The 57671-nt window shown below is 62.3% G+C and carries 48 protein-coding genes (2 of these 48 only partly in view); 31 read left to right on the forward strand and 17 right to left on the reverse strand.

The genetic code is table 11. The features are described from left to right. The 6 genes from HH303_RS11660 to phoB all read left to right on the forward strand — a co-directional run. A protein-coding gene (locus HH303_RS11660; RefSeq protein ID WP_169625504.1) for a PstS family phosphate ABC transporter substrate-binding protein crosses the window boundary here: on the forward strand, positions 1–663 show its 3' portion. It extends 387 nt beyond the left edge of the window; the window shows 663 of its 1050 coding nt (coding positions 388–1050); its start codon lies off the left edge, out of view; its stop codon occupies positions 661–663. A gap of 125 nt (positions 664–788) precedes the next feature. Then, positions 789–2168 (forward strand): phosphate ABC transporter permease subunit PstC, encoded by a 1380-nt coding sequence (gene pstC, locus HH303_RS11665; protein ID WP_169625505.1) that lies wholly within the window; start codon positions 789–791, stop codon positions 2166–2168. A gap of 38 nt (positions 2169–2206) precedes the next feature. Further along, positions 2207–3520, forward strand: a complete 1314-nt coding sequence (gene pstA / locus HH303_RS11670; protein ID WP_319637394.1) for a phosphate ABC transporter permease PstA — start codon at positions 2207–2209, stop codon at positions 3518–3520. 90 nt (positions 3521–3610) lie between these two features. Then, a complete protein-coding gene (pstB, locus tag HH303_RS11675; protein WP_227421794.1) occupies positions 3611–4357 on the forward strand; it encodes a phosphate ABC transporter ATP-binding protein PstB in 747 nt (248 codons plus the stop codon). Positions 4358–4402: 45 nt separating this feature from the next. After that, on the forward strand, positions 4403–5158 hold the full coding sequence (gene phoU, locus HH303_RS11680; RefSeq protein WP_169625507.1) for a phosphate signaling complex protein PhoU: 756 nt from the start codon (positions 4403–4405) through the stop codon (positions 5156–5158). Between the two features lies 1 nt (position 5159). Beyond that, positions 5160–5897: a phosphate regulon transcriptional regulator PhoB gene (phoB, locus tag HH303_RS11685; RefSeq protein ID WP_227421731.1), complete on the forward strand. Its 738-nt coding sequence runs from the start codon at positions 5160–5162 to the stop codon at positions 5895–5897. Positions 5898–5981: 84 nt separating this feature from the next. Here the strand turns inward: phoB and HH303_RS11690 are convergent, their stop codons facing one another. Continuing rightward, positions 5982–6248, reverse strand: coding sequence for a hypothetical protein (locus HH303_RS11690; RefSeq protein WP_169625508.1), 267 nt, complete (start codon positions 6246–6248; stop codon positions 5982–5984). A gap of 259 nt (positions 6249–6507) precedes the next feature. Between HH303_RS11690 and HH303_RS11695 the strand changes: the two genes are divergently transcribed. The 4 genes from HH303_RS11695 (at position 6508) to HH303_RS11710 (ending at position 13225) form a co-directional block, all read left to right on the forward strand. Then, complete coding sequence (locus HH303_RS11695) at positions 6508–8955, forward strand: ligase-associated DNA damage response DEXH box helicase (RefSeq protein WP_169625509.1); 2448 nt, start codon at positions 6508–6510, stop codon at positions 8953–8955. A gap of 4 nt (positions 8956–8959) precedes the next feature. After that, complete coding sequence (gene pdeM / locus HH303_RS11700; protein ID WP_169625510.1) at positions 8960–9685, forward strand: ligase-associated DNA damage response endonuclease PdeM; 726 nt, start codon at positions 8960–8962, stop codon at positions 9683–9685. A 130-nt stretch (positions 9686–9815) separates the two neighbouring features. Then, a complete protein-coding gene (locus HH303_RS11705; RefSeq protein WP_169625511.1) occupies positions 9816–11195 on the forward strand; it encodes a cryptochrome/photolyase family protein in 1380 nt (459 codons plus the stop codon). Between the two features lie 98 nt (positions 11196–11293). Then, positions 11294–13225 (forward strand): PhoX family protein, encoded by a 1932-nt coding sequence (locus tag HH303_RS11710; RefSeq protein ID WP_169625512.1) that lies wholly within the window; start codon positions 11294–11296, stop codon positions 13223–13225. A 74-nt stretch (positions 13226–13299) separates the two neighbouring features. Here the strand turns inward: HH303_RS11710 and HH303_RS11715 are convergent, their stop codons facing one another. The 6 genes from HH303_RS11715 to HH303_RS11740 form a co-directional block, all read right to left on the reverse strand. After that, the gene (locus HH303_RS11715) at positions 13300–15084 is read right to left on the reverse strand and encodes an HD domain-containing phosphohydrolase (protein WP_169625513.1); all 1785 of its coding nucleotides are present in this window, start codon (positions 15082–15084) and stop codon (positions 13300–13302) included. Positions 15085–15284: 200 nt separating this feature from the next. Then, positions 15285–16664 carry a FecR family protein gene (locus tag HH303_RS11720; protein WP_169625514.1) on the reverse strand — a complete coding sequence of 460 codons (1380 nt, stop codon included), beginning with the start codon at positions 16662–16664 and terminating at the stop codon, positions 15285–15287. Positions 16665–16768: 104 nt separating this feature from the next. Then, positions 16769–18358, reverse strand: a complete 1590-nt coding sequence (locus HH303_RS11725) for a tetratricopeptide repeat protein (protein WP_169625515.1) — start codon at positions 18356–18358, stop codon at positions 16769–16771. Positions 18359–18542: 184 nt separating this feature from the next. Beyond that, positions 18543–19370, reverse strand: a complete 828-nt coding sequence (locus tag HH303_RS11730; RefSeq protein WP_169625516.1) for an MBL fold metallo-hydrolase — start codon at positions 19368–19370, stop codon at positions 18543–18545. A gap of 165 nt (positions 19371–19535) precedes the next feature. After that, positions 19536–20213, reverse strand: a complete 678-nt coding sequence (locus tag HH303_RS11735; RefSeq protein WP_169625517.1) for an OmpA/MotB family protein — start codon at positions 20211–20213, stop codon at positions 19536–19538. Positions 20214–20234: 21 nt separating this feature from the next. Then, positions 20235–21023, reverse strand: coding sequence for a motility protein A (locus HH303_RS11740; protein WP_169625518.1), 789 nt, complete (start codon positions 21021–21023; stop codon positions 20235–20237). A 176-nt stretch (positions 21024–21199) separates the two neighbouring features. Here HH303_RS11740 and HH303_RS11745 point away from each other — a divergent pair, with 176 nt between their 5' ends. Then, positions 21200–22534 (forward strand): class I SAM-dependent RNA methyltransferase, encoded by a 1335-nt coding sequence (locus tag HH303_RS11745; protein WP_169625519.1) that lies wholly within the window; start codon positions 21200–21202, stop codon positions 22532–22534. Here the strand turns inward: HH303_RS11745 and HH303_RS11750 are convergent. Continuing rightward, on the reverse strand, positions 22524–23399 hold the full coding sequence (locus tag HH303_RS11750) for an AEC family transporter (RefSeq protein WP_169625520.1): 876 nt from the start codon (positions 23397–23399) through the stop codon (positions 22524–22526). The genes HH303_RS11745 and HH303_RS11750 overlap by 11 nt on opposite strands. Before the next feature lie 25 nt (positions 23400–23424). Beyond that, complete coding sequence (locus HH303_RS11755; RefSeq protein WP_169625521.1) at positions 23425–24417, reverse strand: adenosine kinase; 993 nt, start codon at positions 24415–24417, stop codon at positions 23425–23427. Between the two features lie 232 nt (positions 24418–24649). Here HH303_RS11755 and HH303_RS11760 point away from each other — a divergent pair, with 232 nt between their 5' ends. Then, on the forward strand, positions 24650–25225 hold the full coding sequence (locus tag HH303_RS11760) for a response regulator (RefSeq protein ID WP_169625522.1): 576 nt from the start codon (positions 24650–24652) through the stop codon (positions 25223–25225). Here HH303_RS11760 and HH303_RS11765 read toward each other — a convergent pair. The 3 genes from HH303_RS11765 to rimO form a co-directional block, all read right to left on the reverse strand. Then, positions 25222–26724, reverse strand: coding sequence for an inorganic phosphate transporter (locus tag HH303_RS11765; RefSeq protein ID WP_169625523.1), 1503 nt, complete (start codon positions 26722–26724; stop codon positions 25222–25224). The genes HH303_RS11760 and HH303_RS11765 overlap by 4 nt on opposite strands. Further along, positions 26699–27199: an NUDIX hydrolase gene (locus tag HH303_RS11770; protein ID WP_169625524.1), complete on the reverse strand. Its 501-nt coding sequence runs from the start codon at positions 27197–27199 to the stop codon at positions 26699–26701. Before HH303_RS11770 ends, HH303_RS11765 begins: the two co-directional genes overlap by 26 nt. A gap of 138 nt (positions 27200–27337) precedes the next feature. Next, positions 27338–28690, reverse strand: coding sequence for a 30S ribosomal protein S12 methylthiotransferase RimO (gene rimO, locus HH303_RS11775; protein ID WP_169625525.1), 1353 nt, complete (start codon positions 28688–28690; stop codon positions 27338–27340). Positions 28691–28782: 92 nt separating this feature from the next. On the opposite strand from rimO, the gene HH303_RS11780 reads away from it, so the two are divergent. From HH303_RS11780 to HH303_RS11845, 14 genes are all read left to right on the forward strand, one after another. Next, positions 28783–29802 carry an alpha/beta hydrolase family protein gene (locus HH303_RS11780; protein WP_169625526.1) on the forward strand — a complete coding sequence of 340 codons (1020 nt, stop codon included), beginning with the start codon at positions 28783–28785 and terminating at the stop codon, positions 29800–29802. 122 nt (positions 29803–29924) lie between these two features. Further along, complete coding sequence (gene speB / locus HH303_RS11785; protein ID WP_169625527.1) at positions 29925–30899, forward strand: agmatinase; 975 nt, start codon at positions 29925–29927, stop codon at positions 30897–30899. A gap of 35 nt (positions 30900–30934) precedes the next feature. Next, positions 30935–32200 carry a response regulator gene (locus tag HH303_RS11790; protein WP_169625528.1) on the forward strand — a complete coding sequence of 422 codons (1266 nt, stop codon included), beginning with the start codon at positions 30935–30937 and terminating at the stop codon, positions 32198–32200. 300 nt (positions 32201–32500) lie between these two features. Continuing rightward, positions 32501–33757 carry a glycosyltransferase family protein gene (locus HH303_RS11795; protein WP_227421732.1) on the forward strand — a complete coding sequence of 419 codons (1257 nt, stop codon included), beginning with the start codon at positions 32501–32503 and terminating at the stop codon, positions 33755–33757. A gap of 6 nt (positions 33758–33763) precedes the next feature. Beyond that, complete coding sequence (locus HH303_RS11800) at positions 33764–35029, forward strand: glycosyltransferase family 4 protein (protein ID WP_227421733.1); 1266 nt, start codon at positions 33764–33766, stop codon at positions 35027–35029. Next, entirely contained in the window at positions 35026–36162 is a 1137-nt protein-coding gene (locus HH303_RS11805) for a glycosyltransferase family 4 protein (protein WP_169625529.1), read from the forward strand. The genes HH303_RS11800 and HH303_RS11805 overlap by 4 nt, the downstream gene beginning before the upstream one ends. Continuing rightward, a complete protein-coding gene (locus HH303_RS11810; protein WP_169625530.1) occupies positions 36159–36761 on the forward strand; it encodes a histidine phosphatase family protein in 603 nt (200 codons plus the stop codon). The genes HH303_RS11805 and HH303_RS11810 overlap by 4 nt, the downstream gene beginning before the upstream one ends. Further along, the gene (locus HH303_RS11815; RefSeq protein ID WP_169625531.1) at positions 36758–37906 is read left to right on the forward strand and encodes a glycosyltransferase family protein; all 1149 of its coding nucleotides are present in this window, start codon (positions 36758–36760) and stop codon (positions 37904–37906) included. Before HH303_RS11810 ends, HH303_RS11815 begins: the two co-directional genes overlap by 4 nt. Continuing rightward, the gene (locus tag HH303_RS11820; protein WP_169625532.1) at positions 37903–38682 is read left to right on the forward strand and encodes a polysaccharide deacetylase family protein; all 780 of its coding nucleotides are present in this window, start codon (positions 37903–37905) and stop codon (positions 38680–38682) included. The genes HH303_RS11815 and HH303_RS11820 overlap by 4 nt, the downstream gene beginning before the upstream one ends. Continuing rightward, complete coding sequence (locus tag HH303_RS11825) at positions 38679–39194, forward strand: PH domain-containing protein (RefSeq protein ID WP_169625533.1); 516 nt, start codon at positions 38679–38681, stop codon at positions 39192–39194. The genes HH303_RS11820 and HH303_RS11825 overlap by 4 nt, the downstream gene beginning before the upstream one ends. A gap of 50 nt (positions 39195–39244) precedes the next feature. Next, positions 39245–41275, forward strand: a complete 2031-nt coding sequence (locus HH303_RS11830) for an ABC transporter ATP-binding protein (protein WP_227421734.1) — start codon at positions 39245–39247, stop codon at positions 41273–41275. After that, a complete protein-coding gene (locus tag HH303_RS11835; RefSeq protein ID WP_169625534.1) occupies positions 41272–43206 on the forward strand; it encodes an ABC transporter substrate-binding protein in 1935 nt (644 codons plus the stop codon). Before HH303_RS11830 ends, HH303_RS11835 begins: the two co-directional genes overlap by 4 nt. A 42-nt stretch (positions 43207–43248) precedes the next feature. Next, positions 43249–44250 carry an ABC transporter permease gene (locus HH303_RS11840; RefSeq protein WP_169625535.1) on the forward strand — a complete coding sequence of 334 codons (1002 nt, stop codon included), beginning with the start codon at positions 43249–43251 and terminating at the stop codon, positions 44248–44250. Beyond that, complete coding sequence (locus HH303_RS11845; RefSeq protein ID WP_169625536.1) at positions 44247–45422, forward strand: ABC transporter permease; 1176 nt, start codon at positions 44247–44249, stop codon at positions 45420–45422. The genes HH303_RS11840 and HH303_RS11845 overlap by 4 nt, the downstream gene beginning before the upstream one ends. Before the next feature lie 174 nt (positions 45423–45596). Here HH303_RS11845 and HH303_RS11850 read toward each other — a convergent pair whose 3' ends face one another. The 4 genes from HH303_RS11850 to HH303_RS11865 all read right to left on the reverse strand — a co-directional run bounded on the left by HH303_RS11850 (position 45597) and on the right by HH303_RS11865 (position 49892). After that, a complete protein-coding gene (locus HH303_RS11850) occupies positions 45597–46511 on the reverse strand; it encodes a LysR family transcriptional regulator (protein WP_169625537.1) in 915 nt (304 codons plus the stop codon). A gap of 217 nt (positions 46512–46728) precedes the next feature. Next, positions 46729–48465, reverse strand: a complete 1737-nt coding sequence (locus HH303_RS11855; RefSeq protein WP_169625538.1) for a stimulus-sensing domain-containing protein — start codon at positions 48463–48465, stop codon at positions 46729–46731. 45 nt (positions 48466–48510) lie between these two features. Continuing rightward, positions 48511–49224 carry a response regulator transcription factor gene (locus tag HH303_RS11860; RefSeq protein WP_169625539.1) on the reverse strand — a complete coding sequence of 238 codons (714 nt, stop codon included), beginning with the start codon at positions 49222–49224 and terminating at the stop codon, positions 48511–48513. A gap of 89 nt (positions 49225–49313) precedes the next feature. Further along, positions 49314–49892 carry an RNA methyltransferase gene (locus HH303_RS11865; RefSeq protein WP_169625540.1) on the reverse strand — a complete coding sequence of 193 codons (579 nt, stop codon included), beginning with the start codon at positions 49890–49892 and terminating at the stop codon, positions 49314–49316. Between the two features lie 97 nt (positions 49893–49989). On the opposite strand from HH303_RS11865, the gene HH303_RS11870 reads away from it, so the two are divergent. From HH303_RS11870 to HH303_RS11885, 4 genes are read left to right on the forward strand one after another with little or no spacing between them, the layout of a single operon-like run. Further along, entirely contained in the window at positions 49990–51039 is a 1050-nt protein-coding gene (locus HH303_RS11870) for an asparaginase (protein ID WP_169625541.1), read from the forward strand. Between the two features lie 31 nt (positions 51040–51070). Then, positions 51071–51835 carry an orotidine-5'-phosphate decarboxylase gene (pyrF, locus tag HH303_RS11875; protein ID WP_406611270.1) on the forward strand — a complete coding sequence of 255 codons (765 nt, stop codon included), beginning with the start codon at positions 51071–51073 and terminating at the stop codon, positions 51833–51835. Beyond that, positions 51825–52685, forward strand: a complete 861-nt coding sequence (locus HH303_RS11880; protein ID WP_169625543.1) for a hypothetical protein — start codon at positions 51825–51827, stop codon at positions 52683–52685. Before pyrF ends, HH303_RS11880 begins: the two co-directional genes overlap by 11 nt. Continuing rightward, positions 52675–53316 (forward strand): phosphoribosylanthranilate isomerase, encoded by a 642-nt coding sequence (locus HH303_RS11885; protein ID WP_169625544.1) that lies wholly within the window; start codon positions 52675–52677, stop codon positions 53314–53316. The genes HH303_RS11880 and HH303_RS11885 overlap by 11 nt, the downstream gene beginning before the upstream one ends. 265 nt (positions 53317–53581) lie before the next feature. Here the strand turns inward: HH303_RS11885 and HH303_RS11890 are convergent, their stop codons facing one another. After that, a complete protein-coding gene (locus HH303_RS11890; RefSeq protein WP_169625545.1) occupies positions 53582–56008 on the reverse strand; it encodes a GcvT family protein in 2427 nt (808 codons plus the stop codon). A gap of 281 nt (positions 56009–56289) precedes the next feature. On the opposite strand from HH303_RS11890, the gene HH303_RS11895 reads away from it, so the two are divergent. Next, positions 56290–57671: the 5' portion of a 5-guanidino-2-oxopentanoate decarboxylase gene (locus tag HH303_RS11895; RefSeq protein ID WP_169625546.1), read on the forward strand. The gene runs 217 nt beyond the window's last position; only the first 1382 of its 1599 coding nucleotides appear in the window; its start codon is at positions 56290–56292; its stop codon lies beyond the right edge, outside the window.

The following is a 57671-nucleotide window of genomic DNA, read 5'->3' on the forward strand; positions in this document are numbered from 1 at the left end:
GAACCGAAAGACATCTATCTGGCCCTGGCCGATCAGATTCCGGTCGACGGTGCGCTGGTCGCCAACCCGAACACCCATTGGGATCAGGTGAACCCGGCTTTCCCGCACCAGGAAATCATGATGTTCATCCCGGGCGAAAAGCACGGCACCCGTGAAGTCTTCGAAGAGAAGGTTCTGGAAGCCGGTTGTGAAGCCGCCGGTGGCCTGGAAGCCCAGCTGAAAGCCAATGGCGACGACAAGAAAGCCGCCGGCAAGGCCTGCATGAAGGTCCGCAAGGACGGCCGTTCGGTCGACATCGACGGCGATTACTCCGAAACGCTGGCCCGTATCGGCTCCAACCCGGACGGTATCGGCGTCTTCGGCCTCAGCTTCGCCGAAAACAACCCGGACAAGGTGAAAACCGCCACGGTCAACGGCATCACGCCGTCCCTGGAAACCATCGCCAAGGGTGAATACCCGGTCTCCCGCCCGCTGTTCTTCTACGTGAAGGGCGCGCATGTGGACGTCATTCCGGGTCTGCGTGAATATGTCGAATTCTTCCTGTCCGACGACATGATCGGCAGCTACGGCAAGGCCATCGACAAAGGCCTGATCCCGATGCCGGAAGAAGAACTGCAGCAGGTCCGCTCCAACTTCGCCAACGGCGTGTCGGTCGGTTCCTAATCAGGTTCCGTGTGGTTCGGGCGGCCGGTGATCCGGTCGCCCGAACGACTGCTTTCTTGCTTTCGGTTTGATCATTCGTTCGTATCTTTTCTTCAGAAATCGACTTCGCGGTTCGGGGAGATCCCATGTCCGTTTCAGTTCTGCTCGCGGTGGTGCTTGGCTTGGCCGTCGCTTTCTATTTCCTGGGCACCCGCCGCGCGTTCGGCCTGTCCGGGGGAGACACGAGAACCCTTCATTCACGGCCGAACTACTATGGCTTGTTGACGGCCTTGTGGGTCGCCATCCCGGCCATCGCCGCGATCATCGCCTGGCGTCTCCTGCAGCCGGGTTTCATGGACAGCATTCTGGTGGACAGTCTGCCCGCATCGGTGCTGAACCAGGAGGACAGCCAGCTTCGTCTGATCGTCTCCACGGTGAAAAGTCTGGCGACCGGCGGCATTTCCAGCGGTGTCGAACCCTATATGATGGATGCGGCCCAGGTGTATTCCGATGCCCGCGCCACCGCCTCGGTGTGGCTGGCGATCGCGGCGCTTGCCGCGGGTTTGATCGGCGGCGGGGTCGTCCTGCTCAAGATGACCTCCGACACCCGCGCCCGGAACCGTGTCGAACAGATCGTCAAATTGGTTCTCATCGGCTGCGCCAGCATCGCGATTCTGACCACCGCCGGTATCGTCCTGTCGATGCTGTTCGAAACGATCCACTTCTTCAAATCGGTGTCCTTCAGCAACTTCTTCCTGAACACGGTTTGGGACCCGCGCTTCTCCTCGGCGGGCCGTGACGGCGGCGATACCGGTCAGTACGGGATGATCCCACTGATGGTCGGGACGATGTATGTCGCCTTCGTCGCCATGCTGGTCGCGGTGCCGATCGGATTGCTGGCCGCCATGTATTTGGCCGAATACGCGACCCCGAAATTCCGCGCCACGGCGAAACCGATGTTGGAAATCCTGGCTGGCATCCCGACCGTCGTCTATGGCTTCTTCGCGCTGATGACGGTCGGTCCGTTCCTGCGGGATACGGGCGACATTCTGGGTATGGATATCGATGCGCGGTCCGTCATGACCGCCGGGATCGTCATGGGGATCATGATTATCCCGTTCATCTCCTCTCTGTCCGACGACGTGATCACCCAGGTGCCGCGCTCCTTGCGGGAAGGCTCGCTGGGTCTCGGCGCGACGAAATCGGAAACCATCCGCAAGGTTATCTTCCCGGCGGCACTGCCGGGCATCGTCGGGTCCATCCTGCTGGCCGCCAGCCGCGCGATCGGGGAAACCATGATCGTCGTCATGGCCGCGGGCGTGGCCGCGAACCTGTCCGGGAACCCCTTCGAACCGATGACGACGGTGACGGTGAAAATCGTCAACCAGCTGACCGGGGACAATGAATTCACCAGTCCGCAAACGCTGGTCGCCTTCGCCCTGGGTATGACGCTGTTCGTCATCACCTTGGGCTTGAACATCTTCGCGCTGCACATCGTGCGCAAGTATCGCGAACAGTACGACTGACATCCGTGGCCGTCTAAGGTCCTAAGGGAGTATTACGCGTGACGACAATATCCGAAGTCAGCACCTCCAGCGCCGCGCCGAGCCTCTCGCCGGAGGTCGCCCGCCGCCTGAAGCGTCGGTATGCCGCGGAACGTCGGTTTCAGGTCTATGGCCTCTCCGCGATCATGATCGGCCTTGCTTTCCTGGTGATCATGTTCACGTCGATCATTCAGGCCGGGCTGCCCGCATTCCAGGAAACGCGCATCCGTTTGGATGTCGAGCTGGAGGCCGATAAGTTCCCGACGGATCCCGCCGAACTGACGGCGGACGGCCTGCGCCTCGTCGGGTGGACGGGCATGATCCAGAAAAGCATTCGCGACACGCTGAAACCGGAAGCCCGGTCCGATGCCGTCCTGATGCATAAGCTGCTGTCGCCGAATGCCGAAGTCGCCGTGCGCGATGCGGTTGTGGACGATCCGTCGCTGATCGGGTCGACCCTGTCGATCTGGGTTCTGGCCGCAGGCGACGTCGACGCGATCATGAAGGGCACGATCGACCGGAACCTTCCGGAAGAACAGCGCACGGTCAACGACAAGCAGCTGACCTATATCGATCGGCTGGACGCCGATGGGCGTTTGCGCAAGCAATTCGCCTTCACCCTGTTCACGGCGGGTGCCTCGTCCTATCCGGAATCCTCCGGTATCGGCGTCGCCATGATCGGGTCGCTGTTCATGATGCTGATCGTCCTGATGCTGGCCTTGCCCATCGGTGTGGCGGCAGCGGTCTATCTGGAAGAATTCGCGCCGCGCAACCGCTGGACCGATATTATCGAGGTCAACATCAACAACCTCGCCGCCGTGCCGTCCATCGTGTTCGGTCTGCTGGGTCTCGCCGTTTTCATCAACTTCGTCGAACTGCCGCGTTCCGCGCCGCTGGTCGGCGGTCTGGTGCTGACGCTGATGACCCTGCCGACGGTCATTATCGCAACCCGCGCCGCGTTGAAGGCGGTGCCGCCGTCGATCCGCGAGGCCGCACTGGGCATCGGCGCGTCCAAAATGCAGTCGATCTTCCATCACGTGCTGCCGCTCGCCGCGCCCGGCATCCTGACCTCCATCATCATCGGGTTGGCGCAGGCGCTGGGCGAAACGGCGCCGCTGCTGATGATCGGCATGGTCGCGACCGTGTTCACCTATCCGGCGACGCCGATGGACCCGGCGACGGCGCTGCCGGTTCAAATCTATATGTGGTCGGGTCTGCCGGAGCGCGGCTTCGTCGCGCGGACCTCCGCCGGGATCATGGTGCTTCTCGGCTTCCTAATCTTTATGAACGCTCTTGCGGTCTTTCTGCGCAAGAAATTCGAACGCCGTTGGTAGGAGACAGTTAAGATGTCAGCAGTGGAAACCAATTTCCAGGGTAGCACCGAAGTGCCTCCGAATACGGCGGTTCCGTCGACCGTCGCCAAGATGCGCGGTCGCGACGTCTGCGTGTTCTATGGCGAAAAGCAGGCCCTGTTCGATGTGAATATCGACATCATGGAACAGGAAGTCACCGCGCTGATCGGCCCGTCCGGTTGCGGCAAGTCGACCTTCCTGCGCTGCCTGAACCGCATGAACGACGTGGTGGATATCTGCCGCGTCACCGGGGCGATCACACTGGATGGCGGCGACATTTACGACCGCAGCGTCGATGTCGTGCATCTGCGCGCCCGTGTCGGGATGGTGTTCCAGAAGCCGAACCCTTTCCCGAAGTCGATCTATGAAAACATCGCCTACGGCCCGCGCATCCACGGTCTGACCCGCTCCAAGGCGGAATTGGACGAAATCGTCGAAACCTCGCTGATCAAGGCGGGGCTATGGAAAGAGGTGAAGGATCGTCTGGACCAGCCGGGCACCGGTCTGTCGGGCGGTCAGCAGCAGCGTCTGTGCATCGCGCGCGCCGTTGCCGTCCAGCCGGAAGTCATCCTGATGGATGAGCCGTGCTCCGCCCTCGATCCGATCGCCACGGCGACAGTTGAGGACCTGATCCACGAATTGCGTGAAAACTACACGATCGTCATTGTGACGCATTCGATGCAGCAGGCCGCCCGCGTGTCGCAGAAGACCGCCTTCTTCCATCTCGGCAATCTTGTCGAATATGGCGAGACGGAGCAAATCTTCACCAACCCGAAGGACGAACGGACCCAGGGTTACATCACCGGGCGTTTCGGTTAAGCGCGTTTCGAATCCATCGGTTCGACGAAACGGAAAGCAGGACCCATGTCAGAAGTATCCCAAGGCCACATCGTCGGCGTCTACGACGAGGAATTCAAAAAACTCACCAAGCTGCTGGCGAAAATGGGCGGTCTGGCGGAAAGCCAGCTGGCCAATGCCTTGACCGCGATCGAAAAGCGGGACAGCAAGCTGGCGCTGGCGGTGAAGGAAAACGACAAGGAAATCGACGCGCTGGAACACGAGGTCGAAGCCTTGGTCGTGCGTATGCTGGCCTTGCGCCAGCCGGTTGCCAACGACCTGCGCTACATCGTTTCCACGCTGCGCGTGTCGGCGGATATCGAACGGATCGGCGATTATGCGAAAAACATCGCGAAGCGCGCCGTCGCCCTGAATCAGATGCCGTCGGAACCGCTGCTGCGCGGGATCCTGCGCATGGGGCGTCCGGTGCAGAGCATGTTGAAGGACGTGATCGACGCGCATCTACAGGGCGACGTTGCCAAGGCCATCGATGTCTGGGAGGCCGACGAAGAGGTCGATGCCCTGTATACCAGCCTGTTCCGCGAACTCCTGACCTATATGATGGAAGACCCGCGGCACATCACGCCCTGCACGCATCTTCTGTTCATCGCGAAAAACCTGGAACGTATCGGCGATCACGCAACCAATATCGCGGAGATCATTCACTTCCAGGTCAAGGGCGAGGCTCTGGGCGATCGGCGCCCGAAGGCGGATGCGTCGAACTATGCTACCCTGCAGCCGGGCGAAGCCGCGATAGACGACGTGGCTGCCGAGGACGACTAAAATGCCTGACGATTTGCGCGAACACAGCGCATCGAAACCGGTGAGCGGTATGAAACCAAAGGTATTGATCGTGGAAGACGAAACGGCGGTCGTAACGCTGCTTCGCTACAATCTGGAACATCAGGGGTTCGAGGTCGAGGCCGTTTCCGACGGCGAGGAAGCCCTGGTCGCCATCGAGGAGAACCCACCGGATCTGGTCCTGCTGGACTGGATGCTGCCGCAATTGTCGGGGATCGAGGTCTGCCGCCAGCTGCGCCGCAAACCGGCGACGAAACAGCTGCCGATCATCCTGCTGACGGCGCGGGGCGAGGAAGCGGACACGGTTCGGGGCCTGGAATCCGGTGCCGACGACTATGTCACCAAGCCGTTTTCCCCGGCGGAATTGACCGCCCGCGTCCATGCCCTGCTGCGCCGGTCGCGTCCGGCCCTGTCGGACGAGGCGCTGCGCGTCGCCGACCTGCAGATGGATTTGGCCGCGCATCGGGTCTATCGCAACGAACGCGAAATTAAGCTGGGCCCGACGGAATACCGCCTGCTGCGCCATTTCATGGAACATCCGGGCCGCGTGTTCAGCCGCGAACAGCTTCTCGACGCGGTCTGGGGCCGCGACGTCTATGTCGAATTGCGGACCGTGGACGTGCATATCCGCCGTCTGCGCAAGGCGCTGAACGAAGGCGGCGACAGCGATGTCATCCGCACCGTCCGGTCGGCCGGTTACGCGTTGGAAGTGTCCAACTGACGCACGTCTTTCCCCGCGCCGTCGGTGCGGTTGGAAATGGGATGGAAAGCCGCGGCCTTATGAAGGGGTCGCGGCTTTTTCCCTTTAATGCTGTTCCAGCGCCAGTGTGAACTCGCCCCGCCGGATGCGATGGGGCAATGTCTCCATGATATCGGCGACATCGTCTTCACCGTGATCTTCGATCATGTCCGTCAGTGCCAGATACAGACAAACTTCCGATAAAAGATCGCTGGGCAGTCCTTCCACGCAGGCTTCATCCCACGTGTCCAGAAACAGGGAAATCACGCGTTTGCGCAATTTCTCCGATACTTCCGCACGGGACGGCCCGGCGGCTTCATAGTTACTGATCATGGTTCCTCCGCTCCGGCCAAAGTGCCAGGGTTGCCTGAGCTACAATGACTGGGTACAGCGATTCGGAAACGCCTGTCACTAGGCAGAATTTTCCTTCAATAAAAGATAGTTAAGAAGGACAGCTAAAGTCGTTTCGAAAGCGTTTCAAAACCTACTTTAAGACACTGATTTTCTACGTGAACCGCTTCATGGACAAATTCACGTCAGGCCCCGGATCGGGGGATTTCCCATCGGGGCGGGAGTGACCATACTCCCCATTATGTCTGATGCCTTACCAACTCTGCCCAGTGCCTTTTCGTCCTGGTTCCGATCCCGGGACTGGGCGCCGCATCCGCATCAGATGGAGATGCTGGCCGTCGACGGGCGTGGGGAGAACGCGTTGCTGATCGCGCCGACCGGGGGCGGCAAGACATTGGCCGGGTTCCTGCCCAGCCTGATCGATCTTGCGGCGGCCCCGGACCGCAACGGGTTGCACACGCTCTATATCTCCCCGTTGAAGGCCCTGGCGGTGGATATCCAGCGGAACCTGACCACGCCGATCGAGGAAATGGACCTGCCGATCCGGGTGGAAACGCGGACCGGGGACACGCCCGCGAACCGGCGGCAGCGTCAGCGGGAAAATCCGCCGCATATCCTGCTGACGACACCGGAATCTTTGTCGGTTCTGCTGTCCCAGCCGGACAGTTTCGATCTGTTCGCCGGATTGCAACGGATCGTCGTGGACGAAACCCATGCCCTGGTCGGGACGAAGCGCGGCGATCAGCTGGCCCTGTGCATGGCGCGTCTGTCGCGGATCGCCCCCGATGTGCGCCGCATCGGCCTGTCGGCCACGGTCGCCTGGCCGGAGGAACTAAAGGCCTATATCGCGCCGGATGCCGATCCGGGGCGCGTCACCACGGTCAACGGCATGCAGGCGAAGCAGGCGGAGGTCAGGCTGCTGGCCACGGATGAAAGCCTGCCCTGGTCCGGTCATTACGGGCTGCACGCGGTGCCGGAAATCTATCGTGAAATCCAGCAAGCGGGCACGGCCATCGTCTTCGTGAATACCCGCGCCCAGGCGGAGTTGCTGTTCCAGGCCCTGTGGCATGCGAATGAGGATGCGCTGCCCATCGCCCTGCATCACGGTTCCTTGGACCGGGACCAACGCCGTAAGGTGGAGGCGGCGATGGCCGACGGCAAATTGCGCGCCGTCGTGGCCACCGCCTCTCTGGATCTGGGTATCGATTGGGCCGCGGTCGACTTGGTTGTGCAGGTCGGCCCGCCGAAGGGTGTGTCGCGTCTGATCCAGCGGATCGGCCGGGCCGGGCATCGGCTGGATGTGCCGAGCCGAGCCGTGCTGGTCCCCTGTAATCGGTTCGAGGTTCTGGAATGCCGCTGCGCCATCGACGGTGTGGCGGAAAACACCCTGGACGGCGATCCGCCGCGCCCCGGCGGGCTGGACGTGCTGGCCCAGCATGTGATGACACTGGCCTGTGCCGGGCCGATCCATCCCGGTGAGATTTTCGCGGAAATCACCGACGCGTCCCCCTATGCCGATCTGCCGCGCGACACATTCGACGCCGTGCTGCGCTATGTCGAGGACGGCGGTTATGCGTTGAAAAGCTACGACCGGTGGAAGCGCCTGTTTCACAAGGCCGACGGCACTTACGAAGTATCCTCCCCCCGGATTGCGCAGCGCCACCGCATGAATATCGGCACCATTGTCGAGGAGGCCCTGCTGAAGGTGCGGATGCGGGGTGGCGGCACTTTGGGAGAGGTGGAGGAGTATTTCGCGAATATGCTGGAGCCGGGAGACACCTTCCTGTTCGCGGGTCGGATGCTGCGGTTCGAGGCGATCAAGGACATGGCTGTCATTGCCACGGCGGCGCAGGGCACCGCGCCGAAGGTTCCGGCCTATATGGGCGGGCGCATGCCCTTCACGACGCATCTGTCCGACCGGGTGCGGCATACCCTGTCCGATCCGTCGACCTGGGGCGGCCTGCCGGACACGGTGCGGGAATGGCTGCGGCTGCAGCAATGGCGGTCGGTTCTGCCCGGCGACGACGGGTTGCTGGTCGAAACCTTCCCGCGGAACGACAAGGAATATCTCGTCGCCTACAGCTTCGCGGGTCGCAACGCGCATCAGACCCTGGGCATGCTGTTGACCAAGCGGATGGAACGGATGGGATTGGGGCCGTTGGGCTTCGTTGCCAGCGATTATGTGATCGCGGTGTGGAGCCTGAAACCCGCGCGGGACTTCGCCGCCCTGTTCGACGAGGACATGCTGGGCGACGACCTGGAAGCCTGGATGGAGGATTGCTCGCTGATGAAGCGGACCTTCCGCAATGTCGCCATCGTCGCGGGCCTGATCGAACGCCGCCAGCCGGGGCAGGAAAAGACCGGGCGGCAGGTGACCTTCAGTTCCGATTTGATCTATGACGTGCTGCGTCGGCACGAACCGGACCATATCCTGTTGCAGGCGACGCGGCAGGATGCACGCGGCGGGTTGATCGATGTCGGGCGCTTGGCGGAATTCTTGACCCGCGCAAAGCACGGGATTCGGCACCGACGCCTGGATCGCGTGTCGCCGCTGGCGGTGCCGATCCTCCTCGAAGTCGGGAAGGAATCCGTCTATGGTGACGCCGAAGCCCAATTGTTCGACGACCTTGCCCGCGACCTGATCGACGACGCCATGAATGTCGACACGCAGGGCGGATTGCCGCTGTAACCCAATGACCCAATTCGCCGACATAACGCTAAACGGTGTCCGCCTTCAGGCTTGGGCGGATGGCAGCCTTTACTGGCCGGACGGACAGACCTTGATCGTCTCCGACCTGCATCTGGAAAAGGGGTCGTCCTATGCCAGGCGCGGTCAGATGCTGCCGCCCTATGACAGCCGCGCGACGCTGGAACGGTTGGACCGCGCACTGACGGGCCGGGCGGTGCGACGGCTGATCTGCCTGGGCGATTCGTTCCACGATCAAGGCGCGGCGGATCGATTGGGCGGGGACGAGCGCAACGCCCTGATCGCCTTGACGGAGCAGGTGGAAACAATCTGGATCGCCGGTAATCACGATCCCGCTCCGCCGCCGGATTTCGGCGGTATGGTGGTGGAAGACCTTGTCGAGGGCGGGCTCGTTTTCCGGCATGAGGCCGATACGCAAACCGGCTGGGGCGAAATATCCGGCCACTACCATCCCAAGGCTGGACTGTCGGCGAAGGGGCGGCGGCTGTCCGGCCCCTGTTTTATGGAAGACGGACGACGGCTGATCATGCCCGCTTTCGGCAGCTATACCGGCGGATTGTCGGTTCTGGACCCGGTCTATCGCCCCCTGTTTCAGACGGGGTTCCGGGTGCATATCACCAGTCGCCACGGTGTCTTGTCGGTATCGGAAGACAGGCTGAGACAGTCGAACCGGGCCGAAGCGGGTGCCTCGGCCCGGTTGCTGCGGCGCTAGACGGTTGGGTGGGGAGTATCCAACGCCGTCTCTCTATACGCAGGGGCCCGGCCATTGGATTACCGGCGCTGATCCAATTTCGGGGGCCGGACCGTAAAAAGTTAAAAATCGGTACCGAAAAGAGCGATAGATGCCTTCCCCTTCCCTGATCTGGTTCCGCAAGGATTTGCGACTGACGGATAATCCGGCTCTACAGGCGGCGCTGAACAGCAAGTCGCCGGTGATCTGCCTTTTCATTCTGGATGACCGTATCGACGGCAGCTTGCCGATGGGCGGGGCATCGGCCTGGTGGCTGCATCACAGTCTGGCGGCGCTCGACACCGCCTTGCGGGATCGCGGTGGGAAATTGATCCTGCGCCGGGGGGCGGCTCTACCGATCCTGGAGGATATATGCCGCAGGGCGGATGTCGGCGCGGTCTACTGGAATCGCTGCTACGATCCGGCCGCGATCGACCGGGACACGGCGATCAAGAAGGCGCTGAGCGAGGCGGGCGTCGTGGTCGAAAGCTTCAACGGGTCTCTGCTGCGCGAACCGTGGGAGGTCAAAACCAAGACCGGCGGCGCGTATAGCGTCTTCACCCCATTCTGGAAGGCGTCCTGTGCCTTGGGTGAGCCGGACCGCCCGACCCCAGCGCCGGAGACGCTGCCCGGCTATTCCGGGGATCTGGATGCTGAAACGCTGGAATCCTGGTCTCTGGTGCCGACGAGGCCCGATTGGGCGGGCGGATTGCGGGAAACCTGGCAGCCGGGGGAAAACGGCGCGCGCGCGCGGTTCGACGCCTTCCTGGACAAGGATATTGCGGGTTATGGCGAACGCCGGAACCGACCCGATTGGGATCGAACGTCGCGGCTGAGTCCACATCTGGCCTTCGGCGAATTGTCGGTGCGGGAAATCTGGCATGCGGCGCTGGGGCATGCCCGCTTCGTTCTGGATGGTGAGGAGTCCGGGGCCTGGTCCTTCCTGCGGGAGGTCGGCTGGCGCGACTTCAACCACAATCTGCTGTTCCACAATCCGGACATGCCGACAGTCAATTTCCACCGAAAGTTCGATGCCTTCCCCTGGCGGGAGGATGAGGACGGTTTCCAGGCCTGGTGCCGGGGGCGCACGGGCTATCCTCTGGTCGATGCCGGGATGCGGGAGCTATGGCATACGGGTTTCATGCACAATCGCGTGCGGATGGTTGCGGCGTCCTTTCTGATCAAGCATCTGCTGGTCGATTGGCGCCGGGGGGAGGCATGGTTCCGCGACACGCTGGTCGATGCGGATCTGGCCAACAATGTCTGCAACTGGCAATGGGTCGCAGGTTGCGGTGCGGATGCGGCCCCGTATTTCCGCATTTTCAACCCGACGGGGCAGGCCGAAAAATTCGATCCGGACCAGGCCTATATCCGGCGCTGGGTGCCGGAACTGGCACACGGGGGCGAAGACTATCCCGCGCCCATCGTGGATCATAGGATGGCGCGTCAGCGGGCGCTCGACGCCTATGCCGACATTAAAGGGGCGGTATAAAATCAGGGGTCACACCAACTTCACGACCCGGTCATGGATCGGTAACCGGTGCGGTGTTGATAGAGCGGCATTTTGCGATCTGTGAAAGGAGACCCACCATGTCGCATTCCCCGACGGAGACGTTCGAAACCTCCGAAGACCTGCCGACCAATACCAGCGGTAATGAGACCTTTGCGGCGCTCTGTAGCCGTCGTTTCCTGTTGAAGGGCATGCTGGCCGCCGGGACCGCCTTGTCCTTCGGCGGTTTGGCCAATCCGTTGCGCGCCGCCGGTGGGGCCGCGTTCTCCTTTGACGAAATCAGCCACGGCGTGGACGAAACCCACCATGTCGCGCCGGGCTATAACGCCGATATCCTGCTGCGCTGGGGCGATGCGCTGTTCCCCGATTCGCCCGCCTTCGATCCGATGACGCAGACCGCGGCGACGCAGGAACGTCAGTTCGGTTACAACAACGACTTCATCGGCGTGATTCCGCTGGCGGCGGATCGCGCTGTTCTGTGCGTGAACCACGAATATACCAGCCCGGAAGTCATGTTCCCCGGTCTGAACGGCGCGGAAATGGCGGATAGCGCCGATCTGGTCGATATCGAAATGGCGGCCCATGGCGGCACGGTGGTCGAAATCACCCGCGACGGATCGGGCAAATGGGCGGTCGATACGAACGGCGCGCGCAACCGCCGCATCACGGTGAACACGCCGATGCGCCTGTCCGGCCCCGCCGCCGGTCATGACCGGGTGAAGACCAAGGCCGACCCGGACGGCATGACCGTGCTTGGCACTTTCAACAACTGTGCCGGGGGCATCACGCCCTGGGGCACCTATCTGATGGCCGAAGAAAACTTCAACGGCTATTTCCTTGGCAAGGACGCGGCGGAAAGCCATCCGGAAGCCGATGCCCTGAAACGCTATGGCGCGCCGGGCGAATGGTATGCCTGGGGCAAGTATCACGATCGTTTCGACATCGCGAAGGAACCGAACGAAGTGAACCGCTTCGGCTGGGTCGTCGAAGTCGACGTGGAAGATCCGGCGTCCACGCCGGTGAAGCGCACGGCGATGGGCCGCTTCAAACATGAAGGCGCCGAAACCATCGTCAACGGCGACGGTCGCGTCGTCGTCTATATGGGTGACGATCAGCGTTTCGATTACCTGTACAAATTCGTCACCGACGGGAAATACGACCCGGCGAACCGCGCGGCGAACAAGGACCTGCTGGATCACGGCACGCTGTCGGTTGCGAAATTCGGCGAAGACGGCTCCGTCACCTGGCTGCCGCTGACCCATGGCACCGGTCCGCTGACTGCCGAAAACGGCTTCAAGGATCAGGGCGACGTCCTGATTTCCACCCGTCAGGCGTCGGACCTGCTGGGCGCGACCAAGATGGACCGCCCGGAAGACGTCCAGGCCAATCCGAAAACGGGCAAGGTCTATGTCATGCTGACCAACAATTCCAAGCGCAAACCGGAACAGGTGGACGGCCCGAATCCGCGCGCGGAAAATACCTTCGGTCAGATCGTCGAACTGACGCCGGAGGGCGGCGATCACGGGTCGGACAAGGCGACCTGGGACATGCTGGTCGTCTGCGGCGATCCGTCGAACCCGGATGTCGGCGCGAAATGGAACACGGCGACGACGGAAAACGGCTGGTTCGCCTCCCCCGACAACTGCACGGTCGATCCGTCGGGCCGCCTGTGGGTGTCCACGGACCAGGGCAGCAGTTGGGCCAAATCCGGCACGGCGGACGGGCTGTGGGCGATGGAAACCGACGGCGACCTGCGGGGAACGGGCAAGATGTTCTTCCGTGTGCCGATCGGCGCGGAACTGTGCGGCCCGGCCTTCCACGAAGACGGCACCACCCTGTTCCTGGCCGTTCAGCATCCGGCGACCGACGGGACGAAGAACTATCCCGGCTTCGAACGCAATTCGACCTTCGAAGACCCGGCGACCCGTTGGCCCGACTTCAAGGACGGCATGCCGCCGCGCCCGTCCGTGGTCATGATCACGCGTCAGGATAAGGGCAAGATCGGCGTCTGACGCGACCCTGGACCGACATAAAGAAGGGGGAGGGACCAACCGGTTCCTCCCCCTTTTCGTGACTTACGGGGCTGTTACTCCGCCGCTTCCTTGGAGGCGAGCAGCTCCGGATTCGGCAGGTAATCGTCGATGGAAACCGGATCGATCTGCGACGGGTCCAGGAATTCGTCGGCATAGCGTTGCCAGACGCCCGATTTCAGGAACAGGTCGAACAGATCGGCGTCGATATGCTGATCCTGGCACATGAATTTCATGATTTTCAGCGACTCGCTGATCGTCTTGGCCTTCTTGTACGGACGGTCGGCGGCGGTCAGGGCCTCGAAGATATCGGCGATGGCCATGATCCGCGCCGGGATTGACATATCCGACTTCTTCAACCCGCGCGGATAGCCGGTGCCGTCCATCTTTTCGTGGTGGCCGCCGGCATATTCCGGGACGCGCTTCATCTTCTTCGGGAAGGGCAGCTGTTCCAGCATCTTGATCGTGACGACGATGTGGTCGTTGATCTTTTCCCGCTCTTCCGCCGTCAGCGTGCCGCGCCGGATCGACAGGTTGTAGAGTTCGCCCTGATTGTACTGGTCGACCAGATGTTCGGGCAGGTCGCCCAGCAGCGGTTCCGTCGCCGGCGGCGGCGGCGGCGGGTTCTGTTTGACGCGCAGGGCTTCGACCGGGCTCAATCCCATGGCCTTGTCGAAATGCCGCGTCCAGGTCTGCGCGCCGATTTCCTTCAGGCGCACGATATCCTCGTCATCCATGAATTCGCCGCCGACATTGGCCGTGGCGACGAAATGGTATTCTTCCTGGAGCTTGTCGCAGGCGAATTGGAAATCCCGGTCGCAGGTATCGGGGTCTTCCCCGGCCAGCTTGCGCTTCAGACAGTCGATTTCCGCATCCCGGCGCAGAACCTCGAACCGGGTGCGGACCTCGTGAATCCGGTTATAGATCGTCTCCAGCTTGGAGGCCTTGTCGACGACATATTCCGGTGTCGTAACCTTGCCGCAATCGTGAAGCCAGGCCGCGACATGCAGTTCGTACCACTGGTCCTCGTTCAGGTCGAAGCCCTTGAAGATACCGTATTCGGCCTCGCAGGCGGCTTCGGCCAGCAGCTTCGTAATTTCCGGCACGCGCTGACAATGGCCGCCGGTATAGGGCGACTTGTCATCGATCGACGCCGCGATCATCTCGATCAACGAGTTCCACAGGGCCCGTTGCTGCTGGATCAGCATCTGGTTTTCAAGCGCGACCGCCGCCTGACTGGTCAGCGCCTCGATCATCGCCTGCATCGACGTTTCGAACGGGATCGTCGTGCCGCCCATATCCCGCGCATTGATCAACTGCAGGACACCGATGACTTCCCGCGCCGTGTTGATCATCGGCACGGTCAGGAAGGAACAGGACCGATATCCGGTCGTTTCGTCGAATTTCTTGGTGCCGGAGAAGTCGAACTCCTCCGCCTCGTAGGCGTCGGCGATATTGCTCGCCGTGGCCTGATGATAGACCGCCGACGCGACGTTGTTCATATTCTTGGAACCGTCGGGACGGTACAACGGGACCGGCGGGAACGGGATTTTCTTGCCCGTCGTGCCGCCCATGGCGATGTTCAACGTGTCGTTCCGCATGATCTGGAAGGACAGACCGGTTTCGTCCTCCGTCACCAGATACAGGGTGCCGCCGTCGGCGTTGTAGATCGATTTCGCCTCCAGGAGGATCATCTCCATCAGGCGGTCGTGATTCTTCTCCGCCGAAAGCGCAATGCCCAGCTCCACCAGCCGATGGACCATCTTTTCACCCGCGCGCCGCCCGAATGGGTGGTCGCGGCGATCGTCCTCACTGCCGATAGCGTCTTGGTCCTGACTCATGCCTTTTTTATCCAATCGCCGTCACGCACAACCATGGACCACCTTCCCCAGGGCCCAGATTGTTAGCCTGCATATCATTCTCAACTGAATCTATGCCAGGATCACGCGGTTTTTTCGCAGTCTAGCACAGGCACGAATGATGTATACGACGACATTGCGCGGCGCGGCATGGCGAATGGGGCCGAGTCCCCCCGGGCGGTCTAGTTCAACGGCGCGGTGCCGGAACCTGAAAAACCGTTATGGGTCAGTGTCGTGGACAGTGAATTCGTCCCAGTAAACGTTACGACGGCCTCGCAAGACGAACAACCGGTTCCCCCTGCGGCGATGCCGTTTGATCCGCCAATGGTCAGGCCGGTGGCGGAGTCGGACAGCGCCGTGCTGCCTTCCGAGATATTGAAGGTCGCATTGCCGGCCAAGCCTCCACCGTTCAGATCCCGGAACTGAATATCGAAGGTCCGCGCCGACAGATCGATATAAGTGTTGAACAGCCCGGTGATATCCCCGGACAGGACATTGTCATTGCTGCCGACGGACGATGCGCCGGCATTGGCGGAAATGATGTCGCCGAAGGTTGTGCTGTTCGCGCCGGTGGACGACGCGCCGGTGGTGATGTCGTTCGACTGCGATGCGTTGTTCGTATTGACGGCGACGGTCATGACTTGCGTAAACGACGTGTCCTTGGACGCTCCGGATTGGGACGACAGGTTGCCCGACGAGGATTGGGATGTGCCGCCACCCGACGCTGAGCTGCCCGAAGAGGACGTCCCGCCGGAACCCGTTCCGGTGCCGGAATCGGCCGAATTGTCGTCCCCGCCGTCGCCACCATCGGCGTCGCCGGATTGCGTGCCGCGGCCGGTCAGTGACTGTGACACATTGTTCACGGCGCCCGGCGGCGCGATGAAAAAGACCGGCGGTTGACCCGGGGTGGCGAGAACCGCGCCGCCCGGCCGGTTCAGATCGACGCTGCCGTTCGGGCTGGAGAAGGTGAAAGACCCGGTACTCGACCCGGTCTGGCTCAACGGGCCGGGACCTGCCAGCGCCGCGAAGACGACCGGTTGGTTCGGCTGGGGGGCGACCTGCTGCGATTGATCCGGGAATTGCTGGGCTGCCTGATCGGGCGTGAGGATCGATACCACGCCGATCGTGCCGCGAATACCGATGGTGCCGACCGGTAGCTTGATGACCATGCTGTCCGGGTTGCCGTCGGAAACCTTGCCGGTCACGAAGCGCATGACTCCTTTCGTCATATTCGCGGCCAGGGACCCGTCGCCCGTCGCGGGGTCATAGACGAATTCGTCGATCGAAATTTCGCTGTCCGCCCCGATCGTGAAAACGGTTTCGTCCATCAACAGGATTTGCATGCCGGAATCGCTGCCGGATGTGATGGCGTCGCGCATATAGATCGCCTCGCCGCTGGAAATCTGGCGGCCGACGGCATCGGTCCGCGCGACCTGTACCGCCCCGCGGACGGCGGCGGAAACCCCGGCTTGCACCGCGTCTTGCGCCACCGAAGGCGCGGACCATAGCGCAGCCCCGGATATCAGGCTGACGGTTAGGAAGTTCCGAAATGTCGTATTCATACCGATCGTCCTTTCGATGCGCCGGTCCGGCTGGCAGCCATTGCGGCGGGCAACCGTTCCAGGGGCATCCATTGTTGCGGCGCGTTCCGTTCCGCGCGCCGACTTCAAAAATCCAGACGCTTGGTCAGCAGGAACTGCGCCCGTGAGCTGCGATATTGGTAGTTCGTGATGTTGGACCGCTGATACGTATGTTCCCCGGTGAAAGAGATCGTCGTGTCTTTCAAAAGATCCGCCAGCAATTCGTCCATATTGCCGGACGGCCGCTTGGACGCGTCGAAATTGACCAGATCGGCCAACGGCATGCCATAGGTCATGCGCAGCCGGACCGGTTGTTCCAGTCGCCGGACATTCTGGGCGCCGACGATAAACGCGTCGGCCGACTGATAGCGGCGCGACCCGACCAACAGGTTGGTCAGCAGGAAGCGGCTGTTTTCCAGTAGCCACGTATGGGAAAGTTCCACGTTGTGATACTGGTAAGAATAGATGCGCGCACCATTGTTGGCCGGATCGGCGGCAGCGGATTTGAACTGGTAATGGCCGACCGCGGACAGATAATGGTTGGGGTGGACCAGCATGCCGAAGCCGAGTTTGGCATCGAACTTCTTCCCCTTGCGCAGCGTCAGGCTCTGATAATCGGGCGTGTTGTGATAGCCCTCGTTCTGCTGGGAAACCAATGCCCAGGTATCGAGAAGGGGCCAGTCCGTGCCGTCGAATTTGTGTTTGTGATCGACCCGAAGCTCAATGCCTTCCGACTGATAGAATTTGGTCCAGCCCAACCGCATGTTCGACATGAAGACGCGGGGCGATACGGTGATGCCCGGATAGCGCAGCCTGACGCCCGCATCCAATGACATGGAATGAACGTCCTGGCTGCCCGCCTGTTCCGTCAGTGTGTCTGCATACAGGTCGGCGCCGCCGAAAATTTCATGCTGGTTCTGGAATCCCGGATCGTAGGTTACGTCGTATCCCAGGATCGTCAGGAAACCGAGAATGCCGTTCGGCCGGTCGCTGTTGATGGAAATCGGACTGCGTGTCCCGACGGCGAGAAGTTCTTCCGACTGGGGTGCCGAGTTTCGGTTCGTGTCGTAATACGATCCGACGCTGATCGTCGCGGACTGTTTCAGCTTCCGGCGGCGTTTCTCGATCCGGTCGAGATAATCGTCCACGAAAGCCCTTGTTTCCTCATCGAGTTGCAGGCGAGATACCGTCCGGAACTCGCCTTCCGCCTCGTCCATATTGTCCAGACGGAACAGGACCATCGCGTATAAAAGCCGGACATTTGCCGCGTCCGGCGCTATCAGCAGCACGCGTTCCAGTGTTGCCGCCGCGCCACGGACATCCCCTGTCACGTTCACCTGATACAGCGCATAGCAGATGTTGAGTTGCACATCGTCGGGATTGGTCAGGATATCCGCATAGGTCACCGTGTCCGGACAATTGGGATCGTTCATGCTCTCGATGGCGATCCGGCTAGCCCGGAGCGTCTGTTCGACCTCCGACGTTCTCGTGTCCTGCTCCTCAATCCCTTGTTCGGGCGACACCGTTTGCGCGGACACCGTATTGGCGGAAAAACCGCCAATGACAACGGCCAGGGCAGTCGCACCAAAGACTTGCGCCGCGAGACGCTTAACGAGGCAGCACGGTTCAACCGCTGCCAGCCGACTTTGGGCTGCAAAATGCTTAAATAAAATCACACTTCACCCCCGGTACCGTAGCGTCCCACCGCGTTGCCGGGACACGACGAAGCATTGGCGATCCCCACGTCTCATTGCAAAACTAGCAAATTCGGTCCGACGTCTTGATTCAAAGACGCGCATTTCGGTGATGACGGTAAGGAAGTGTTGCATGATTGCGCCAGTTTTTACCGACAACGCCACCCTAGATTAAATTTATCCTCATATTTTCCCGTGCGACGATGGCGCCGGACCATGTGTTGCGGGCTTCCAGTTCCAGCGATTCCATGAAGGCGTCGTCATGGGTCGGATCATGGTGGAAGATGGCCAGCATCTTTACATTCGCCGCCTTGCACAGGCGCACGCCCTCTTCCCAGGTGGAATGACCCCAACCGACCTTTTCCGGAAATTCCGCTTCCGTATAGGTGCTGTCGTAGATGACGAGGTCGCTGCCTTCGATCAGGCCCAGGATATTCTGGTCGGGCTGCCCCGGAACATGTTCGGTGTCGGTGACATAGCAGACCGACTTGCCGCGATGGTCGATGCGGTAGGCCGTCGCCCCGTTCGGGTGGTTCAGGGGCGTCGTGGAGACCCGGACATTCGGGCCGATATCGAAACTGTCGCCCGCCGAAAAGTCGGAAAATGTCAGGGTGCCGCGCATCGCTTCCAACGGCACAGGGAAGAACGGCTGCGCCATCTGACCGGACAGAACCTTGCGGATGCCGCCTTCTTCCGGGGCGACATGCCCGGCCATGATTTCGAAGGACCGATCCGGCAGGAAGGCCGGGGTAAAGAAGGGGAAGCCGTTGATATGGTCCCAATGCGTGTGGGACAGCATCAGATGCGCCTTTTTCACTTCCTTCTTCAGCATCCATTGGCCCAGCGATCGGATACCGGTCCCGGCGTCGAAGATGATGCGTTCGCCGCCCGCCGCAACCTCGATGCAGCTTGTGTTGCCGCCGAACCCGATATGCTGTGGCGACGGACAGGCAATGGAACCGCGAACACCCCAGAATTTTACTTTGAAAGCCATGTTATCCCGCTTCCTTAGGCCCCGATCTCGTTCGTTTCGTTTACTTCTGCGTCCGTCCAAACGATTCGGGCTTTTTAGGTGTCCCTACCAAGGAACAAGGTAAATGTTCAGAAAATATCGTCTAGCAAATAATTTTACCCTATATTCGCAAGAAATAACAAATATTTACGGATGCAACCGAAGGGACACCCGCTCATTCTTTTTTTGGTTTTGCGGTAAAGGGGTGTTTACAATGTCTTTATTGGGCACCTTTGGTTGAGTATCCGCGTAGCCGGATGCCTTCAACCATTCCGGCCGCATTCCCAATTCCAGGAACACGCGCAGGACGCGCGCCGCCTGAGAGGCCGACAATTCCCAATTGGTCGGGAAGGCGCTGTTCGCAGGCGGCGGCAGGTCGGAGGTATGCCCCTCCACATCAATCTTGAAGACGTCATAAGGCGGTTCCAGCAATTGCCGATAAACCCCGCCCAGAACGTCCTGCGTCCCGGGCAGCAGTTTGATCGTCCCCGGTTCGAAGAAATATCCGGCGGCGAAATCGATGACGACCCCCTGATCGTCGAAGCTGACCTCGACCGCTTCCGGCGGCAGGACGCTGGATTCCGACAGAATATCCCGCATCTTGGACTCCAGCGTGAAGATCGGGGTCTCGCGTTCCGTTACACCGCCGATTTTTTCCGCGATTCCGGCCTGCACGTCCTCGAACATCGGCAGATCGACCTTGGAAAAGGACACCAGCATGACGAAGAACGCCATCAACAGCGTGATGGCGTCGGCATAGGTGACCATCCAGTCTTCGCTGTCGTCCGCTTCGGCGGGGGGCGCTGCCTTCTTTCTGCGTGCCATTTTCCGGGCTCCGGCTCGGGGCTAGCCTTGTTTGTCGATGTCGAAACGGATGCTGGGATCCAGGAAACTGTTCATTCGGTCGGCGATGTAGCGGGGCGTGCGGCGTTCCGCCAGCATGACCAGTCCTTCGGTCATCAACTCATGGCGGAAGCGCTGAATCTGATGGCGCTGGGTCAGCTTGCTCGATGCCGGGATCAGGATCAGGCGCGCGAACAATACGCCGTACAGCGTTGTGTTCAAGGCGACGGCCAAACCGACACCCAATTGTTTCGGGTCCGCGCCCAGATTGGACAGCATGATGATCAGCCCGACCAGGGTCCCGATCATGCCGAAGGCGGGCGCGGTCGCCGCCATGGTCTTCAGGATATTGGCCGGAACCATGTTGCGTTCGAAGGTCTTGTCGGCGGCGATGTCCAGGGAGTCGCGCAATTCCTCGCCGGTATAGCCGCTCAACAGGTTTTCGAGGCCGAAGCTCAGGAAATCGTCGCCCTGAACCTTGTTCACCTCGTTGTCCAGGGCAATCAGGCCGTTCTGCTGGGCCATATAGCCCCATTGGATGATGCGGCCGACATCCTGATTCAACACGTTGCGACCGGACCGATAAACGGCGAACATGCTGAAAATCGCGCGGATCGACAGCATGACATAGCGATATTCCTGGCCCAGGAAGGTCGCCGCAAGCGTGCCGCCGATCACCATGATCGCGCTGAACAGGTCGACGAATATGAAATAGTTATCCGTCGACGATACGATCGCGAAGATGAACAGGCCAAACGCCAGAATGAATGCGATGAGCGTATTGAGCGACATCGACCGGAACCGTTTCCCCTTTTCCGGCAATCCGTGTAAGGAAAGCCTGTCCCCGAAACCGCCGATGACAGTAGCGCGATTCGCCCCCTGTCATCTGCAAGACTTTCGCAAAGTATGCGCGAAACCGAGGGGATAGAAAGAACGAAACCGTTTTCGCGCCGATCGAAAGGCGGATCATGAGCCGTAGACCCCGACTGACACAACCGCGACACACACACCATCGCCGCCAACAGAGTGGGCGCGCTGAACCGATCGAAGCGCTGGTTTCGGAAATCGGCGCGCGCGGTGACGGTATCGCGCAATCCGACCAAGGGCTCCTGTTCGTTCCCGGCACGGCACCCGGCGATCGGGTATTGGTCCGACCCGGCCCCCGCCGGGGGGAAGGCCGAGCGGCAGAGCTGCTGGAGGTGTTGGAACCCGGACCGGATCGCGTCGATCCGCCCTGTCCGCATGCGAAAAGCTGCGGCGGGTGCAGTTTGCAACACATCCATCCGGATACCATCGCCGGGACGAAGCGTTCGATCCTGGCCGATGCCCTGGCCCATCGGGGCTTCGATGCGGACATTGTGACCGAAACCCGATCGGTCGGACCCGGCACGCGCCGTCGTCTGCGCGTCGCGGTGCGACGGCTGGGCGGGCGCACCGTCCTGGGCTTCAACGAACGGGCCAGCGGCAATCTGGTGGATATCTCCGTCTGTCCCATCGCACGGCCGGAACTGGTCTCGCTGTTCCCGGCGCTTCGGAAGCTTGCGGCCTCCCTGAACAGTTTGGGCAAGGGCGGCGATTTCCAACTGACTCTGACGGAAACCGGAGTCGATCTGCTGATCGTGCCGATGCGCGACGTCGATCCGGATTTGGGTGAGCGGCGGCGCATGGTGGATTTCGCGGAAGATCACGATCTTGCCCGCATCGCCTGGGAAATCGACGCCATCCCCGAACCCATCGTGGCGCGGCGGGATGCCGTTATGCGGTTCGGCGGCGTACCGGTCGCCCTGCCCATGGGCGCCTTCCTACAGCCGAGCGCGGAGGGCGAGGCCATCCTGGTTGAGCTCGTTCGTGCTGCAATTCCGGGAGGGGCCGATGCTGTTGCCGACCTTTATTCCGGCTGCGGCAGCCTGTCCCTGCCCCTGGTCGCGGATGGCCGGAACGTCCTCGCGGTGGAGGGGGAATCCGCGCCGGTCGGTGCCCTGCGCGCCGCGACGGGCGGCATGCGCGTCCAGACGGAATGCCGCGATCTGGCGCGGGCGCCGTTGACCGTCCGGGAATTGGACCGCTTCGATGCCGTGGTCTTCGACCCGCCCCGCGCGGGCGCGGCGGCCCAGGCGGAGGAATTGGCGCATAGCAAAGTCCCGCGCGTGATCGCCGTTTCCTGCAACCCATCGACTCTGGCCCGCGACCTGCGCCTGCTTGTCGACGGTGGTTATGTCTTGGACCGCGTCGTGCCGGTCGACCAGTTCACGTGGTCCGCCCATGTCGAAGCGGTGGCGGTGCTGTCGCGGCCTACAGAATAACCGCCAGTAGCAGCGGCAAGGTCGCGAAGCTCATCACCGTGGAGACAACGACCAGACCGGCGACTTCCGACGGGCTGTTGTCGTAATACTGGGCCAGCAGATAGTTGAAGACCGCGACCGGCATCGACGCCTGGATCAGGACGATACCGGCCGCCGTGCCGTCCAGCCCGGCCAGCCAGACGAAGCCCAGCCCGATGGCCAGCCCGCCGCCGATCCGCACGACGGACAGCAGGATCGCACGTCCGACCGCGCCGACGGTCAGTTTCGCCAGCGACACGCCCAGGAACAGCAGCATCATCGGAATGGTGAACTGACCCAGCAGGGAGACCGTGTTGCCGACCCAGACCGGTACGGGCGTATCCGTCCACAGCATCGCGACGGCGGCGGCGATGGCATAGATATGCGGCGTCGCCACGGCGCGTTTCCAGGAAAAGCGGTTGGCGGAAACCGATACGCCGAAGGTGAATTGCAGCAGTGCCGACACGGTGAAATAGGCGACGCCCAGCGCCAGCCCGACATCGCCGAAGGCGAACAGGCACAGGGACAGGCCCATATTGCCGGTATTCGGCAGGGTCAGCGCGGGCAGGAAGGCCCGTACCGGAAGGCGCAACACTTTCAGCACGATCAGGCCGAGCGCCGCCGCGCATAGATGGATGCCCACGGCGACCCAGGCGATTTCCGTCAACGCGCTCAACCCGATATCGGACTTCATCAGGGCGGAGAAGATCAGGCAGGGACTGCCGATCCACACGATCAGCGGGGTGAACTGGTTCGTGTCCAGGGTTCTGCCGGATTTGGTCCAGGCGAATCCGATCCCGGCCATGATGAAGACCGGTGCCAAAATTTCGAGTAAGTTGAAAATCATGCCCCCAACGATCTCCCGGTGCCGATTACCCGAACCGCGCTTTCACCAGGGCGGCGACGTCGACTTCCGGTCGCGCGCCGTAATGGGAGATGACCTCCGCCGCCATGATCCCGGCGATCCGGCCGGAATCGGCAAGACCATAGCCGTTGGTGTAACCGTAGAGGAAACCGGCGGCATATTGGTCGCCGGCGCCGGTCGTGTCGATCACGCGCTCGACCGGTTCGGCGTCGATGACATGCAGTTCGTCGCCGCGCAACACGACCGATCCCTTTTCCGACCGGGTCAGGCAGGCGATGCGGCAGTCGCGGCGCGCGGCCTGCAACGCTTCGTCGAAACTGGAAACCTGATACAGCGAGGTGATTTCGTCCTCGTTGGCGAACAGGATATCGACGTGATCCTTGACGAGGCTGAGGAAGGCATCGCGATGGCGGTCGACGCAGAACCCGTCGCTCAAGGTCAGGGAAACCTCCCGTCCAGCCTCATGCGCCGCGTCGGCGGCGGCAACAAAGGCGTCCTTCGCCGCATCGCGGTCGAACAGATAGCCTTCCAGATACAGGACCTTGGACTCTTTCACGGTTTCCAGGGCCACATCCGCCGTCGACAGGTCGTTGGCCGCCCCCAGATAGGTGACCATCGTGCGCTGCGCATCCGGCGTGACCATGACGAGGCAGCGCCCGGTGCCGGGACCGTCCGTCGCCATTGCATTCGGGAAGGCGAGGCCGAGCGCGGTCATGTCGTGACGGAAGACGGTGCCGAACTGATCGTCGCGCACCCGGCCGATATAGGCGCCCTTGCCGCCCAGCGCGGCGAAACCGGCCATGGTATTGCCGCAGGACCCGCCGGATTTCTCGATGCCCGGCGGCAGGGTTTCGTACAGCGCGTCCGACGCGTCGCGTTCGACCAGGAACATACCGCCCTTCGGGTGGCCGGTTTCGCTCAATTTCGCTTCATCGATCTCCACCAGAACGTCCACAAGGGCGTTGCCGATGCCCACGACGTCATACCGCGCGTCCGCCATTGACCAATTTCCTTACAAAAAAGTGATGTCACCGCAACGGGTGATAGCTTGTGCCGCTGGGACCCGCAATCCCTAGCATGGCACGCTGGCCGATAGGGCCTGCCCTCTCCGGTACGTTGAATAGCATTTTACCGATCTTCCGGTGGTTGATTGACGGGGAAGACAGACCCGCCCAGAGTGGTTTCAGGTGGATCATTTGAGGTATCCCGGCACCGGTGCCGGAAAGTCTGACATGGCTTTTTGCCCGAAAAATCTGACGATCCTGATCGCCGAGGACAATGCGGCGATCCGGATTCTCGTCCGCGAAACGCTGAAGGTCTTCGGCGTTCGTCACATTGTTGAATGCAGCAATGGCGCCGATGCATTCCAAAGGGTATGCGACCAGAATATCGACGTCGTCATCCTCGACTGGCAGATGGCGCCGATGGATGGGATAGAGGCAACCCGCAAAATCCGCAGGAAAGCCCCGGCACCGGCCTGCGAGGTGCCGATCTTGATGATGACCGGCCATACCGAATTGAAGCGGGTGCAGGCGGCACGGGACGCCGGGGTGACGGAATTCCTGGCCAAGCCGATTTCCGCCGCGTCGTTGCATCAACGGCTGATGACGCTGTTCGAACAGCCCAGGCCCTTCGTGCGGGCATCGAGCTATGTCGGACCGGACCGCCGTCGTCGCATTGCACTTGGCGCACCGCAACGGCGGGCGGGGGACGGTGCCGGACAGGCGAGCGCCTCGCCCGCCAAACAATTCGAACCGCCGGACGAGGCGGTGTTCGATATCGAACACATCAAAGACGGATCGTCTTAGCGAACCAGCGACAATATCCAGTAGACCGTTGCCGACAGCGCGGCGGAAGCCGGAACCGTGACCACCCAGGCCGCGACGATGGTCAGAAAATGCGACCGTCGGACCAGTTTGCGCTTCAGGATTTCTTCCGGGCTGTGCGCGGGCTTCATGTCTACCGGGGGCGAATCCTCGCCCAGACGGGACTGGCGCTGACGCTGCATCAATTCCTGGCGCCGTTTGCTGCGCCGGGTGAAGCTTTCGCGGAAGAAACCGACGCCGAAGACCGCACCGACAGCGATATGCGTCGAACTGACCGGCAGGCCCAGCCAGGACGCGACGATCACCGTCAGCGCCGCCGACAGCGCCACGCAATAGGCCCGCATCGGGTTCATCTTGGTAATCTTGCTGCCGACCATGCGGATCAGTTTCGGGCCGTATAGGAACAGGCCCAGGCTGATTCCGAAGGCGCCGATGATCATGACCCAGATCGGAACCGTGACCTTCGCCGACAGGGCGCCGTCCTGAACACCGTGCAGGATGGCGGCGACCGGTCCGATGGCATTGGCGACGTCGTTTGCGCCATGGGCGAAGGACAACAAGGCCGCGGAACAGATCAGCGGGATATGGAACAGTTTGCGCAGCGACTGATTCCGGTTTTCCAACCCTTCCGACTGACGGCGGACCAGCGGCTTCATGATCGCATAGACGACAGTGAAACTGCCGATCGCGATGATCAGCAGGGTCGTCAGATCGGGTTTCCAGAACCGCTTGAACCCTTTCACCGACAGATACCAGGCGAAGGCGCCCGCCATGACCGCGACCAGGATCGGAATCCAACGGCGCGCGGCGGCGATCTTATCCTCGCGATAAATGATGTTCAGCTTGATGAAGGCCAGGAACAGCGCCGCGATCACCCCGCCCAGAACGGGGGAGATGACCCAGCTTGCCGCAATCGCGCCGAAGACGTGCCAGTTGACCAGATCGAACCCGACCGCCGCGATGCCGATCCCCAATACCCCACCGACGACGGCATGAGTGGTGGATACCGGCGCGCCGATGAAGGTCGCCAGATGAATCCACACCGCCGAGGACAGCAACGCCGCCAGCATGCCCCAGACGAAGACGTTGGGATCGGGGACAAGGTCGGGATTGATGATGCCCTTTGAAATCGTGTCGACCACGTCGCCGCCGGCCAGCAACGCGCCGGCGCTTTCGAACACGGCGGCGATGACCAGGGCGCCGATCATGGTCATGGCGCGCGCGCCGACCGCCGGGCCGACGTTGTTGGCGACGTCGTTCGCCCCGATATTCAGCGCCATATAGCCACCCAGAATGGCGGCGAAGACGATGATCGCGGCTTCGGTGGACGCGCCTGTTACTGTGATGGCAAGCAGGCCGGACAGGCCCAGGAACAGGATGGCGATGCCATGGGAAACATTGCCGCGCGTCACACTGCGCGCCGCCGCCTCGACATGGACGATCTTCTCTAGATCCTTATCCAGCGATCCTTTGGGGGACATCAACGAGCGCGGCCTCCGACCAACTGTCCGACAGTTTACGCAAGGCGCGGCACTCGGACTTTTTTAGTTTTTTAAGAAGCTTCGCCAATCCGATATCGTCGACCAATCCGATCGCCTCCGACAGCGGCACCCATAACAGGCTGCGTTCGCCCCGTTCTTTCCAGTCCGCCCGCTGTTCAGTGACAAGCAACGGATAGACGCTGACACGGCAGGGAACGGAATATCCCTGCGACATGCGCTTCTCGTAGTGAAAAAAGCCCAGAGGATCAAGCGCGACCTGGCCGACCAGGCCCGCTTCCTCCTCCGCTTCCTTCGCGGCGGCTTCGGATGGGGCCAGTTTTCCGACGGGCCAGCCCTTCGGCACGATCCAGCGTTTCCGTTCCCGCGAGGTGATCAACAGCACCAAGGGTTCGTCCTGCCCGCACACAAAGGGCAGGGCGGCGATCTGCTGCACGGATCGGAACGTCAGAAACACGGGTGATTAGCACCAATTCGTTATCAATAGCGTGGGATCATGCCCGATACCGGGCCGCGAAAGCATGCGCGATCCTGTTTCAATTTGATGAAACATAAGACGATTCGAAAAAATCAGAAGGACAAATCCGCGTGAGGATCAGCGCGTGCCGTTCGGAATTTCCGCATAAAGATCGTATTCGTCGGCTTCCCGAACCGTGACCGTCAGGCGGTCGCCGGTCTTCAGCGTGTCGGTGCCGGGGCCTTCGATATGGACAAGGCCGTCGATTTCCGGCGCGTCGGCGTGGGAGCGGGCGGTGGCGAAGCCGTCTTCGTCGATTTCCTCGTCGACCAGGACCTCGATGGTCTTGCCGACCTTTTCCTGTAGCTTTTCGGCGCTGATCGCGGCCTGCGCTTCCATGAAGCGGTGCCAGCGGTCTTCCTTCACCGCTTCCGGGACATGGTTCGGCAGGTCGTTGGCGGCGGCGCCGTCGACATTTTCGTATTTGAAACAGCCGACGCGGTCCAGGCGCGCTTCCTTCAGCCAATCCAGCAGGATGTCGAAATCTTCCTCCGTCTCGCCGGGGAAGCCGACGATGAAGGTGGATCGGATGGCGATTTCCGGACAGGTTTCCCGCCATTTGGCGATGCGGCCCAGCGTCTTTTCCTGATGCGCCGGGCGCTTCATCAGGTTCAGGACATGCGGGCTGCCGTGCTGAAACGGGATGTCCAGATAGGGCAGGATCAGCTTGTCGGCCATCAGCTCGATCAGGTGATCGACATGCGGATAGGGATAGACGTAATGCAGCCGGACCCAGGCGCCCAGGCTGCCCAATTCGCGGGCCAGATCCTGGATATGGGCGCGGACTTCCTTGCCGTTCCAGCGGCTGGTCCCGTGTTTCAGGTCCAATCCATAGGCGGAGGTATCCTGGCTGATCACCAGCAATTCCTGAACGCCCGCCTTCACCAGACGTTCGGCCTCATACAGGACCTTCGCGGCGGGGCGGCTGTCCAGCTTGCCGCGCATCGACGGGATGATGCAGAACTTACAGGCGTGGTTGCAGCCTTCGGAAATCTTCAGATAGGCGTAATGGCGCGGCGTCAGGCGCACGCCCTGCGGCGGGACCAGATCGAATTTCGGGTCGTGCAGCGGCGGCAGGACCTCATGGATCGCGCCGACCACTTGTTCGTATTGATGCGGGCCGGATACCGACAGCACGTCCGGATGGACGGCGCGGATCGCGGCCTCGTCGGCGCCCATACAGCCGGTGACGACGACGCGTCCGTTTTCCGCCATGGCCTCGCCGATGGCTTCCAGGCTTTCCGCCTTGGCGCTGTCCAGGAAGCCGCAGGTATTGACGACGACGACATCCGCCCCCTCATAGGATGGGGACAGGTCGTATCCTTCGGCGCGCAGGCTGGTCAGGATCCGTTCGGAATCGACCAGGGCCTTCGGACAGCCGAGGCTGACGAAGCCCACTTTTCCGGGCGTTGCTTTGGTCTGGCTAGTCATGGACGGTCTGGTAACCGAAGGCGCGTTCCGATACAAGCGGAATAGCATGTTTCCGGGCTTCGGGGACGACGGTCCAAAAGGGATGAACCGATATGAAAACCCTCCTCACCATGGCGACGCTTGTCGCGGCGACGCTTTTTGCTCTGCCGATACAGGCGGCGGATTTCAGGGTCGGCTATCGGGCATTTTCCATTCCGTCGCCGGATCGGGACGCGCCGCTGCCGGTTTCCCTGTGGTATCCGGCGGACGGCAGCGGCACGGAACAGATATCGATTGGCGAAAACGGCGTGTTTCAGGGCGCGATGGGGGAGCTGGACGCCCCCATCGTCGCGGAGGCCCTGCCGCTGGTCGTCTATTACCATGGCGGGTTCCGGTCCGCGCCGAATTCCGGCGCCTGGTTGGCCCATGCCCTGGCGGCGCGCGGCTTCGTCGTTGCGGAAATCACGCCGCCGCGCTTGGCGCAGGATGATGCCGGAATGGCCCCGGCGGAAATCTGGAAACGGCCGTCGGATATGTCGACGGTCCTGACCGCCGTCATGGACGAACCGTCGGTCGCCGGTCATATCGATCCGGCGCGGATTGCCGCGCTGGGCACCTATCTGGGTGGAACGTCGGCGCTGTCGCTGGCCGGGTTGCGGCTGGACGGGCGCGAATACGCACGCAGTTGCGACGGCGATACCGGCAATGTCGATTGTGAATGGTTCGCCGTGAAAGGCGTCGACCTGCGCGATGTCGATACGGATCGGATCGAGGCCGACCGTCGGGACGACCGCGTCCGCCTTGCCATCGCGATCGACCCGGAACTGGCGGCCAGCTTTTCCCGCGACAGCGTGGCGACGCCCGCTGTGCCGGTCGCGGTCATCGCGCTGGGCGACAGGACGGACCTGACCATCGACCTGGGCGACAGCATTCCCGTTCAGGAAGCGTCGGACGCCACCCGCTTCAGCGCGTTCAACGACTGCAAGCCGAAAGGCGCGGCGATCCTGACGGAAAGCGGGGCCGATCCGGCGATCTGCATGTCCGACGATGCGGTCGGACGGGCGACGGTTCACACGGCATTGGCGGACCGGATCGCGGATATTCTGACGTCCTATCTGGCCAAGGCCAATTAGGCTGACCGGCGGTCTTCCGCCGCTTCCGATCCCGGTCGCGCGAATAACCGATTGATTTTCGGGTTTTCGTGGGGACAGCTATGGCCGTCGGAAGGTTCAGCTATGGGGAAAGAGAGACCGCAATGACGATCGACCGCAAGGATATCGAAGGGGATCAGGCGTTCCGGGGCGAGGGCCTGCTGGGGCGCGGCCACGACAATACGTTTTCCGGGGCGCTGAGCTTCCTGCGCCGGAAATACAGCCGTGACGTGACCGGTGCGGATATCGCTGTCGTCGGCGTGCCGTTCGATCTGGCCACGACGAACCGGTCCGGGGCGCGGCTGGGTCCGCGCGCGATGCGCGCCGGGTCGGCGGAACTGTCCTCGCTGAATGCGTTTCCCTTCGGTTTCGACCCGTTCGACTATCTGGGTGTCGTCGATTGGGGCGACATCTATTTCGATTGGGGCCACGGCGCGGCGGTGCCCGGCATCATTACCAAGGAAATTTCCGGCATTCTGTCGCAGGGCGCGAAGACCCTCTGTTTGGGCGGCGACCATTTCATCACCTATCCGATCCTGAAGGCCTATTACGAAAAATACGGCCCGATCCGGCTGGTGCATTTCGACGCTCATTGCGACACTTGGCCCGATGACGGCACGCGGATGGATCACGGATCGATGTTCGCCCGCGCCGCGACGGAAGGCATCGTGATCCCGGAAAAATCGGTGCAGGTCGGTCTGCGGACCTGGAACGACGACGATTACGGGTTCACCGAACTGAACGCGCCCTGGGTGCACAAGAACGGCGTCCAGGCGACGATCGACAAGATTCTGGAGGTCGTCGGCACTGACGGACCGGCCTATATGACCTTCGATATTGACTGTCTCGACCCGGCCTTCGCACCGGGTACCGGGACGCCGGTGTCGGGCGGGTTGTCCAGCGCGCAGGCGCTGGAAATCGTCCGCGCCCTGGGGCCGATCGACTGGGTCGGCGCCGATGTCGTGGAAGTCGCCCCGGCCTATGACCATGGGGAAATCACGGCGCTGGCCGCCGCGACCATTGCCCATGACTGGCTGTGCCTGATGGCGGAAAAGAAGCGCGGCGCGAAAAATGCATGACCGTTCAGGGCACTAACCCTAGCGTTTGAGGAAGAATGAGCGGGTTGCGCAGCACAACGATTCTGGTCGTCGAGGACCAGATGCAGATTCGGGGGCTTCTCGCCTCTGTCCTTCGCACGTTCGGCGTCGGTAATATCCTGCGCGCGTCCAATGGGGCGGAAGCGATCGAATTGTTGCGCACCGTGTCGCGCGATCCCGCCGCCGCGGGGGCCAGCCGCGTCGACGCGATCCTGTCGGACTGGGTCATGCATCCGGTCGACGGGGCGATGTTGCTGCGCTGGGTGCGCAAGCATAAGGAATCGCCGAACCGATTCCTGCCCTTTGTGATGATCACCGCCTTTTCCGACCCGCATCGGGTGGAATTGGCCCGCGATCTGGGCGTGACGGAATTCCTGTCCAAACCGTTTTCCGCGCAGTCGGTGGCGATCCATCTGATGGCGGCCCTGAAGGATAAGCGGCGTTTCGTGCGGGTGGGGCAATTCTTCGGTCCCGATCGCCGCCGCCGGGAGAGCCTGACCGCCAAGGACCGCCGCGACGCGGAAAAATCGGACGAGGAAAAAGGTGTTACCTTCTACGATCCGCCGATGGATTTGCGCCGCCGCGTCGCCAGTGCGGATATCGATATCCAACGCATCCTGGAAGTGCAGCGGGAAATGGACAGTTGGGCGGAAGACTTCCGCGACTGGACCGACGATTTCATCAAACAGATCGATGCCGCGCTGGGCGCGTGCCGGGGGTCGGAAACGGCGGACCGTCTGCGCCCGTTCAACCGGATCAACTTCCTGGCCCACGAAATGCGCGGACAGGGCGGGACTTTCGGATATCCGCTGGTCAGCAAGGTGGCGCGGTCCCTGTTCGACCTGACGCTGCACAATCTGGATCGGTCGGACGCGTGTTGCGACCTGATTGAGGAACATGTCCGTATTCTGAAGGCCGTGGTGCGCGAACGCATTACCGGCGATGGCGGCATTATCGGGCGCGAACTGATGCAGGAACTGGAACGCGCCAATGCGAAATTCCTGCGTAATTCCAGCGGCCTGCAATATGTCAGCCGTGCCTTCCACGATGCGAATGTTCACAATCTGGAAGAACCGGCGGCGCCGAAACCCAAGAAACCGCCGGCGAAAAAGCATCTGTTGTCCGAGGAAAAGTCGGCGGCGCCCGAAGACGCGGGGGATCGCGACGAAGCCATTCCGGACGGCCCAATTCCCGATGACGACGACCCGAATGACGTTGATCCGGATAAGGGCGCGGACGCCTTCGATATCGACATTTCCGATCAGGAAGACGCCGACCGCTGATCCGCCCCAAGCGGAACGCTCACCCGAAACGCCCGCCCTTAAACGTCCTAATTTCGCTGCGATTCAGACGGGCATTTTCATCAACCGTCCCTCTGTGCCATAATCGCGCGTGATTGCCTGTATTGGAGGGCGTCCAACATTGATCGGGTTTCCCTGCCGGAAGCCAACGGGAAGCGGAGGAAGAGCGGTTCTGCCGCGACACTTTTAATTGCCGAACAGGTCCCAGCCGTGCTGAAAGATCGGATCGGGACGCAAGGTCGGTTGGCTTCGGAATTCGGGCCGGGGGGCCGGAGGGTGAATATGGACGGTCACACGGGTATCGGCGGTGCGGTCAGGGACGGGGTCCGAAGCGGCGGTAACGTCCGGGTTCTGATGTATTCTCACGACACGTTCGGTCTGGGACATCTGCGGCGCTGTCGCGCCATCGCCCATCATCTGGTGGAACGGCACAAGGACCTGACCGTGCTGATCCTGACCGGGTCTTCCATCATCGGCAGTTTCGATTTCCGCAGCCGCGTCGACTTCGTCCGCGTGCCCGGCGTCATCAAGCTGCGCAACGGCGATTACACGCCGCTTCAGCTTCACATCGATATCGACGAGACGCTCGCCTTGCGGGAATCCATCATCCGCCACACGGCCAGCATGTTCGACCCCGACCTGTTCATCGTCGACAAGGAACCGCTGGGTCTGCGCGGGGAAGTCGCGGATACACTGCGCATGATGCGCGACCGCGGCGTGCCGACGGTTCTGGGCCTGCGCGACGTTATGGACGACCCGGACCTGTTGGAACCGGAATGGGAACGCAAGAACGTCATGCCGGCCCTGACCGATCTGTATGACGATATCTGGGTTTACGGCCTGCCGCAGATTCACGATCCGCTGGCGGGAATCCGGGTGCCGGATTCAGTGCGGCGCAAGATGACCTATACCGGGTACCTGCGGCGGGAAGTGTCGCTGGACGGGCCGATCTATCAGACGGTGAAGATCGACGCGCCCTATATCCTGGTCACGCCGGGCGGCGGCGGCGACGGGGAAATGATGGTCGATTGGGTCTTCCGCGCCTATGAGTCCGACCGGAAACAGCCCTATCCCGCGCTGGTCGTCCTGGGCCCCTTCATGCCGTCGGACGTACAAGCCGATTTCATGGAACGCGCGTCCAGCCTGCCGGATGTGGAGGTGATCACCTTCGACGCGCATATGGAAAGCCTGATCACCAATGCGGTCGGCGTGGTCGCCATGGGCGGCTACAATACTTTCTGCGAGATTATGAGTTTCGATAAGCGGGCGTTGATCGTGCCGCGCACCAAACCGCGCCGGGAACAGTATATCCGGGCCATCCGGTTTCAGGAATTGGGGCTGGTATCCGCCTTGTCGGCGGATGGCGGCACCGATACCGATCAGATGATCACGGCGCTGCGCCACCTGCCGCAGCAGCCGAAACCGTCGGAAGTCGTCGTGCCGGGCCTGATGGACGGGTTGGACAATGTCGACCGATTGGCCCGGCGTTGGATCGCCCGCCCGCGCCGTGCCCTGACGCTGGCCGAAAAGCGGGCTTAATACCGGATGCACGACACTCCCATCGGGCCGGTCGCCTTTGTCCTGAAAGGCTATCCCCGGCTGTCCGAAACCTTTATCGCGCAGGAAATCTTGGGGCTGATGCGCCGGGGCCTCGATATCCGCATCGTGTCCCTGCGCCATCCGACCGACGCGCATACCCATCCGGTGCATGATGAAATCGCGCGCCTGTCGAAAGCGTCGGTTCTGTACCTGCCGGAATATCTGCATCAGGAACCGATGCGCGTGGTGCGCGGCTGGTGGCGGGCGCGGCGGATGCCGGGATACCGTCAGGCGATTTCCGCGTTCTGGGCGGACTTGAAGCGGGATTTGACCCGGAACCGGATTCGCCGCTTCGGTCAGGCGCTGGTGCTGGCGGCGGAATTGCCCGCCGGGACCGTGCGTCTGCATTTCCATTTCCTGCACACGCCGGCCTCCGTCACGCGCTATGCCGCGAAGATGCAGGACCTGCCGTGGAGCGGGTCGGCCCATGCCAAGGATATCTGGACCTCCCCGGAATGGGAGATTCGCGAGAAATTGACGGAATGCGACTGGCTGGTCACCTGTACCGCCCATGGCGCGGAGCATCTGAAAACCCTGGCCGCCGATCCGGGCAAGGTGCATCTGCAATATCACGGGCTGGACCTGACGCGATTTCCGCCCGCGCCGGATCGACAGGCGGCAACCGGGCGTGGTGGGGGCGGGCCGGTCACCATCCTGTCTGTCGGGCGGGCCGTGCCGAAAAAAGGTTATGACGATCTGATCGATGCCCTTGCGGCGCTGCCAAAGGATTTGGACTGGCGGCTGATCCATATCGGCGGCGGCAAAAAACTGAAGGCACTGAAGGCGCGGGCGGCGGAAAAGGGGCTGTCGAGCCGTGTCGACTGGCGTGGGGCGCAGCCGCAGGAAAAGGTACTGGCGGCGCTGCGCAAGGCGGACCTGTTCGTGCTGGCCAGCAAGATCGCGGGCGACGGCGACCGCGACGGGTTGCCCAATGTCTTGATGGAGGCGCAGAGCCAATCGGTTCCGGTTGTCGCCACCGCCGTATCGGCCATCCCGGAATTGATCCGCGATGGGAAAACGGGGTTGCTGGTCCCGCCCGGCGATCCGGCGGCCCTGTCCGCGGCACTGGCCCGCGCGCTGGCCGACCCGGAATTGCGCCGGCGGCTGGGCGCGGCGGGGGCGGAACGGGTGCGCAAGGAGTTCGACGCGGCGGTCGAACTGACCGATTTGGCGCGACGTTTCGGCCTGCCGGGAGACGTGGAGGCGGCATGACACCGCGCATTGCCTTCCATGCACCCTTGAAGCCGCCGACCCATCCCGTGCCGTCCGGCGACCGGCGGTTCGCACGGTTGCTGATGCAGGCCCTGCGGCGGGCCGGGTTCACCGTCGATCTGGCCAGTCGTTTGCGCAGCCGGAATGCCGCCTTCGATCCGGCGGTACAGTCGCGTCTCGACGTCCGCGCGACGAGGATTCGCGACCGTTTGTCCGCGACGTGGCGGCGGGACGGCGCGCCGGACCTGTGGATGACCTATCACCTGTATGACAAGGCGCCGGACCTGTTGGGGCCGGTTCTGTGCCGTGAATTTTCCGTTCCCTATGTCGTGGTGGAGGCCAGCCTATCGCCACGCCGCACCGGAACGCCCGCCCATGCCCTGGTGGAAGCCGCCCTGCGTCAGGCCGCGCTGATCCTGCAACCGAATCCGAAGGACCTGCCGGAAGTCGCGCGTCTGAACGGTGTGACGGCGGACCAAGTCCGCTTGCCGCCCTTCCTGGATGTGGCGCGGGACGTTCCCGTCAACCCGTCGCGGCGGGTTCTGCGCCGGGAAATGGCCATGAACTATGGTATCAATCCGGATAGCGTCTGGGCGGTGGCGACCGGGATGATGCGGCCGGGCGGGAAAACCGAATCATTCCGAATTCTGGCGGCGGCGTGCCGGAAAATCGATGCGGATTTCACGCTGCTGATCCTGGGTGACGGTGACGCGCGGGATGAGGTTGAGGCAGCGTTCAGCGGTGACGGGCGGGTTCGGTTTCTGGGCGCTGTCGACCGGGCAACGGTGGGGCGTGTGAACCGGGCCGCCGATCTGTTCGTTTGGCCCGCGATTCAGGAAGCCTTCGGCATGGCGCCGTTGGAAGCGCAAGCGGCGGGCCTGCCGGTCGTGGCGGGGGATCGGCCCGGTCTGCGGGGTATAGTCGATGCCGGGGTGACAGGCCTGCTGGTGCCGGAAGGGGATGTCGATGCCTTCGCCGATGCGATGCGGCACCTGCTGACCGACGATGCGGGTCGTGCGCGCATGGCGGCGGCGGCGCGGGCGCATGTCCTGGCGAATCACGATATCGGCGGGGCGGCGGCGTTGTTGCGCCGGACTTTGCTGCCGTTGATCGAAAAGGGGCGGGCCGCATGACAGTTCGATTGGCCCTCATCCGCCACGGCCCGACCGATTGGAACGGTGAAAAACGCTTCCAGGGACATGTCGACCGGCCCTTGTCGGAAGACGGTAAGCGCGCGGTGGCGCAATGGCGTCTGCCGGGCGACTTTGCGGCGTTCGATTTCTGGTGCAGCCCGCTGACACGCTGTCGCCAGACGGCGGCGTTGCTGTTGCCGCGCGAACCGCAAATCGACGCGCGCCTGACCGAAATGAGCTTCGGCGATTGGGAAGGCCAGCGCATCGCCGATCTGCGGGAGAAATGGGGTGAGGAGGTGGCGGAGCGGGAAGCCTGGGGCCTGGATTTCTCGGCACCCGGCGGCGAAAGCCCGCGTCAGGTGCAAGACCGGGTCGCCCCCTTGTTCCGCGACTGGGCCAGGCAGGGGCAGGATCGGCTCGCCGTTTGCCACAAGGGCGTGATCCGCGCGATTTATGCCTGGGCGCGGGACTGGCCGATGCTGGGGAAGCCGCCGGACAGGCTGCGCTGGGATTGCGTTCATTTGTTCGATCTGGATCGGGAAGGGCACCCGTCCGTCGCGCGGTTGAACATCCCGTTGACCGGAGGAGAAGGCGAATGACAGGCGCGCGGCGGCCCCGACTGCTGTTCCATGTTCAACATATGCTGGGTATCGGTCACCGTATCCGCGCGGACCGTATCGCTCTTGCCTGCGCGCGCGCCGGGTTCGATGTAACGGTGTTGGAAGGCGGCGTACCGGACGGCATTCACCCGGAACAACCGGGCGTGACGCGTATCCATCTGCCCCCGGCGCGTGCCGCCGATGCCGGGTTTTCCGCCATTGTCGATGCGGATACCGGGCGGGAAATCGATGATGCCTGGCGCGTGCGGCGCGCGGCGGCCTGCCTGGACGAGGTGTCGGCGGCGAAGCCCGATGTCTTCCTGGTCGAATCCTATCCCTTCGCGCGGCGGGCCTTCGCCTTCGAACTGGACCCGGCGATTGCCGAAGCGCGTCGGGGCGGCGCGAAAATCGCGGGGTCGATCCGCGATATCCTGGTTGCCCGGCCCGACAGATTGAAGAATGCCCGGATCGCGGAAAAGGCGCGGACCCTGTTCGATCGCATTCTGGTGCATGGCGATCCCGGTTTCGCGCAATTGGCGGACAGTTTCTCGGCGGCCCCGGTCGTGGCGGATCGTGTGATCTATACCGGCATCGTCGGCCCGGAGCCGGTGCACGGAACCGGTAATCCATCGGATGGAGAGGTCGTCGTGTCCGTTGGCGGCGGCGCGGTCGGCGGGGCCTTGATCCGCGCGGCAATTCAGGCGCGGGAACTTTGCCGTCTGAAGGATAGGCCTTGGCGCATTCTGGTCGGGCCGAACCTGCCAGACTTCGACCGTCCGACCGATGTGCCGCCGGGTGTCGCCATCGAACCGGCGCGGCCCGATTTTCTGTCCCTGCTGTCGAGTGCGTCTCTTTCCGTCAGTCAGGCGGGGTACAACACCGTGGCCGATCTTGCGGTCAGCGGCTGTCCCGCCGTTTTGGTGCCCTTCGCCGGACCGTCGGGTAAGGAAACGGAACAGCCCCTGCGCGCGCGGTTGATGCAGGCGGCGGGCCGGGCGGTGTGTCTGTCCGAAGCCGACCTGACCCCGCAGGCGCTGGCCGGTGCGATCGATCGTGCCGCCGGTCTTTTTCGGCATGCCGAAACACCCTACCGTACCGGCGGGGCGGCGGCGTCCGCCCGCGCCTTGATGGAGTTGGTGGGGTGAGCGACTGGAGCGATCTGAACGCGGAATTGGACCTTTGGGCCGATGCGGGCCGGGTGGCGCGCCTGTGGTGGCGCGACGACGACGCGGTCGCGGCCAGTCCGGCGCTGGATCGGTTGCTGTCCTGCCGCGACGGCGTACCGCTGTCGCTGGCCGTCATCCCGGATCGGTTGGAACACTCCCTGGTCGACCGATTGGACGGGGAAGCGGACCTTTTGGTCCTGCCGCACGGTTTCGCGCATCGGAATCATGAGCCTCCGGATCGCAAAAAGGCGGAATTCGGCGGGGAGAGGAATGAGGAAGAGGCGCTCCGCGATATCGCCGAAGGATGCGCTGGATTGGCAAAAGCGTTCGGGCCTGTCTTCTTCGGGTTGTTCGTTCCGCCCTGGAACCGGATCGCGCCGGGCATCGCGGCGAGGTTGACGGATTTAGGCCTTGTCGGGGTGTCCACCTATACCGACCGGGCGCCGGAAGAACGGGCTTTCCGTCTGAACACCCATGTCGACCCCCTGGACTGGAAGGAAAAGAAACGGTCGGGTGCCGCGCGATTCCTGGGGGAAGAGGCGGCCTTGTCCCTGCTGACCGATGCGTTGCGTCGCCGCCGGGAAGGGGTGCCCGGCACGGATCAGGATGAAGCGGTCGGTATCCTGACCCATCACCTGGAGCACGACCCCGGGACCTGGGATTTTCTAGTGACGCTGGTGCAGGCCGTCCGGGCGCATCCGGCGTCGGAATGGGTCTCCGCGCGGCAAGCGATGGCGGCGGGATTGTGGGCATGACGGACGTATACCGCTATGGCTTCGCCGGTCAGCGCATGGACTTGCTGCGCGGGGTGTTCGGTCTGGCCTTGACCCTGGGGCCGTTGTTCGCGGTCGATGCCATCCTGCCTTGGATTGCCGTCATTCTGGCCGTTCTGGCCGCTTTTTTCGCGATTTTCCTGATAAAGATATGGATTCGTCACCGTACCGAAATACGCGTGTCGCAGGATGGGATTGAACAACGCGGCCCCTTCGGCGGGAAGACCATCGCCTGGGGGGACGTGTCCGGTTTGCGGGTTGCCTATTTCGCCTCCGCCAAATCACGGGACGGTATCGTGACCTTGACCCTATCCGGGCAGGGGCGGAAAATCGTTGTCGAGTCGTCCTTGTCGGAGTTTGATAGGGCGATGGAACGGATCGTGCGGATTTGCGATCGGGCGGATGTCGAAATGGACGCCACGACCGTTCACAATCTGGCGGCGCTGGGGCTTCGGAAGGGAGCCGAACCCGGCGCGGGATCGTCAGGGGGTTAGTCCGAGTCGTAAGCCGGGACGGGAAGCGCGGGACAGCGCGAAAGGGGGAGATGCGTGACGAGCGTTCGGGGGAGCACTCAAACCACACCATCGATGTCGATGCCGGTGTTGACGCCGACGTTAACGCCGACGTTAACGCTGGGGCACCGATGAGCGACGCGCCCTGCAGCCCGATCGCGATCAAGGAACGGACGCTGTCCGGCGATCTTCTGTCCGTCCAGGACCTGCGCATCGGCTTCAAGATGATGGAAGGGTCGCTGGAGGCCGTGAAGGGCGTGTCCTTCCGCGTGCCCCAGGGCGGCACGGTGGCGCTGGTCGGGGAATCCGGGTCCGGTAAATCCGTGGTCAGTCAGGCGATCATGGGCATCCTGCCGAAGGCCGCCAGCATCACCGGCGGGTCGATCCTGTTCGACGATCCGCGCAACGACCTGCCGCCCATCGACATTGCCGCCCTGGACCGTCATGGCCCGCAGATGCGCGCCATTCGGGGCGGGCGGATTTCGATCATTTTCCAGGAACCGATGACGGCGCTGTCGCCGCTGCACACCATTGGCAATCAGATCGGGGAGGCCGTGGAACTGCACCGCAATTGCGGCGCGGCGGAAGTCGTCGACCTGACCCGCGATATGCTGCGCATGGTCGGATTTCCCGATCCCGACCGGGCGTTGCGGACCTATCCGTTCGAACTGTCCGGCGGATTGCGGCAACGCGCGATGATTGCCATGGCCCTGGTTTGCCATCCGGCCCTGTTGATCGCGGACGAACCCACGACGGCGCTGGACGTGACGATCCAGGCGCAAATCCTGAAACTGATGCGCGACCTGCAGCAGGAATTGGGCATGGCCGTGCTGATGATCACCCACGATCTGGGCGTGGTCGCCAACATGGCGGAAGAAATCGTCGTCATGTATCATGGCGAGGTCATGGAACACGGGACGCTGGACCATATTTTCCGCGACCCGCGCCATCCCTATCTGAAGGCGCTGCTGAAGGCGGTGCCCCGGTTCGACATGGCGCCGGGCGAACGTCTTGTGCCGATCCGCGAGATCGAAACCAAGGCCGAAAGCCTGCATGCCGAAGCCGTCGCCGCCCATCCGGTCGTAGAGCCGGAGAAGCCGATCCTGACCGTCGACGGCATTCGGAAGACCTTCTCCATCCGCAAGGGCGGGCTGTTGAAGCAGTCCGCCCCGGTGCGCGCGGTCGACGATGTCGGCTTCACCGTGAAACGCGGCGAATGCTTGGGGCTGGTCGGGGAAAGCGGCTGCGGCAAGACGACCTTGTCGAAAATCCTCATGCGGGCGCTCAGCCCCGACGCCGGGCGCGTGAGTTTCTATGACGGGACGCGGGATATCGACGTGCTGGCGCTGGACGGCGACGACCTGTTCGAGTTTCGCCGGACGATGCAGTTCATCTTTCAGGACCCGTTTTCCTCCCTCAATCCGCGGATGACGGTTCTGGATATCCTGACGGAGCCGCTGACCATCCACGGCATCGGGACCATGGACGAACGCAAGCAGAAGGCGGCGCGGTTGATGGATCTTGTCGGCCTCGACATGCGTCACCTGAAACGCTACCCGCACAGTTTTTCCGGCGGGCAGCGTCAGCGCATCGGCATTGCCCGCGCCCTGGCGTTGAACCCGGAACTGCTGATCTGCGACGAACCCGTTTCGGCCCTGGATGTGTCGATCCAGGCGCAGATTTTGAACCTGTTGAAGGACCTGCAACGCGATCTGGGCCTGACCTATATCTTCATCAGCCACAATTTGGCCGTGGTCGATTATATCGCCGATCGGATCGCGGTGATGTGCCGGGGGCGGCTGGTGGAATTGGCGCCCAGCGAATTACTGTTCCAGAATCCGCGCCACCCCTATACCCAAGGTCTGCTGCGCGCCGTGCCGGACCCGAATCCGGACAATGCCCTCGATTTCGCGCAACTGATGGACGACAAGGCCTCGTCGCCGGACCGTTGGCCCGCGCCCTTCACCGATGACGGGACCGGGGGGCTGATCTTCCACGATCTGGGCGGCGGTCATTACGTGCGTGCCATGGCGGATGCCCGGTTCGAAAGGAGCGCCGCATGAAACGAGCCCTGATTGCCGGTTTCGCGCTCTGTCTCGGCCTCCTCCCCGGTCCGGCGGCGGCCCGGATGCTGCCCCCGCTGGTGGAAACGACCTCGCTGGAGGCCGCCGTTGCGGACGGATCCTTGCCGCCGGTGGCGGAGCGCATCCCAGCGCATCCTGAAATCGTCGATTTCGCCGCGCGGGGTCAGACGATCGGCACGCCGGGCGGCACGCTGACGACGCTGATGAACAGCGCGAAAGACACGCGCTATATGTATGTCTATGGCTATGCGCGGCTGGTGAAATACGATCAGGACTTCAACATCGTTCCGGATATTCTGGAATCCTATGAAATTACGGATGGCGGGCGAACCTATACGCTGCATCTGCGGCCGGGGCATCGCTGGTCCGACGGCGAACCCTTCACCACCGCCGATTTCGCCTATTTCTGGTACGACATGTGCCATAACGAGGATCTCTACGCCTCCGGCCCGCCGACCTATTTGAAGGTGCAGGGGGAATTCCCCGACGTCACGATCCTGGACGAAACGACGATCCGCTATGCCTGGACCAATCCGAACCCGGATTTCCTGCCCGGCCTGGCGCAGGCGCGTCCGAACCAGCTCTATGCGCCGATGCATTATTTGAGCAAATATCATCCCTCCTATCGCCCGATCGAGGAGTTGGAAGCGGCGGCGGAAGAGGCGGGCCAGCGCAATTGGGCCGCAATCCATATCAAGAAGGGCCGCTATTATCGGATGGAAAATCCGAAGCTGCCGACCTTGCAGCCCTGGATTCCGCGGACGAAGGCCCCGGCGGACCGGTTTATCTTCACGCGCAACCCCTACTATCACAAGATCGATCCGAACGGTGTCCAACTGCCCTATATCGACGAGGTCGTGTTCAATATCAGCGAGGAAAAGCTGATCGCCGGGAAGGCCGCGACGGGCGATGTCGATTTCCAGGGGCGCTATCTGCGCTTTGACGACGTCACGCTGTTGAAACGGAACGAGGCGTCGCACGGCTACAAGACCCTGCTGTGGCGCATCGCCAAGGGGTCGCATATGGCCCTGTTGCCGAATCTGACGGTGAAGGACCCGACCTTCCGCGCCCTGGTGCGCGACGTGCGGTTCCGTCGGGCCTTGTCGATGGGGATCGACCGGCACGAGATCAACCGCGTGATTTATTTCGGGCTGGCCATGGAAGGTCAGAACACGATGCTGCCGAAAAGCCCGCTGTTCAATGCGGCCTATCGGGATGCCTGGGCGGAATACGATCCGAAGGCGGCGAATGCCCTGTTGGACGATATGGGACTGGAACGGGATTGGACCGGCGCGCGGATCGCGCCGAATGGGGAACCGATCGAAATCATCGTTGAAACAGGCGGGTCGACGGAACAGGCCGATATCCTGGAACTGATCCGCGACACGTGGTGGGATTTGGGGATCAAGCTGTATATCAAGCCCCTGGGTAAGGACAGTTTGCGGCGGCGTATCTTTTCCGGCCTGACCCAGATGACCGTCGATTCCGGTTTCGAAAACGGTCTGGCGACGGCGGATATGGCGCCGAACGACCTCGCCCCCATCGCGCAGAATCAGTATCAATGGTCGGAATGGGGCGAATATTTCGAAACCAACCACAATGGCGGCAGCCCCCCGGATATGGCCCTGGGCGAGGAACTGATGGATCTGCGTCGGCAATGGTATCAGGCGGGGTTGCAGGCGGATCGTCTGGATGTCTGGCACCGCATGCTGGCGCTGCATGCCGAACAGATTCCGACCATCGGCCTGGTGGCGGGCGTGTTGCAGCCGATCGTGGTGCGCGACGGGCTGATGAACCTGCCAGAAGAAGGGCTGTGGAACTGGGATCCGGGCGCGCATTTCGGCCTCTATGGCCTGGACTATGTCTATTGGGACAAGGATTCCGTCACCGCCCAGGCGAGTGCGGAATAAGCGGGGGACGCCGGATGCGGGATCAGGGGGGACGCGTTTAGTATGTTGGATTACATCATCCGCCGCCTGTTGGTCATGGTGCCGACCCTTCTGGTCATCAGCATGCTGGTCTTCGTCATCATCCAATTGCCGCCCGGCGATTACCTGACGACGCTTGTCCAGGAATATCAGGACCGCGGCGAACAGATCGGCGAGGAGGTGCTGGCCTTCTATCGCGATAATTACGGTTTCGGCGAACCGATGTGGAAACAGTACCTTCTGTGGATGAAGGGCATATTGCTGGAAGGCAATATGGGCTATTCCTTCGCCTATGAAATGCCGGTGTCGGACGTGGTCGGCGACCGAATGTTCCTGACTATTCTGGTGTCTTTCGTCACCATCGTCTTCGTCTATATCGTGGCCTTCCCGATCGGCGTCTATTCGGCGGTGAACCAATATTCGCCGGGCGATTACGCGCTGACCTTCATCGGTTTCATCGGGCTGGCGACGCCGAACTTCCTGCTGGCGCTGGTTCTGATGTATCTGGCGAACGAATGGACGGGCGCGTCCATCGGCGGTCTTGTCGACGACCATCTGCGCGATGCGCCGATGTCCTGGGAAAAATTCGTCAGCGTGTTGCAACATCTGTGGGTGCCGGTCATCGTCATCGGGACGTCGGGCACGGCCGGGATGATCCGGCGGCTGCGCGCCAACCTGCTGGACGAGTTGCACAAGCAATATGTCGTCACCGCGCTGGCGAAGGGCGTACCGCCGAAAAAGGCGCTGTTCAAATATCCCCTGCGCATGGCGCTGAACCCGTTCATTGCGGATATCGGCAATATCCTGCCGGAAATCATCTCCGGCTCCGCCATCGTGTCGATCGTCTTAAGCCTTGAGACGACCGGGCCGATGCTGCTGCGCGCCCTGGAAACCCAGGACATGTATCTAGCCGGGTCCTTCCTGATGGTGCTGGCGCTGTTGACCGTGGTCGGAAACCTTGTGTCCGATCTGGCCCTGGCCTTCCTCGATCCCCGAATTCGACTGGGTGCGGAGGCATCGAAATGACGACAGGCAAGCCGCTGGATCATTTCGTCAACGAGACGCCTTTCGACCCTTATTCCGCGACGAAGCTGACGCCGGATCAGGAACGCTTTTACCTGTCCTCGCAATGGCGGTTGATGTGGCTGAAGTTCCGCCGCCATAAGCTCGCGGTGTGGAGCGGCCTCTATCTGGTGCTGGTCTATCTGTCGGTCGTGGTGTCGGAAATCCTGGCACCCTATGCCTTCACCGCGCGGCATACGGATTATATCTATGCCCCGCCGCAGGAACTCCGCCTGTTCCATGACGGGGAATTCGTCGGCCCCTTCGTCTATCCCTACGATGTCAGCCTGAATATGGAAGAATTGCGCTGGGATTATCGGGAAAACATGGCGGCGCCGCACAAGCTGCGCTTCTTCTGCACGCAGGACGATTTCGAAGGCGCGCGCTACGCATTCTGGAACCTGTTCGAAACGAATTTCCATCTGGTTTGCCCGGCGGCGGGATCGCAATTCTTCCTGCTGGGCACGGATCGGCTGGGCCGGGATATCCTGTCGCGCATCATTCAGGGCGCGCGGATTTCCATGACCGTCGGGTTGATCGGCGTGACGATCAGTTTCGTGCTGGGCATCACGCTGGGCGGGATCGCCGGGTATTTCGGCGGCGCCGCCGATTGGTGCGTGCAGCGCGTGATCGAGGTCATCCGCTCCTTCCCGTCGCTGCCCCTCTGGATGGCGCTGTCGGCGGCAATGCCGGTCAACTGGTCGCCGATCCTGGTTTTTCTGGGGATCACGGTCATTCTGGGTCTGTTGGATTGGCCGGGGCTGGCCCGCGCCGTGCGGTCGAAGCTTCTGGCCCTGCGGGAGGAAGATTTCGCCGTCGCCGCCCAATTGATGGGGGCGAAGCCGACGCGGATCATCGGCAAGCATCTGCTGCCCAGCTTCACCAGTCACCTGATCGCCTCGGTCACCCTGGCAGTGCCCAGCATGATCCTGGGCGAAACGGCGCTCAGCTTCCTCGGCCTGGGCCTGAAACCGCCTGTGACGAGTTGGGGCGTATTGCTGAACGAGGCACAGAACTTCAACGCCGTGGCGCTGTATCCCTGGCTGCTGTGGCCGGCGGTGCCGGTCATCATGGTCGTGCTGGCCTTCCAATTCCTGGGCGACGGCCTGCGCGACGCGGCGGACCCCTATAAATAGAAGGCCCGCCGACATATTCGAATTGATTGATTTAAGTCAATGTGGCGGCGGGTTAACAGGGATAGCGTTACCTCATCGTCCTTCGGGGCGATGAAGCGTTGGCAGCGGAAACCATCCCTGTGAACTCTTCTATCCCATCCCAACTCCGACCCCGTTCCGCTGGGAACCAGGTCCTCAGGATTCGGCTTCCCAAGGCGGAACGGGGTTGAATTTTTCCACCAGGAAATCGACGAAGGCCCGCACCTTGGGCGACAGATGCCGACGCGTCGGATAGACCGCGTTGATCGGCACTTCCACGTCGCGATAGAAGGGCTTCAGAATCCGCACCAGCTTGCCCTCGCGGACTTCCGACGACACCAGAAATTCCGCCAGACGCGCGATGCCCAGACCGGCCAGCACCATTTCGTGAATGGTCTCGCCGTTATTGGCGGTGAAATTGCCTTCGACCTTCACCGGATATTCCGACCCGTCCGGCAGGCGGAAAATCCATTCGTTCAGATGGATCGCGGTGGAAAAGCCCAACCGGTTATGGGCCGTCAGTTCGCTGGGATGTTTCGGTTCGCCGAAACGTTGCAGATATTCCGGCGAGCAGCAGATCGCACGGCGGCTGACCGCCAATTGACGGGCGACCATGGAACTGTCCTGCAGCTTGCCGAAACGAATGGCGACGTCCTGACCTTCCTCGACCAGATCGGACAGGGCGTCGGTCAGGGTCATTTCGACATTCACTTCGGGGAACCGTTCCAGGAATTCCGGAATAAGCGGGCTGATCTGGTGTTTGCCGAAGGCGACGCCGCAATTCACGCGCAGGGTCCCGCGCGGGGCGGAATGACGCTGGCTGACGGCGATTTCCGCCTCTTCCATATCGGTCAGGATGCGGACGCAGCGCTGATAGAAGGCGTCGCCTTCCTCCGTCGCCGACAGTTGCCGCGTCGTGCGGTTCAAAAGACGCACGCCCAGACGGTCTTCCAGCCGTCCGATTTGTTTGCTGACAGCCGACGGCGTCAGTTTCAACGCGCGCGCGGCACTCGAAAAGCTTCCTTCCTCCACCACTTTGGTGAAGACGGCCATTTCTCCGGCTCTATCCATTGTTTGGCGATCCCCCGCTTTTTGGCGACCGGCTTCTTGGCTTTATCGTTTGTGCCGGCGCGTTCTTTTTATCCGTCTTGTCACGGATGTATATAATTTAATTCCATCTATTCCAATCAGAAACAAGTTATTGGTTGTTCTGAAAGTTACAAGACGATCGGTATTTTATTGAGTTTTTTGCGTTGCGGGAATAAAAATCGGTCCGTCCGACTGCCGGTCAGGCTGCTGCCGGAAGGCGCAGGATGAACCGCGCGCCGCCGCGATTTCCGTCCCGTCCGACCCGGTTTTCGGCGGTAATCGTGCCGCCATGGGCTTCGGCGATCTGTTTGCAGATCGACAGGCCCAGGCCGGAATGGCCGCCAAAGGCCTCGTGATCCGGCCGTTCGGTGTAGAAACGGTCGAAAATCGCCGCCAGCTTGTTGTCCGGAATGCCGGGGCCTTCATCCTCGCAGCGCAGCTCGATCCAGTTGGCCTCGCGGCGCACGGACAGGGTGATGCGGCCGCCGGGCGGGCTGAAACTCTCGGCGTTGGAAATCAGGTTCTGCAAGACCTGAACAAGGCGATCCTCGTTCCCCTGAACCGTGAAGGGGCCGTCGCCGAGGACCGTGGCCGACAGGACGGGGCGGTCCTTGTCGCGGGCCAGTTCCGGTTCGTCGTCGCCATGGGCCGTCCGCCGCATGCCGACCAGAACATCCATCATCACCGACAGGTCGACGGTTTCCGTTTCCACCCGTCCCAGTTCCGCATCCAGCCGCGACGCGTCCGAAATATCGGTGATCAGGCGGTCCAGCCGTTCCACGTCTTCCTTCACGATGCGCAGCAATTCGCGTTGCTGGTCCTGGGACTTCACGCGCTGAATGGTTTCGATGGCGCTTTTCAGGGAGGTCAGGGGATTCTTGATTTCATGGCTGACATCGGCGGCGAAACGCTCGATGGCGGTGATGCGGCTGGTCAGCGCTTCCGTCATTTCGCGCAGAACGGCGGACAGGTCGCCGATTTCGTCGCGGCGCTTGGTCAGGTCGGGGATCGTTGCCGGATCGCGCCCGACGCTGTGCCGGACCTTTTCGGCGGCTTCCGCCAGCCGGTGGATGGGGCGCGCGATGGTGCCCGCGAAATACAGGGACAGCAGCGTCGTCAGGACGAGGGCGACGGCGAAGACGGCCAGAACGGTCAGGCGCACATCGCGCATGGCAATGTCGATGCGGGTGCCGTCGCGGGACAGAAGCAGGCTGCCGAAAACATGGACATAGCGCTGCACCGGCAGGGCGACGGATAGGACCAGATTGCGGTTCCTGTCCCGTCGGACGACACCGACGATTTCGCCGGACAGGGCGCGCACGGCTTCGGGATAATCGGCCACGGTCGAGTCGCGGCGGTCGTGATAGAGCGGGTAGTCGCGGTTTTCGATCCAGTGCAGGACCTTTTCGAACGCGCCCAGAACCGGGTTCACCATGGGTTCGAACGTGTCGGTATCGATCGGGTCGTCCAGCTCCTCGACCAGGATCGACGCGCCGTATTGACCCAGGCGGCGACTGTCCACCGCCAGCGACCCGTCCGCCAGGAAGAACCGCGCCCGCACCTCGCTGGCCGCGGACAGACGCCGGACCAGATCGCGGGCGGGGACGAGGTTCAGAACCTCCTGTCCGTTATCCAGCAGGCCGATCGCGCCTTCGCCCAGTGCCCCGGAAAAGATTTCGCCATGTTCCCGCAGCGCATCCAGTTCCTGTTCGATCAACCGGTCGCGATAGGGGCCCAGATAGAGGATGCCCAGAACCGGGATCAGCAGGGTCAGCAGGTTGACGGCCAGAATCTTCCGGGTCAGCGGGGACAGCCGATGACGACGGCGCAAACGCCGTTCGGCACGCTGGCGGCGTTTGGTTTCCCGCCGCGTACTGCGCGTATCGGCCTGTTGTTCGGCCGGTTTTTCGGCAAAAAGCGTCCCCAACGTCACCATCCCGGACCGCCCCATGACGTATTACACATCACGGGAGCGGTTGCGTTATTCGTCTTCCTTGTAGCGATAGCCGACGCCGTACAGGGTTTCGATCCGGTCGAATTCCGGATCGGCGGCGCGCAGCTTCTTGCGCAGGCGCTTGATATGGCTGTCGATCGTCCGGTCGTCGACATAAATGTTTTCGCCATAGGCCGCGTCCATCAGCTGGTCGCGGTTTTTCACCAGACCGGGCCGTTGCGCCAGGGCCTTCAGCAGCAGGAATTCGGTGACCGTCAGCTTCACCGGGTCGCCCTTCCAGGTACACAGATGCCGGTCGCCGTCCATGACCAGATCGCCCCGGGTAAAGGCGCCCTGCGTCTTCTGGGCCGTGCCGCCCTCCGCCGTACGCTGTTCCAGTTCGGCACGGCGCAGCAGGGCGCGGATGCGTTCGATCAGCAGGCGTTGGGAGAACGGCTTCTTGATATAGTCGTCCGCGCCCATGCGCAGGCCCATCAGCTCATCGACCTCATCGTCCTTCGACGTCAGGAAGATCACCGGCAATTCCGAATTCTGGCGCAGCTTCTGCAGCAGCTCCATGCCGTCCATGCGCGGCATCTTGATATCCAGGACCGCCAGATCGACCGGCCGCGTCGTCAGGCCGCGCAACGCGGTTTCGCCGTCGGTATAGGTTGTGACCGTGTAGCCTTCAGCCTCCAACGCGATGGTGACGGAAGTCAGGATGTTGCGGTCGTCGTCGACCAGGGCAATCTGCTGTCCCATTCAAGTTTCCCCTGATTTAGGTGAGCCTGTTCACGCGATAGAATGCCATAACGCCCGACAGTCTGGGCGGAATTGTGGCAGGTCCAGGATCATTCTGGGGCCTGAACCCGTCGGGGCGTGGCTTTTTTCACCGTCTTCTTGGTGCGGAAGACCTGTTCGCCATGCACATGCGCCTTGCGCGGGGCGACCGGTCCGCCCGCGCTGACCGGGCGTTCGGCGAAGCGGCCGCGGCTGATCATCCGGTCATACAGCGCGATGGCCCCCGCGATCCCGACATTGACGCAGAAGGATATCGGAATCTTCACCACATGGTCGCAGCGCGCCAGCATTTCCGGCGACAGGGACCCGCGTTCCGGCCCCAGGATATAGGCCGCGCGGTCTGGGTGGCGAAAGGACGGCATTTCGATGGACTCCTCGACCAGTTCGATGCCGACGATCTGACACCCGCGCGGCAGGGCGATATCGTCCACCGTCGCCCATTCGTAATAGGGTACCTGATCCGCCGTGCCCGACGTGTCCGATTTCCGAATGCCGCGAATGTCGACATAGGGGGATACGGCAAAGACGAAGCTTGCGCCGAAGGCATGGGCGGTGCGCATCAAGGTGCCCGCATTCATGGGTTTCGAAATGCCTTCGACCCCCAGGCCGAAGTAGCCGCGTGACTGCATACGCTCAAATTCTCCTGTTCAAGAACGCCGCCGACCTTGCACAAACCCGCCCGTGGAGGCAAGTTCGCCCGACTTCAAACTCAAACGAGGCCGAACCATGTCTCAGGATGCGATCTCCCTGTCCAGCAGCGGCGACGCCGCGAATCCGTTGACGGTGGAGGTCACGCGCAACGGCGTGGTCGAAAGCCGCCATCGCGGATATGCCGCCATTGTCGATTTCACCGGCAAGGTTCAGGAATCCTGGGGCGATATCAAACGCCCGACCTTCCCGCGCTCCGCCATCAAGGCGGTGCAGGCCCTGCCCATGGTCGAAAGCGGCGCGGCGGAAGCGGCGGGCTTCACCGATGCGGAAGTGGCGCTGGCCTGTTCGTCGCATAATGGGGAGGTCGGTCATACGGAAACCACCCTGTCCATGCTGACCAAGCTGGGTCTGACGGAAGCGGACCTCGAATGCGGCAGCCACTGGCCCTATCGCGAGGAAGACGCGCACCGCATGGCCCGCGCGGGCGAGGAACCGAATCAGTTGCACAACAACTGTTCGGGCAAGCATGCGGGCATGCTGGCGCTGGCCAAGCATCTGGGCGTGCCGACCAAGGGCTATGTGAACCAGACCCATGCGGTGCAGCAGCGCATCGTCGGCGCGATGGAACAGCTCTGCGCCGTCGATCTGTCCGACGTCGCGCCCGGCATCGACGGCTGTTCCGCGCCGAACTGGCCGATCCCTCTGGAAAACCTGGCCTACGGCTTCGCGCGGATCGCGGAACCGAAGGACCTGCCCGAGGCGCGGGCGAAGGCGATTGAGCGGATCAAGGCGTCGGTCTTCGCGAATCCGTTTATGGTCGCCGGGACCGGGCGTTTCTGTACGGAGGTGATGAAAATCCTGGGCGACAAAGCCTTCATCAAGACCGGGGCGGAAGGGGTCTTCTGCGCCTCCCTGCCGGCATATGGTCTGGGCGTGGCGCTGAAATGCGATGACGGCGCGACGCGCGGGTCGGAAACCATGATGGCGGCCTTGTTGCGCCAAATCGGCGTGATCGATGAGGATCAGATGGCGGCGATGGGCCCCTGGCTGAATCCCAGCCTGAAAAACCGCGCCGACCGCGTCGTCGGCGACATCCGCGCCGCCAAAAGCTGGATTAGTTTCTAAAACCACCATTGAGGAGACCCGCATGACCCAGATGGCCACCCCGATCAAACCGCGCGACCGTATCCTGGTCGCCCTGGACACGCCCGACGTCGATAAGGCGACGGCGCTGTCGCGGCAATTGGCGGGCAAGGTCGGCGGCATCAAGCTGGGTTTGGAATTCTTCAACGCCAACGGCCCGCAGGGGGTGCGGCAGGTCGTGCGCGCGGGACCGGAGGAAACGCCGAGGGGCGAGCCCGCAAAACAGCAGCGCCTGTTCCTCGACCTCAAATACCACGATATTCCGAATACGGTGGCGGGGGCCGTGCGCTCCGCCATGCCGCTGGCCCCGTCGATCCTGAACGTCCATGCCGTGGGCGGTCCGGCGATGATGAAGGCGGCGCTGGATGCCGCCAACTTTGAGGCCGAGCAACTCGGCATCGTCCGCCCGATGCTGATCGCCGTCACCGTCCTGACCAGCATGGACGACGGGGACCTCGACGCGACCGGCCAGATCGGCCCGGCCCGCGATCAGGTCCTGCGCCTCGCCGCCTTGACGCAGAAGGCGGGGCTGGATGGGGTCGTCTGCTCCTCCCACGAAATCGCCGCCCTCCGCGCCGAATGCGGCCCGGATTTCAAATTGATCGTTCCCGGCATCCGCCCGGCGGGCGCGGCGCTGGGCGACCAGAAACGCGTCATGACCCCGGCCCAGGCCATTGCCGAAGGCGCCGACTTCCTGGTCATCGGCCGCCCCATCACCGGCGCGGAAGACCCGGCGGCGGCGGCGGAGGCCATCGCGGCGGACGTCGATGCGGGATAGTGAATTCCCCTCCGCCCTTGCGCTTGTCTGGCTTTGTTTTCGCACCTCGCTGAAGGCGATGCTTCGCCATTTCGGCACGGTGACTGCTGTTTCGATCATTCCGATAGCGCTCCTCGTCGGCACATTGGCGGCAACCATGACGGTGTTGGATTTCGCATCCGTGATGGATACGGACTACAGCTCTCCGTTATGGTTGGGCGTCCGAATGGGGGCGGTAACCATCGTCCCGAACGCGATGGGCTTCGTTGCATTTGCAATCCTGTCGACCTGTTGGGTGGCGCGGCTACAGGGGCGCGGACTGCCGTGGTGCTTGTTGGGACCGTTCTCGTTTGAGCGCGGTCGAGCGATGGCATTGTTCTTCGTTCTGTTGATTTTCATTATCGATACAATGGTTGACGCTTTCCGTGTGGCGCTATTGGGCCCGTTGATCGCGACCACCGCATTGACCGGCAGCGCCGCAACCGCTGTGACCGTCGTTTATTTGTTCTTTGAGCGATTGATCGCCGTCGCCGTAACGCTTCCGCTATGGTTTTCGCTCTTTCGAACCGTGACAGTATCGAACGCTGCAACGCCGGAGCGGTTTTTATGGATTTATCGGCGGTTTCCGGGCTTCGTCGCGCTGCTTTGCGTTTCGATCGTAATTATCTGGGCGGCATTGGTTGCGGTGATTTCAACGACTGGCGCGTTTGTGTCTCCATGGCTCAATGCGGCTCTCGGAATTGACCTTGGCGTTTACGCCATGCAGCCGACAGCATTATCGACTGTACTTGTTTGGCTTGTTTGGATCGGGATGGCATATACGGCCTATAGAATTTTCATACCGAATAGCGAACCGTTGAATGAAGACTGAAGCAAAAATCTGCGGGTTGACCGATCCGGCGGCGATGAATGCCGCGATCCGCTATGGCGCGGATTTGGTGGGGCTTGTCTTCTTTCCGCCCAGCCCGCGCAATATCGCGGTGGAGGATGCGGCGATGCTGGCGGGTTTGGTGCCGGACCATGTGGTGACCGTCGGCCTGTTCGTCGATCCGGACGATGAGTTGATCGACCGGGTGTTGAGCCGCGTGAAACTGGACGCGATCCAATTGCATGGGGAGGAGCCGGTCGACCGCTGCGCAGACCTGAAGAACCGCACGGGCCGTCAGGTCTATAAGGCGATCAAGGTGCGGGATGCCGACGACCTCGTCAGCGCCGACCGCTATGCGAAGGTCTGCGACCGCCTGCTGTTCGACGCCAAACCGCCGAAGGACGCGACCCGCCCCGGCGGCAATGCCGAAGCCTTCGACTGGACCGTGTTGGAAGGCCGCAAATTCGGCGTGCCGTGGCTGCTGGCGGGCGGGCTGACCCCCGACAATGTGAAATCCGCCATCCGCATGACCGGCGCGCCCGGCGTCGATACCTCGTCCGGCGTCGAAAGCGCGCCGGGCAAGAAGGACCCCGCCAAGATCAAGGCCTTCCTGGACGCCGTGCGCTCGGTTTAAGCCTCTGCCGTCGTCCTGGCGCAGACCAGGACCCAGGCGGACGCTGGGTTTGTGCCGGACGCTCTGGAGCCTGGCCTGCGTCAGGGTGACGGGTGGCTTGGGTGACGAGAGGACCGAGTTTACCGCCAAGGTCGCTAAGAAGGGCGCGAAGACCGCCAAGTCAAAATCGCCGCCCCCGTGCAGGCTGGATTTTTGGGAATGACGGGGGGAGAACTTTGCGCCCTCCGTGCCCTTCTCAGCGTCCTTGGCGGTTCCACTTATAAGGCTACGCCCGCAGCTTTTCGTTCGCTGAATCATAGACCGGGTCGGCCAGGACCGTGGCCTTGCGCGGTGCGCCCAAGAGCCACGCGGTCATTTCCGTGCCCGGTGCGGCGTAGTCCGGCTTCACATAGGCGAAGGCGAGACTTTTGCCGGTACGGTGGCCATAGCCGCCGGACGTGGTGAGGCCGATGACGGTTCCGTCTTCTATGGTGATCGCTTCGCCGCCGACAGATTCGTTATCGCCCTTTTCCAGTTCCAGATAGACGATCTTGCCGTGCGGGCCGTCCTGTTTGCGCTGCTGCGTCGCGGCCTTGCCCAGGAAGTCCTTGTCGAGTTTCACGAAGCGTTCGATGTCTGCCTCGATCGCCGTGATTTCGTTGGTCAGTTCGGAGCCCCAGCCGCGATAGGCCTTTTCCATGCGCATGGCGTTGACGGCATAGGTGCCGAAATGGCCGATATCGTGGGCCTTTCCGGCCTCCATCAAGGCGGCATAGACTGTGGGCATGCCGTCCATCGGGCAGTGCAGTTCCCAGCCCAATTCGCCGATATAGTTGACGCGCAGCGCCCGGACGGAGACGCCCGCGACGGTGATTTCCTGCGCTGTCAGCCAGCGGAAACCCTCGTTCGACAGGTCCGCGTCGGTGATCTGGGACAGGACGTCGCGGCTTTTCGGACCTGCGAGGACGAGGTTGCCCCAGGCGTTGGACACGTTTTCGACCGTCACGGTCTCGCCCGGTTCGATATGCTGGGTCAGCCAATCCATATCGCGGACTTCCGCCGCCGCGGCGGACAGGACGTAATAGCGATCCTCCGCCAATCGGGTCACGGTCGCTTCGCCTTCGATCATCCCGTCGGCGTTCAGCATATGGGCCAGGGCGATGCCGCCGACCTTCTTCGGCATGCGGTTGGCGAAGACGCGGTCCAGCAGGACGGGTGCGTCGGGGCCGGAAACCTCGAATTTCGCGAAGGAGGACAGGTCGGCCACTGCGACCTTTTCCATGACATGACGGCATTCCGCGCCGACCGCGTCGAAGGCGTTGTTGTGGCGGAAGCCCGCTTCCTCGTCGCGCCCGTCGGGGGAGTAATACTTCACCCGTTCCCAGCCGGAGGCGGTGGTGTAGAGGCCGCCAGCCTGTTTCAGCGCGTCATATAGCGAGGATTCGCGCTTGCCCCGGCCTGCCGGGCGTTCCTCACCCGGTAGGTGCAGGATGTACATATGTTCGTAGTCTTCGATGGACCGGGCGCGGACGTAATCTTCATCCGCCCAGCGGCCGAAGCGGCGCGGGTCCAGGCCCGCCATGTTTATTTCGGATTCGCCGTGGACCATCCATTGCGCCAGATATTTGCCGCAGCCGGCCCCCTGCGCGATGCCGATGGACGAGCCGCAGCACTGCCAGAAATTCTTCAAGCCGCCGGTCGGGCCGAGCAGCGGGTTGGCGTCGGGCGTGTGGGGGATGGCGCCGTGGACGATGCGCTTGATGCCGCTTTCGCCCCAAATCTCCATGCGCTCCAGCACTTTTTCGATCCAGGGGGAAATGCGGTCCAATTCGTCGGTGAACAACTCGTTCTCGCTGTCCCATTCGGGATAGCCGCCACGCTCCGCCCAGGCTTCCTGCGCGCCTTCGGTTTCGTAGATGCCGATCAGGCCGGATTTCTGCTCCTGCCGGTAATAGGAGGACGCCCAAGGATCGCGGATCACGGGCATTTCCGTGTCGGAATCGATGAATTCCTGGATCGCCTCGGTGACGAGATAATGGTGTTTCATATTCGTGATCGGCACGTCGGAGCCGACCCATTGGTTAATCTTTCGGGCATAGCAGCCGCCGGCATTCACGACGTGTTCGCAGGTCACGGTGCCCTTTTCCGTCACCACCTGCCATTCGCCGCTGGGCAGTTGCTTGACGTCGAGGACGCGGTTTCGGCGCTCGATTTCCGCACCCATGTCGCGGGCGCCCTTGGCCAGCGCGTTGCAGCAGCCTGCCGGATCGACATGCCCGTCATCCAGGGTCCAGGCGGCGGCGAGAACCCCCGTCGTGTCGACATGGGGGTAGACGGATTTGATTTCGTCCGGGCCGATGACCTGCATGCGGAAGCCGATCAGTTTCGACGTGCCCTCGACCTTCTTGAAATAGTCGAGTTCCGCCTCGTTCATCGCGAAACGCAGTCCGCCGCAGCCATGCCAGGAGACATATTGGCCCGTCATTTCCTCAAGCTTGGGATAGAGCGTGTTTCCGTGGTGGTGGATTTTCGCCATGTTGTAATCGGCGATGAAACTGGGGCACTGACCCGCCGCGTGCCAGGTGATACCGGAGGTGAGCTCACCCTTTTCGATCAGCAGGGAATCCGTCCATCCCTCCTGCGCAAGATGATATAACAGGCCGCAGCCCATTATCCCGCCGCCGATAATTACAACCCGCGCATGTTCTCTCATGGTCGTTCCCCGTGGACTGTCTCGTTCTGTATGGCGCGGGCGTTGAACGGCCTGTCCGCGCGTCTTGGAAAGGATCGTAAGCAGGACAGCCTAGCCCCACAACAATTTACATGACTTGATGTAATCCGTTGAGAAACAGGAAGAAAAACGCCAAGCAGATGAAAAAAACTCAACCAGCGTCAAGGCCGGTTCATAGCGTGTGAAACGGGCTTGGAAAGGTGTGTTGCTTCTGTCTAGAGTGCCCGCCTTATCGACCGGGATGCATAATGAGGAGACGCGACATGGACACGAGACCGACCTGCGGCGAAGCGCTGGTGAAGCTGCTGGAGGACTATGGCGTCGATACCGTTTTCGGCATTCCGGGCGTGCATAACCTGGAACTGTATCGCGGCTTCGCGGGCGCGAATATTCGTCACGTCCTGCCGCGCCACGAACAGGGCGCCGCCTTCATGGCCGACGGCTATGCCCGCATGACCGGCAAGCCGGGCGTCGCCTTCGTCATCACCGGGGCGGGCGTCACCAACGCGATGACCCCCCTGGGCCAGAGCTTCACCGACAGCGTCCCGGTCCTGCTGGTCAGCAGCGACAATCCGCGCGAAACCCTGGGCAAGGGCTATGGCTGCCTGCATGAGGTGACGGATCAGTCCGCCATGACGCGGCCGCTCTGCGCTTTTTCGGAAACGCCCAGCGACCCGGAAGAAGTGCCCGGCATCGTCGCCCGCGCTTTCGATCAGTTCAACAGCCGCCGCCCGCGTCCGGTGCATCTGTCCGTGCCGTTGGATTTGCTGGCGGAACAGACGCGCACCGACTGGTCTCCGCGCCCGGCTGCCCCGAAACCTGGCCCGGAATTGGATGCGATCGAACAGGCGGCGACCCTGCTGGATCAGGCGAAACGCCCGTTGATCCTGGTCGGCGGCGGCGCGCGCGGCGCGGCGCAGCAGATTATCGAACTGGCCGAACGGCTGGATTGCCCGACGCTGGGCACCGTGGCGGGCAAGGATGTGCTGCCGTCGAACCACCCGCTGCATCTGGGCTGCCTGATGTGGTCGTCGGTCTGCGATCAAGTCCTGTCCGAAGCCGACGTCGTGCTGGCCATCGGCACGGAACTGTCGCGCAACGACACCTATAACGACCAATTCGTCCTGCCGGGGAAACTGATCCGCATCGATATCGACGCGGCGGAATTCGACCTGCGCTTCCGGCCTGCCGTCGGCATCCGGTCGGATGCGAAACTGGCGGTCGAGGCGCTGCTGGACGTACTGGGCCCGCAGGTCGCGACCAATAACGGCGTCGAACGCGCCGCCGCCTATCGCGCGACACCGTTCGAAGGCTTCCTGCCGAAACTGGAAGACAAACACGCCGCGATCCTGGAACAGATCGGTCAGGCCATGCCGGAGGACGGCGTCCTCGTCGGCGATATGACGCAGGTGATCTATACCTCCATCCCGAAATTCCCGCTGCCGCCGAAGGGGCGGTTCCTGTTCCCGGCGGGGTATGGGACGTTGGGCTACGGCCTTCCTGCCGCCATCGGTGCGAAGATCGGCGCCCCGGATCGCGCGGTGCTCGCCGTCGCGGGGGATAGCGGTTTCCTCTATACCGCGCCGGAAATGATGGTGGCGTCCGAACTGGGCCTTAACATCGTGGCGCTGGTCTGGAATAACCG

This window comes from Pacificispira spongiicola (genome assembly GCF_012926505.1).
Classification (GTDB): Bacteria; Pseudomonadota; Alphaproteobacteria; order UBA8366; family Aestuariispiraceae; genus Pacificispira; species Pacificispira spongiicola.

Excerpts from the sequence above, each read along its gene's own strand:
- HH303_RS11850 (WP_169625537.1), bottom strand. The coding sequence starts at position 46,511 with ATGGATAGAGCCGGAGAAATGGCCGTCTTCACCAAAGTGGTGGAGGAA.
- HH303_RS11740 (WP_169625518.1), bottom strand. The coding sequence starts at position 21,023 with ATGTCGCTCAATACGCTCATCGCATTCATTCTGGCGTTTGGCCTGTTC.
- HH303_RS11695 (WP_169625509.1), top strand. The coding sequence starts at position 6,508 with ATGTCTGATGCCTTACCAACTCTGCCCAGTGCCTTTTCGTCCTGGTTC.
- HH303_RS11870 (WP_169625541.1), top strand. The coding sequence starts at position 49,990 with ATGTCTCAGGATGCGATCTCCCTGTCCAGCAGCGGCGACGCCGCGAAT.
- phoU (WP_169625507.1), top strand. The coding sequence starts at position 4,403 with ATGTCAGAAGTATCCCAAGGCCACATCGTCGGCGTCTACGACGAGGAA.
- HH303_RS11760 (WP_169625522.1), top strand. The coding sequence starts at position 24,650 with ATGGCTTTTTGCCCGAAAAATCTGACGATCCTGATCGCCGAGGACAAT.
- pyrF (WP_406611270.1), top strand. The coding sequence starts at position 51,071 with ATGGCCACCCCGATCAAACCGCGCGACCGTATCCTGGTCGCCCTGGAC.
- pdeM (WP_169625510.1), top strand. The coding sequence starts at position 8,960 with ATGACCCAATTCGCCGACATAACGCTAAACGGTGTCCGCCTTCAGGCT.
- HH303_RS11720 (WP_169625514.1), bottom strand. The coding sequence starts at position 16,664 with ATGAATACGACATTTCGGAACTTCCTAACCGTCAGCCTGATATCCGGG.
- HH303_RS11835 (WP_169625534.1), top strand. The coding sequence starts at position 41,272 with ATGAAACGAGCCCTGATTGCCGGTTTCGCGCTCTGTCTCGGCCTCCTC.
- HH303_RS11845 (WP_169625536.1), top strand. The coding sequence starts at position 44,247 with ATGACGACAGGCAAGCCGCTGGATCATTTCGTCAACGAGACGCCTTTC.
- HH303_RS11715 (WP_169625513.1), bottom strand. The coding sequence starts at position 15,084 with ATGAGTCAGGACCAAGACGCTATCGGCAGTGAGGACGATCGCCGCGAC.
- HH303_RS11855 (WP_169625538.1), bottom strand. The coding sequence starts at position 48,465 with ATGGTGACGTTGGGGACGCTTTTTGCCGAAAAACCGGCCGAACAACAG.
- HH303_RS11830 (WP_227421734.1), top strand. The coding sequence starts at position 39,245 with ATGCGTGACGAGCGTTCGGGGGAGCACTCAAACCACACCATCGATGTC.
- HH303_RS11865 (WP_169625540.1), bottom strand. The coding sequence starts at position 49,892 with ATGCAGTCACGCGGCTACTTCGGCCTGGGGGTCGAAGGCATTTCGAAA.
- pstB (WP_227421794.1), top strand. The coding sequence starts at position 3,611 with ATGCGCGGTCGCGACGTCTGCGTGTTCTATGGCGAAAAGCAGGCCCTG.
- HH303_RS11750 (WP_169625520.1), bottom strand. The coding sequence starts at position 23,399 with ATGATTTTCAACTTACTCGAAATTTTGGCACCGGTCTTCATCATGGCC.
- HH303_RS11745 (WP_169625519.1), top strand. The coding sequence starts at position 21,200 with ATGAGCCGTAGACCCCGACTGACACAACCGCGACACACACACCATCGC.
- HH303_RS11690 (WP_169625508.1), bottom strand. The coding sequence starts at position 6,248 with ATGATCAGTAACTATGAAGCCGCCGGGCCGTCCCGTGCGGAAGTATCG.
- HH303_RS11880 (WP_169625543.1), top strand. The coding sequence starts at position 51,825 with ATGCGGGATAGTGAATTCCCCTCCGCCCTTGCGCTTGTCTGGCTTTGT.
- HH303_RS11795 (WP_227421732.1), top strand. The coding sequence starts at position 32,501 with ATGGACGGTCACACGGGTATCGGCGGTGCGGTCAGGGACGGGGTCCGA.
- HH303_RS11765 (WP_169625523.1), bottom strand. The coding sequence starts at position 26,724 with ATGTCCCCCAAAGGATCGCTGGATAAGGATCTAGAGAAGATCGTCCAT.
- HH303_RS11730 (WP_169625516.1), bottom strand. The coding sequence starts at position 19,370 with ATGGCTTTCAAAGTAAAATTCTGGGGTGTTCGCGGTTCCATTGCCTGT.
- HH303_RS11860 (WP_169625539.1), bottom strand. The coding sequence starts at position 49,224 with ATGGGACAGCAGATTGCCCTGGTCGACGACGACCGCAACATCCTGACT.
- HH303_RS11890 (WP_169625545.1), bottom strand. The coding sequence starts at position 56,008 with ATGAGAGAACATGCGCGGGTTGTAATTATCGGCGGCGGGATAATGGGC.
- HH303_RS11735 (WP_169625517.1), bottom strand. The coding sequence starts at position 20,213 with ATGGCACGCAGAAAGAAGGCAGCGCCCCCCGCCGAAGCGGACGACAGC.
- HH303_RS11800 (WP_227421733.1), top strand. The coding sequence starts at position 33,764 with ATGCACGACACTCCCATCGGGCCGGTCGCCTTTGTCCTGAAAGGCTAT.
- speB (WP_169625527.1), top strand. The coding sequence starts at position 29,925 with ATGACGATCGACCGCAAGGATATCGAAGGGGATCAGGCGTTCCGGGGC.
- HH303_RS11790 (WP_169625528.1), top strand. The coding sequence starts at position 30,935 with ATGAGCGGGTTGCGCAGCACAACGATTCTGGTCGTCGAGGACCAGATG.
- HH303_RS11840 (WP_169625535.1), top strand. The coding sequence starts at position 43,249 with ATGTTGGATTACATCATCCGCCGCCTGTTGGTCATGGTGCCGACCCTT.
- phoB (WP_227421731.1), top strand. The coding sequence starts at position 5,160 with ATGCCTGACGATTTGCGCGAACACAGCGCATCGAAACCGGTGAGCGGT.
- HH303_RS11825 (WP_169625533.1), top strand. The coding sequence starts at position 38,679 with ATGACGGACGTATACCGCTATGGCTTCGCCGGTCAGCGCATGGACTTG.
- HH303_RS11885 (WP_169625544.1), top strand. The coding sequence starts at position 52,675 with ATGAAGACTGAAGCAAAAATCTGCGGGTTGACCGATCCGGCGGCGATG.
- rimO (WP_169625525.1), bottom strand. The coding sequence starts at position 28,690 with ATGACTAGCCAGACCAAAGCAACGCCCGGAAAAGTGGGCTTCGTCAGC.
- HH303_RS11810 (WP_169625530.1), top strand. The coding sequence starts at position 36,159 with ATGACAGTTCGATTGGCCCTCATCCGCCACGGCCCGACCGATTGGAAC.
- HH303_RS11710 (WP_169625512.1), top strand. The coding sequence starts at position 11,294 with ATGTCGCATTCCCCGACGGAGACGTTCGAAACCTCCGAAGACCTGCCG.
- HH303_RS11780 (WP_169625526.1), top strand. The coding sequence starts at position 28,783 with ATGAAAACCCTCCTCACCATGGCGACGCTTGTCGCGGCGACGCTTTTT.
- HH303_RS11755 (WP_169625521.1), bottom strand. The coding sequence starts at position 24,417 with ATGGCGGACGCGCGGTATGACGTCGTGGGCATCGGCAACGCCCTTGTG.
- HH303_RS11705 (WP_169625511.1), top strand. The coding sequence starts at position 9,816 with ATGCCTTCCCCTTCCCTGATCTGGTTCCGCAAGGATTTGCGACTGACG.
- pstC (WP_169625505.1), top strand. The coding sequence starts at position 789 with ATGTCCGTTTCAGTTCTGCTCGCGGTGGTGCTTGGCTTGGCCGTCGCT.
- HH303_RS11805 (WP_169625529.1), top strand. The coding sequence starts at position 35,026 with ATGACACCGCGCATTGCCTTCCATGCACCCTTGAAGCCGCCGACCCAT.
- HH303_RS11815 (WP_169625531.1), top strand. The coding sequence starts at position 36,758 with ATGACAGGCGCGCGGCGGCCCCGACTGCTGTTCCATGTTCAACATATG.